General features: G+C 34.6%; 44 protein-coding genes and 1 tRNA gene. 25 read left to right on the forward strand and 20 right to left on the reverse strand.

Annotated features, from left to right (window positions below; genetic code table 11):
- Positions 1-87: 87 nt before the first annotated feature.
- From X926_RS03000 to X926_RS03015, 4 genes are all read right to left on the reverse strand, one after another.
- Positions 88-726 (reverse strand): CpsB/CapC family capsule biosynthesis tyrosine phosphatase, encoded by a 639-nt coding sequence (locus X926_RS03000; protein WP_012208768.1) that lies wholly within the window; start codon positions 724-726, stop codon positions 88-90.
- Between the two features lie 24 nt (positions 727-750).
- Positions 751-2,910 (reverse strand): polysaccharide biosynthesis tyrosine autokinase, encoded by a 2,160-nt coding sequence (locus X926_RS03005; protein ID WP_103064937.1) that lies wholly within the window; start codon positions 2,908-2,910, stop codon positions 751-753.
- A gap of 244 nt (positions 2,911-3,154) precedes the next feature.
- Positions 3,155-6,400, reverse strand: a complete 3,246-nt coding sequence (locus X926_RS03010; RefSeq protein ID WP_103064938.1) for a PD-(D/E)XK nuclease family protein — start codon at positions 6,398-6,400, stop codon at positions 3,155-3,157.
- A 5-nt stretch (positions 6,401-6,405) separates the two neighbouring features.
- Positions 6,406-6,843, reverse strand: coding sequence for a hypothetical protein (locus tag X926_RS03015; RefSeq protein WP_103064939.1), 438 nt, complete (start codon positions 6,841-6,843; stop codon positions 6,406-6,408).
- A 190-nt stretch (positions 6,844-7,033) separates the two neighbouring features.
- Here X926_RS03015 and X926_RS03020 point away from each other — a divergent pair, with 190 nt between their 5' ends.
- Positions 7,034-8,626 (forward strand): DEAD/DEAH box helicase, encoded by a 1,593-nt coding sequence (locus tag X926_RS03020; RefSeq protein WP_103064940.1) that lies wholly within the window; start codon positions 7,034-7,036, stop codon positions 8,624-8,626.
- 32 nt (positions 8,627-8,658) lie between these two features.
- Here the strand turns inward: X926_RS03020 and X926_RS03025 are convergent, their stop codons facing one another.
- From X926_RS03025 to X926_RS03035, 3 genes are read right to left on the reverse strand one after another with little or no spacing between them, the layout of a single operon-like run.
- A complete protein-coding gene (locus tag X926_RS03025; RefSeq protein WP_103064941.1) occupies positions 8,659-9,798 on the reverse strand; it encodes an NADP-dependent malic enzyme in 1,140 nt (379 codons plus the stop codon).
- A 19-nt stretch (positions 9,799-9,817) separates the two neighbouring features.
- Positions 9,818-10,315: a FumA C-terminus/TtdB family hydratase beta subunit gene (locus X926_RS03030; protein ID WP_103064942.1), complete on the reverse strand. Its 498-nt coding sequence runs from the start codon at positions 10,313-10,315 to the stop codon at positions 9,818-9,820.
- Positions 10,302-11,123: a fumarate hydratase gene (locus X926_RS03035; protein WP_103064943.1), complete on the reverse strand. Its 822-nt coding sequence runs from the start codon at positions 11,121-11,123 to the stop codon at positions 10,302-10,304. The genes X926_RS03030 and X926_RS03035 overlap by 14 nt, the downstream gene beginning before the upstream one ends.
- A 309-nt stretch (positions 11,124-11,432) precedes the next feature.
- Here X926_RS03035 and wrbA point away from each other — a divergent pair, with 309 nt between their 5' ends.
- The 5 genes from wrbA (at position 11,433) to X926_RS03060 (ending at position 16,525) form a co-directional block, all read left to right on the forward strand.
- Positions 11,433-12,047 carry an NAD(P)H:quinone oxidoreductase gene (gene wrbA / locus X926_RS03040; RefSeq protein WP_103064944.1) on the forward strand — a complete coding sequence of 205 codons (615 nt, stop codon included), beginning with the start codon at positions 11,433-11,435 and terminating at the stop codon, positions 12,045-12,047.
- 195 nt (positions 12,048-12,242) lie between these two features.
- Entirely contained in the window at positions 12,243-12,896 is a 654-nt protein-coding gene (locus X926_RS03045; protein ID WP_103064945.1) for a winged helix-turn-helix transcriptional regulator, read from the forward strand.
- Positions 12,893-14,059: a DegT/DnrJ/EryC1/StrS aminotransferase family protein gene (locus X926_RS03050; protein ID WP_103064946.1), complete on the forward strand. Its 1,167-nt coding sequence runs from the start codon at positions 12,893-12,895 to the stop codon at positions 14,057-14,059. Before X926_RS03045 ends, X926_RS03050 begins: the two co-directional genes overlap by 4 nt.
- Before the next feature lie 50 nt (positions 14,060-14,109).
- Positions 14,110-15,417 carry a nucleotide sugar dehydrogenase gene (locus X926_RS03055; protein ID WP_103064947.1) on the forward strand — a complete coding sequence of 436 codons (1,308 nt, stop codon included), beginning with the start codon at positions 14,110-14,112 and terminating at the stop codon, positions 15,415-15,417.
- A 25-nt stretch (positions 15,418-15,442) separates the two neighbouring features.
- Positions 15,443-16,525 carry a Gfo/Idh/MocA family protein gene (locus tag X926_RS03060; RefSeq protein WP_103064948.1) on the forward strand — a complete coding sequence of 361 codons (1,083 nt, stop codon included), beginning with the start codon at positions 15,443-15,445 and terminating at the stop codon, positions 16,523-16,525.
- 36 nt (positions 16,526-16,561) lie between these two features.
- Here the strand turns inward: X926_RS03060 and X926_RS03065 are convergent, their stop codons facing one another.
- The 3 genes from X926_RS03065 to X926_RS03075 form a co-directional block, all read right to left on the reverse strand.
- The gene (locus X926_RS03065; RefSeq protein ID WP_103064949.1) at positions 16,562-17,629 is read right to left on the reverse strand and encodes a mandelate racemase/muconate lactonizing enzyme family protein; all 1,068 of its coding nucleotides are present in this window, start codon (positions 17,627-17,629) and stop codon (positions 16,562-16,564) included.
- Between the two features lie 22 nt (positions 17,630-17,651).
- Positions 17,652-18,782 carry a beta-aspartyl-peptidase gene (iadA, locus tag X926_RS03070; RefSeq protein WP_103064950.1) on the reverse strand — a complete coding sequence of 377 codons (1,131 nt, stop codon included), beginning with the start codon at positions 18,780-18,782 and terminating at the stop codon, positions 17,652-17,654.
- A gap of 167 nt (positions 18,783-18,949) precedes the next feature.
- Positions 18,950-19,025 (reverse strand) — tRNA-Pro (locus X926_RS03075).
- A gap of 239 nt (positions 19,026-19,264) precedes the next feature.
- On the opposite strand from X926_RS03075, the gene X926_RS03080 reads away from it, so the two are divergent.
- The 12 genes from X926_RS03080 to rnr all read left to right on the forward strand — a co-directional run bounded on the left by X926_RS03080 (position 19,265) and on the right by rnr (position 30,265).
- Positions 19,265-19,723, forward strand: a complete 459-nt coding sequence (locus X926_RS03080; protein ID WP_103064951.1) for a ferrous iron transport protein A — start codon at positions 19,265-19,267, stop codon at positions 19,721-19,723.
- A 3-nt stretch (positions 19,724-19,726) separates the two neighbouring features.
- Positions 19,727-19,978, forward strand: coding sequence for a hypothetical protein (locus tag X926_RS03085; protein WP_103064952.1), 252 nt, complete (start codon positions 19,727-19,729; stop codon positions 19,976-19,978).
- Positions 19,979-19,995: 17 nt separating this feature from the next.
- The gene (gene feoB / locus X926_RS03090; RefSeq protein WP_103064953.1) at positions 19,996-22,005 is read left to right on the forward strand and encodes a ferrous iron transport protein B; all 2,010 of its coding nucleotides are present in this window, start codon (positions 19,996-19,998) and stop codon (positions 22,003-22,005) included.
- Complete coding sequence (locus X926_RS03095; RefSeq protein ID WP_103064954.1) at positions 22,002-22,379, forward strand: hypothetical protein; 378 nt, start codon at positions 22,002-22,004, stop codon at positions 22,377-22,379. The genes feoB and X926_RS03095 overlap by 4 nt, the downstream gene beginning before the upstream one ends.
- The gene (locus X926_RS03100; RefSeq protein WP_103064955.1) at positions 22,380-22,820 is read left to right on the forward strand and encodes a GatB/YqeY domain-containing protein; all 441 of its coding nucleotides are present in this window, start codon (positions 22,380-22,382) and stop codon (positions 22,818-22,820) included.
- Positions 22,821-22,881: 61 nt separating this feature from the next.
- Entirely contained in the window at positions 22,882-23,238 is a 357-nt protein-coding gene (locus X926_RS03105) for a (Fe-S)-binding protein (protein ID WP_103064956.1), read from the forward strand.
- Between the two features lie 15 nt (positions 23,239-23,253).
- Entirely contained in the window at positions 23,254-23,493 is a 240-nt protein-coding gene (locus X926_RS03110; protein ID WP_103064957.1) for a hypothetical protein, read from the forward strand.
- Between the two features lie 61 nt (positions 23,494-23,554).
- Entirely contained in the window at positions 23,555-24,619 is a 1,065-nt protein-coding gene (locus tag X926_RS03115) for an alanine/ornithine racemase family PLP-dependent enzyme (protein ID WP_103064958.1), read from the forward strand.
- Entirely contained in the window at positions 24,619-24,828 is a 210-nt protein-coding gene (locus X926_RS03120) for a hypothetical protein (protein ID WP_103064959.1), read from the forward strand. The genes X926_RS03115 and X926_RS03120 overlap by 1 nt, the downstream gene beginning before the upstream one ends.
- 241 nt (positions 24,829-25,069) lie before the next feature.
- The gene (gene iscB, locus X926_RS03125) at positions 25,070-26,449 is read left to right on the forward strand and encodes an RNA-guided endonuclease IscB (protein WP_103064960.1); all 1,380 of its coding nucleotides are present in this window, start codon (positions 25,070-25,072) and stop codon (positions 26,447-26,449) included.
- Between the two features lie 15 nt (positions 26,450-26,464).
- A complete protein-coding gene (gene dnaB, locus X926_RS03130; protein WP_103064961.1) occupies positions 26,465-27,835 on the forward strand; it encodes a replicative DNA helicase in 1,371 nt (456 codons plus the stop codon).
- A 216-nt stretch (positions 27,836-28,051) separates the two neighbouring features.
- Positions 28,052-30,265 (forward strand): ribonuclease R, encoded by a 2,214-nt coding sequence (rnr, locus tag X926_RS03135; protein WP_103064962.1) that lies wholly within the window; start codon positions 28,052-28,054, stop codon positions 30,263-30,265.
- A 1-nt stretch (position 30,266) separates the two neighbouring features.
- Here the strand turns inward: rnr and murB are convergent, their stop codons facing one another.
- From murB to X926_RS03155, 4 genes are all read right to left on the reverse strand, one after another.
- Positions 30,267-31,187 (reverse strand): UDP-N-acetylmuramate dehydrogenase, encoded by a 921-nt coding sequence (murB, locus tag X926_RS03140; RefSeq protein WP_103064963.1) that lies wholly within the window; start codon positions 31,185-31,187, stop codon positions 30,267-30,269.
- 14 nt (positions 31,188-31,201) lie between these two features.
- The gene (locus tag X926_RS03145; protein ID WP_158245184.1) at positions 31,202-32,149 is read right to left on the reverse strand and encodes a sulfotransferase; all 948 of its coding nucleotides are present in this window, start codon (positions 32,147-32,149) and stop codon (positions 31,202-31,204) included.
- Between the two features lie 20 nt (positions 32,150-32,169).
- On the reverse strand, positions 32,170-32,766 hold the full coding sequence (locus tag X926_RS03150) for an HAD family phosphatase (protein WP_199171166.1): 597 nt from the start codon (positions 32,764-32,766) through the stop codon (positions 32,170-32,172).
- A 96-nt stretch (positions 32,767-32,862) separates the two neighbouring features.
- Complete coding sequence (locus X926_RS03155) at positions 32,863-34,440, reverse strand: bifunctional aspartate carbamoyltransferase catalytic subunit/aspartate carbamoyltransferase regulatory subunit (protein WP_103064965.1); 1,578 nt, start codon at positions 34,438-34,440, stop codon at positions 32,863-32,865.
- A gap of 254 nt (positions 34,441-34,694) precedes the next feature.
- On the opposite strand from X926_RS03155, the gene X926_RS03160 reads away from it, so the two are divergent.
- The 3 genes from X926_RS03160 to X926_RS03170 all read left to right on the forward strand — a co-directional run bounded on the left by X926_RS03160 (position 34,695) and on the right by X926_RS03170 (position 38,101).
- Entirely contained in the window at positions 34,695-36,587 is a 1,893-nt protein-coding gene (locus tag X926_RS03160) for a ribonucleoside triphosphate reductase (protein ID WP_103064966.1), read from the forward strand.
- Complete coding sequence (locus X926_RS03165) at positions 36,584-37,201, forward strand: anaerobic ribonucleoside-triphosphate reductase activating protein (RefSeq protein ID WP_103064967.1); 618 nt, start codon at positions 36,584-36,586, stop codon at positions 37,199-37,201. Before X926_RS03160 ends, X926_RS03165 begins: the two co-directional genes overlap by 4 nt.
- 144 nt (positions 37,202-37,345) lie before the next feature.
- Positions 37,346-38,101, forward strand: coding sequence for a fumarylacetoacetate hydrolase family protein (locus tag X926_RS03170; protein ID WP_103064980.1), 756 nt, complete (start codon positions 37,346-37,348; stop codon positions 38,099-38,101).
- A 97-nt stretch (positions 38,102-38,198) separates the two neighbouring features.
- On the opposite strand, the gene X926_RS03175 is transcribed toward X926_RS03170, so the two are convergent.
- The gene (locus X926_RS03175; RefSeq protein ID WP_233186668.1) at positions 38,199-38,447 is read right to left on the reverse strand and encodes a CopG family transcriptional regulator; all 249 of its coding nucleotides are present in this window, start codon (positions 38,445-38,447) and stop codon (positions 38,199-38,201) included.
- Positions 38,448-38,576: 129 nt separating this feature from the next.
- Between X926_RS03175 and X926_RS03180 the strand changes: the two genes are divergently transcribed.
- Positions 38,577-39,914: an alkaline phosphatase family protein gene (locus X926_RS03180; RefSeq protein ID WP_103064968.1), complete on the forward strand. Its 1,338-nt coding sequence runs from the start codon at positions 38,577-38,579 to the stop codon at positions 39,912-39,914.
- 2 nt (positions 39,915-39,916) lie between these two features.
- On the opposite strand, the gene X926_RS03185 is transcribed toward X926_RS03180, so the two are convergent.
- Entirely contained in the window at positions 39,917-40,657 is a 741-nt protein-coding gene (locus X926_RS03185; protein WP_103064969.1) for a sulfite exporter TauE/SafE family protein, read from the reverse strand.
- A gap of 304 nt (positions 40,658-40,961) precedes the next feature.
- Between X926_RS03185 and X926_RS03190 the strand changes: the two genes are divergently transcribed.
- The 3 genes from X926_RS03190 to X926_RS03200 are packed head-to-tail and all read left to right on the forward strand — an operon-like array spanning position 40,962 to position 43,901.
- The gene (locus X926_RS03190; protein WP_103064970.1) at positions 40,962-42,047 is read left to right on the forward strand and encodes an NAD/NADP-dependent octopine/nopaline dehydrogenase family protein; all 1,086 of its coding nucleotides are present in this window, start codon (positions 40,962-40,964) and stop codon (positions 42,045-42,047) included.
- Positions 42,044-43,666: a cobalamin-dependent protein gene (locus tag X926_RS03195; protein ID WP_103064971.1), complete on the forward strand. Its 1,623-nt coding sequence runs from the start codon at positions 42,044-42,046 to the stop codon at positions 43,664-43,666. Before X926_RS03190 ends, X926_RS03195 begins: the two co-directional genes overlap by 4 nt.
- A 43-nt stretch (positions 43,667-43,709) precedes the next feature.
- Positions 43,710-43,901, forward strand: a complete 192-nt coding sequence (locus X926_RS03200; protein WP_103064972.1) for a uracil-DNA glycosylase — start codon at positions 43,710-43,712, stop codon at positions 43,899-43,901.
- Between the two features lie 107 nt (positions 43,902-44,008).
- On the opposite strand, the gene X926_RS03205 is transcribed toward X926_RS03200, so the two are convergent.
- From X926_RS03205 to X926_RS03220, 4 genes are read right to left on the reverse strand one after another with little or no spacing between them, the layout of a single operon-like run.
- Positions 44,009-44,827 (reverse strand): metal ABC transporter permease, encoded by an 819-nt coding sequence (locus X926_RS03205; RefSeq protein WP_012208812.1) that lies wholly within the window; start codon positions 44,825-44,827, stop codon positions 44,009-44,011.
- Positions 44,820-45,569 carry a metal ABC transporter ATP-binding protein gene (locus X926_RS03210; protein ID WP_103064973.1) on the reverse strand — a complete coding sequence of 250 codons (750 nt, stop codon included), beginning with the start codon at positions 45,567-45,569 and terminating at the stop codon, positions 44,820-44,822. Before X926_RS03210 ends, X926_RS03205 begins: the two co-directional genes overlap by 8 nt.
- Positions 45,559-46,446, reverse strand: coding sequence for a metal ABC transporter substrate-binding protein (locus tag X926_RS03215; protein ID WP_103064974.1), 888 nt, complete (start codon positions 46,444-46,446; stop codon positions 45,559-45,561). The genes X926_RS03210 and X926_RS03215 overlap by 11 nt, the downstream gene beginning before the upstream one ends.
- 48 nt (positions 46,447-46,494) lie before the next feature.
- Complete coding sequence (locus X926_RS03220) at positions 46,495-46,896, reverse strand: Fur family transcriptional regulator (RefSeq protein ID WP_103064975.1); 402 nt, start codon at positions 46,894-46,896, stop codon at positions 46,495-46,497.
- Positions 46,897-47,233 lie beyond the last annotated feature (337 nt).

Below are 47,233 nucleotides of genomic sequence, written 5' to 3' on the forward strand. Positions count from 1 at the left end.
CCCACCGCCCCATTAGGAATTACTTAAAATTAGCTACTTCAGGAATTATCAAAAAAATTGATTAAGAATCATTCTAGAAGGTTTTAATTAAGAATTTATCCCTAAAATTTCAAAGGCATTTTTGGTTATTTCGGAAAATTTTTTGAATAAACTTAAATCCACTTCTTCTCTATTCGAACTTCCATGATTATCAGTGGCTAAGAAATCCACCAAATAATTATCAAAATAATATTTACCTTCTTGAGTTTTTAATCCTTCAAAATTGACTTGGAAAAGCACACCCATTTCTCTCATTCTTTGAATGATGTCTTTGTTTTCATATAACCATTTGTATCGTTCCACATGTACGAGAATAACTTCATAACCATCCAATTGTAAATTAAATATCGAATCTAGGGCGTAAATAGGCATAGGTTTTGTTGGAAATTCTATCCAGACAAATGAATTAAAAGGAATAAAATCTTTGTGGTCTGGAGTTAGATATAATTCTGAGGCAAGATAAGTCCTTAAACCAATTTCATTTTCTATTTTATCTTTTATCTTTTTATAAACTTCTTTGATGTTGGTTATATCTGTTTTAACCGAGGGATGATTAACGTGAGGTGTAAAAATAACATCGGTAATGTCGTTTTCTCTGTACCTTTTCAGTTCATTTAATGTTTCTTCAATAGTTTTTACCCCGTCATCAACTCCAGGTAATAGATGACAATGAATATCGATATACATTTTATTTTACCCCCTTTATGGCCCCTATGTTCTGGTTTTTCTTCTTCTCCTCTTTGTCTTACTTTTATCCCCATCATCAGAGTAATAATAGTAGTAATAATAATAATTAGAAGATTTTTCGTTCACATCATTTATAACTGTCCCAATGAGTTTTACTCCCGATGTTGTTATGTTTTCAATTGCAGCTTTTAAAGTTGGTTTTAAAGTTTGTCCATAACGAGTAACTAATACCAGTCCATCTGAATATCTGGATGCGATCATAGCATCAGGAGCAACCATTATTGGTGGAAGATCAATAATTACCTTATCGTAATACTCCTTCATTTTATCGAGGAGATCTCTAAATTCATTTGAAGTTAATACTGTTGTGGGATTTGGAGGTAAAGTTCCAACAGGCAAAACAAAAAAGTTATCAAGAGTCTCAAAAGGTTTCTTTACAGATTGTTCTATGGAGGCACCTCTCAACAAATAGTTAACCAGCCCCTCGTTCTTACTTTTTAGATTCAAAATCTTTTCAACCCTTGGTCTTCTCATATCGGCGTCTATCAGCAAAGTTTTGTTACCGCTTTGGGCGTATGAAATAGCGACATTGGCAGCAGTCATTGTTTTACCCTCAGAGGGTCCACCACTTGAAAAGGTAATAACATTAGGTTCTTTGGCGTTAGAAAAGTTAATGTTGGTCGCCAACATCTTGAAAGCTTCGGAGATTGGGGAGACTGGATCCCTTAAAACTATTAATTCATCATTTGTTTCGTTGTCTACATGTAAATGAGGTATTCTACCAAGAACAGGGTAACCTTTAACAATCATCTTCAGCTCATTTTCATCTTTAACCCTTTTATCCAGATACTCGATGAGAAAAACTACAAGTATACCTAAGAAAATTCCTAAAACCCCTCCTATTGCTGCAGTCAGAGTTTTATTTGGTTTAACAGGATTTGGAGAAACAAAGGCAGGGTCTATTATATTTGCTGTACCAATTACACCGGCTTCAGCAATCTTAGCCTCCTCTAATTTTTCTAAAAGAAGAACATAAAGGTTTTCTTTTACTCTTACCTCTCTTTCGTAATTCATAAGTCTTTGCTCCAATGCAGGTAATTGGTTCAATTGGGATTGATATGTGTTTCTTAACGTTGTTAAAGATTGTATTGTGCCTTGAAGAACTTGTTGTCTGGCTTGTTCTTCGATTAATTGTGAATACAAGCTATTATACTGCGGATTAGCAGTTTTTACTTGGGAAGTTACAATCGTACTTATCTCATTTTTTAGCATCTCTTGGGCTTGGCTCAGTTCTTCCCTTAATCTCAGAACTTCAGGATCGCTGGGAGATTTAGTACCTTCCAAGCCTGCTAGCTGGACCTGGATATTAACTATCTGATTTCTTAAATTACTTACGACTGGGTTTATCGATATTGTCTCAGATGAAATGATCTCTTGATCCATACTTTTTAAGGTGTCATTTAACGTTTGCAACCTTATCTTTGTTTCTTCCATTTGGATTTGATAAGTGTTTATCTGTTGATCGTAGGAAACCAGAAATTGTAATATAGATTTTGCCTCTTCATCTAACAAAAAAATATTATTTTCCTCTTTAAAATTTCTTAGATCGTCTTGAGCAGCGTTCAAATCGCTTTCAGCTAATGGAATTTGCTCTTCTATAAACATTCTTCTTGCAGTGTATTCATTTTGAGACAAACTTTTTAACAAGTCGTTGTATACAATCGCTAAATTATCGGCGATGCTTCTTGCTAGCTCCTTGTCTTCACTTTGAACTGATATCCGTACGATATTTGTATCGCTAACAGGTGATACTGTGATCATTTCTTCAAGGGTACGAACAACGCTGTTTCTTGTGACCTCTTCTGGGTTTTCAGATTTTGCTTGAAAATATTCCATTAAGTTTAAATTGTCTATTACTTTTTCAAGGTTTCTTCTACTTTTTATCAATTCAATTTCTGTCGATATCTTAGATGAGGTTGACCCTATCTGCGTACCAAAAATATCTGCAACGGAACTCTGTTGAGAGGGGTCAATTTTCAAGGTTGTATTTGCTTCATAAATTGGAGTAGCATTGAAAAGGTAGATTAAAGTAATTACTACCGTTACAACTACGGTTAAAAAAAACCACCAGAATCTTTTTTTGAATATCTTTAAAATGTCCTCGAATGTCAACTCATTTTCCATCTTCAAACCTCCCTACGAGCCTTTAAATTTCTACAAAATTTATGAATAAATCTCTCTATAAAATCATTATACCAGATTCAATAAATATCTGAAAAAAAGTATTTATCTCCCCCTTTTCTCCCTTCGGAGATAAATCAGCCCTTATAGACAATGAAGTAGCATATTTCATCCCCTAATTGTACGTCTTGCAGCCCACCCCGTATTTTGTTCTATGCAAAATATTCTACCATATGGCTGACTTATTTCAAAGGTATTTTTTTATGTTAATATTAAAATCCTTTTTGTACAGCATCAACTCGCATAAACTTCTGAATTGGCAAGAAGAGCAGTCGTAATATTTTTCCCCTGTTTTTGCGTTGTTGTATTTATCATGCATTTCTTCTAAGAACCTTCGTATTTCTCTTTCTTTTACTGCTATAGGAGTGAAATTAGATCTGTTGATGTTTTGAAAAACTTTTTCTAGCCATGTGTAGAATTCTTTAATATCAAAAGATACGTATTTTGCTTTAGACTTGTGCTCTTTATATATAATCTGGCCTTTCTGTATTTTTATAAAATTATCATTTTTATGATCTTTTTTCTTTGATACTACTTGAAATTTTAGATATACATCAGAATTTGTTAATTTGTTTTTCCATTCTTCGCTATTTAATAAGGTTAGGTAATAAATTAGCAATTGTTCACTTTGGAAATTTTTTGATCTTTTGTAATCCATAATTGAGTACGTTCCTGGCAATAGTTGTTCGTCGAATTCATCAAGAAGGTATGCGTAGTTACCGTTTAAAAGATCTACCCTGTCTATTCTCGATGTTAAGTCTACATCATGAAAATTTCCGATATTTATCTTTGAATTTACCTCCAACTCTGTAGCTATAACTTGAGAATAAGTGAGATCTATACCTTTTTTGAAATGGATATAATTTCGATGTATGTCTTCTATACTATCTAAAATATCTTCTGTTATTATTTCACTTTCCACATCTTTTATAGCTTGATAGGTTTGTAAAAAATCGTCTGTATACTCTTCCCAAATATCTTCAATGATATTTTTTATTTCTTCTTTCAATTCTTCTTTGTTGAGAATTTTTTGGGACATAACTTCATAATTTTTGTATTTGGAAAATATCTCTTTCATCACCCTGTGCTTTATAAGTCCATCGAAAAACTTCCCAAAATCTTTATCTCCATTTAATCGACCTTCTATACCTAGGTAATACTTAAACGGGCAATCCACATAAGTAGTAATTTTTGTATGGCTTAACCGTCCAAGATCGGTATTTTTATACAATTGCCAGCTTGGATTAGTTATCTCTTTTTTTAATCTCTCAATATCAGTGTAGTGTTTACTCTGTAAAAATTCTTTCTTCCCGTTCAATATGTAATAAATAGTAGCTTCTGTATCAGAGAATATATTTTCTGGATCTGTTGGTAGGATCTCTTTTTTAGAGAGAAACTCACTGGAATATTTAACGTTTTTAAAGTTGTTCCTAAACTCTTTTTCGTATGGAGAGGGTAGTATTGGTTCTCCACTTAGTTTAGCGTTTGGATATGTAAATATAATATTATCAGCGAAAATCATGGAGATAAACAAGTTTCTTCTACTGATCTTTTCTGAATGTCTGGCGATTAAGGTCCCTTCGTTACTCATAGATGTGATGAAAGGATTGACCTTTATTGAAGGATAGTTTTCTTCGGTAAAGCCGACAAAATATTTGTATTTTTTCTTTACAAATCTTGAGTCCTCAAGGCTCATTATTTCTACCGTATTATCGTACCTTTCGGATTCTCTATACGTTTCAATTTGAATTAGAGAAGAAAGTATTTTGTAGAACTTTTCAATTCCTAAATTTTTATCTGACTTTAGAATTTTTCCCAAATTTTCTTCAACGTTGAATACTAGTGCTTCGAAGGCTTTTAATGCATTTAATTGACTCTCAATGGGGATTACATCCTCGTATGTTTTCAGTATGTTGAAATGAGATAGGTAAGTATCTATCCATTCTTTCACCAACTCTCTGTAATCAGAAACACTGAAGTACCTTTTTCGATCTTTGCTTTTTTGGATATCTTCTAAAAGAGAAAATATGTTTCCCAGACATTTTTTTAATTCCCTTAAGTCTTTGAGTTCTTCGCTTATCCTTTCTATTTCTTCTGTGCCTTTAAGTTGAGAATTTCTTTTTTCTATTTCTTTCTCAATAGTATTCAGCCATTTTTCTTTTCGGTTTTTGAGTGAGGATTTTTGTATGTCATAGAATAAGTTTAAATGCTTTAGATAATTTTCTATCTGCTCCATTGTCAGCTCAGTTACTCCTCCGTAACCACTTTCAATCATCGCCAAAATATCTTCAACTTCGCAACCTCTGACCAGTGTTTTAATTGGTTGAAGAAGAATCAAAACTATTTGGCTTTCGTTTAGCGGAACATCGTTTTTGAACCTGTAAGGTACCTTGGCATCTTCCAAATAATCCGCCAATAATTTGGCAGTTGAATTATTTGGAACAACGATCCCCAAATCATCAGGCGAAAGATTTTCACTTATCAATCTTCTTTTTATTTCTTTTGTAAGTGTTTCTATTTCAGAAACATCGTTGTTCATGGGAAAGATTTCAATATTAGTATTTTCAAAAATCCGTTTTAAACCTTTCCTTTTCGATTGGAACTCAAACCCTTCATTTTTTAAAAAGTTGTGTATATTAGTTATTGAATCAAAACTTCTGTCTTCTATGTTGACCCAAGTAATAAAATGAACCTCTTCAAATAGATCAAATAAAGCTTTAAGTGTTTTGTTAACGGCTGGAGAAATATCAAAAAAACCCGAAATAACGACCCTTTTTCCTATATATTTTTTCCCCTCTTCTTTCAATCTAGTTGGTAAAATCTCATAAAACCATTTGTACACACTGACGGGATCGTAATTTCTTTGATATTTAATAGACATATCGAACTTCGTTTCTAAAATATCTTCGAGTTTTTTTTCTAATTTTGTGTAAAGCATGTACAAATTAGAATTGTTATCTATAGAATCATCAAGCAACTTGTATTCTTCAGCGGATTCAACGATTTCTTCATCTTCAACCCTTGAAATTTCCCATTTTTTCTCAAAAATATCTAATATGTACTCCACTGATTTTTGAGATTTGGATATAACGTTTAGATATTCAGAAAATTCTTCGTCTTTTTTCTCTTCTTCTATTAGGTCCATTATCTCATTTTCGATGTATACCTTCAAAAACTCTCTATCCAGTATTACAGATTGTGGTTGGTATGTTTTTAGCGTCTCAGTTACATATTGGTTTATAACCCTGAAGGCATCACGATTTATAGTTTTTTTTGTTTGTGATGCAATATATTCTGCCACTTGCTTCACATAAAAACCAGAAGGCCCTAGAAACAAAAAGTTCAGAGGGTCTTCGTTGTAAAAAGGAAGTATAAGATCTCCAACGTTTTTAAAATGTTCAGGATTTAAGTCAAATAAATAGACCTTTTTCATTTTTTCTACCAGCTTTCTATTTCGTTTCTCACTTCATCGAAGTTGTATTCAAATTTGTAAGTCCTATTTTCTCTTTCGTTCCCAAAGAAATCCTTCTCTATATAATCATAGTTGCCAAGGTTATATTTGTATTCTATTTCAGTATTTGGAGGCATTCTTAGAGTCAATTGGTAGGTTCCATCATCCATTTTTTCAAACCTGTAATTTTCATCTCCCACCAACCAATTGTTGAAGTTTCCCATCATATAAATTGAAGCATCTTCTGGAACGGAAGTGATTATAAAAGTGACCTCGAACAAATTTTCATCTTCTTCTGAAAATGAAGGTATTTCTGGGGCTGTTGTAGGAGATGGCTGAGCTGTTGTCGAGGCTTTTTGTGAAGAAAAACCAAAAAGCAAAAGAATTATTGCAAATGGAAGGAGGATTTCTAAAAATCCTTTCAACTCTTTTTCACCTCTTTCATGTTGTAACTCTGTTTTCAGTTAATTATATCATATTTATTATCTTAATTCACATAAAGATTTTTAAGGTAATTGTTATTTAAATTCTTAAACAAATATCATTTGTTCACGAAACTTATGGTATAATCTAAAAGGTTATTTTGGCCCAAAAAAATAAAAAAGGAGTAAAAACATGACAAAATTTCAACAAATGGGCCTTTCTGATAACATACTCAGCGCGATTGATAGAAAAGGGTACGAAGAACCAACTCCTATCCAAGAAAAGGTTATCCCCCTTCTTTTATCTGGTAAGAATAATGTAATCGGTCAGGCTCAAACTGGTACAGGAAAAACTGCAGCATTTGGTATACCTCTAATTGAAAGATTAGACGAAAAAGCAAACGACGTTCAAGCTTTAGTATTAACACCCACGAGAGAGTTAGCTTTGCAGGTTTGTAACGAAATCGACTCATTGAAAGGAAACAAAAGATTGAATCTTCTTCCTGTGTATGGAGGGGTCTCAATTGGAAATCAAATTAGAGCCCTTAAGAGAAGAGTAGATTTAGTAGTAGGTACACCTGGAAGAATAATAGACCATTTGAACAGAGGTACTTTAGATATTACTAAAATCAAGTATTTAGTCATTGATGAAGCCGATGAAATGTTAGATATGGGTTTTATAGAAGATGTGGAGATGATTCTCTCAAAAACTAATAAAGAAAAGCAGATTTTGATGTTTTCAGCCACGATGCCTCAAAGGATTGTTACCCTCGCTAGAAAGCATATGGGGAATTTTGAAACGGTAACAACAGTTCAAGAAAACAAAGAGGACATAACTGTAAAGAAGGCAAAACAAATTTATTACATGATTTCTGAGTCTAATAAAATAGAACTTTTGAGTAGGCTTATAGATATAGACACTAATTTTTACGGTCTTGTATTTACTAAAACAAAAGTCCAATCAGAAGAAATTGCAAATGAATTAATCAAAAAAGGTTACGAAGCAGAAGCTTTAAATGGAGATGTCTCTCAAAATCAAAGAGAAAGAATAATGGATAGATTTAAGAGCAAACGAATAAAAATTTTAATATCCACAGATGTTGCAGCCAGAGGTATAGATATAGACAATCTTAAATACGTGATCAATTATTCTCTTCCACAAAATCCAGAAAATTACATACACCGTATAGGAAGAACTGCGAGGGCTGGAAATGAGGGTACAGCTATTACTTTTGTCACACCGAGCGAGTATAGAAAATTTATGTTCATCAAGCATTCCTCAAAAGCCTTAATAGAAGAAGCTAAAATACCACAAGCCAAAGATATTGTTAACGCAAAAGTTGAAAAAATAAAAGATGAGATCATATCTAATCTTTCCAAAGATATAGATCCTATTTACGAAATCTTGGCAGAAACAATCTTAGAGGAAACTGACCAAGAGCCGAGTCAAATAATTTCTTCTATTTTAAAGTATTTTTACGGTGGAATCTTGAAAGAAGAAAATTATAGCAAAATAAAAGAAGTTAAAAACTCTTCAAAAAGAAAGGACCAAAGGTTATTTGTTGCATTAGGTAGTTTAAGTAAAATGACACCAAGAAAACTTGCTGAATTCATAGAAAAGGAAACTGGTGTAAATAGAAAAAAAATAAAAGATATACAAATAATGGATAAATTTTCTTTTGTGACAGTTCCTTCCGAACAAGCTGAAGCAATAATAGAGATCTTTAAGCAAAAATCAAATAGAAAAAGACCACTAGTAGTACAAGCTAAGTCCAAAAGAAATTAGAAAGTGAAGTCACAAATGGATTATGGGAACAATTAGTTCGAACTAGAAGCATTTTTAACCGCTTCGTATACGTTCAAATGTAATCTTTTATCATAAGCTTCGGGTAAAATCCTATTAGGAGTAGGAATACATGAATTTGAAATTGCGAGTATTGCAGAATGGAGCATTTTTTTAGTTATTTTTGATTTTTCCTCTATCGCTCCTTTCATTATTCCAGGAAAGGCTATGAGATTGTTGATTTGGTTAGGATAATCTGATCTGCCAGTTGCCACTATACTTGCCCCGAAGCTTTTTGCTAATATTGGATCTATTTCCGGTAAAGGGTTGGCAAGTGCAAATATTATAGGATTTTTATTCATTTTTTTTACCATCTCTTCATTCAAAATATTACCCTTGGATACCCCTACAAACACATCCGCACCAAAAAGAGCAACTGAGAGATTCCCGGTTATATTTTCTGGATTCGTTATCTTTGCTAATTCTTCGTGATATTCATGCAAACAACTTTCTGGAACATTTTTATTCAACACCCCATTCTTGTCAACTAAAACAAGATTTATGACCCCAAAATCCATCAAAAACTTGGCTATATTGTATCCCGCTGCCCCTATACCGTTAATAACAACTTTAATATTTTTTGCTTCTTTGCCCGTTAATTTCAATGCATTCAACAATCCTGCCGTGACTACTACAGCAGTTCCCTGCTGGTCATCATGAAAAACTGGAATATTCATTGTTTTATTCAATTCTTCTAATATTCGAAAACATCTAGGAGCAGAGATGTCTTCTAAGTTTATACCTCCAAACGAAGGTTCTAAGTTCTTCACAATAGAAACAATTTCTTCTGGATCTTGTGTATTCAGGCAAATTGGAAAGGCATCAAGCTGGCCAAAAAGATTAAACAACAAGGCTTTACCTTCCATAACGGGAAGCGCACCATATGGACCTATGTTACCGAGACCTAATACGGCACTTCCGTCTGAAATGATACCAACGGTGTTCCAACGTCTTGTGTATAAAAATGTATTTTCTGGATCTTTAGAGCATTCTTTTGCAACATCTGCTACCCCAGGAGTGTATAGTAGGGATAACGATTCTTCGTTCAAATTGTCAACATTTGAAATTGTCCTGATTTTTCCCTTGAGTATTTTGTGTAATTCTTTTGCGTCCAAGATTAACTCTCCTTAAAAGTTAGAATATCTGACTGCCGTTTGTATCTATTGCCACCATTAAAGGAAAATCCTCCACGTTTATGTTGTAAATAGCTTCGGGGCCTAATTCTGGGAAGGCTAGAATCTTTATATCCTTCACACACTTAGAAAGGTACGCAGCTGCACCACTTGGAGTTATAAAATAAACTCGCTTGTATTTTATACATAACTTTACTGCCAAATCACTTCTTTTTCCCTTTCCAACAGTTCCTAGCACACTTAATTTAAAGATCATTTCAAGATATTTATCCATTCTTTCACTCGTTGTCGGACCTATAGCACCTATCTTAGAGTTCTTTGGAGGATTCGCAGGGCCTGCATAAAATACAATTTTTTCGTTTAAATCTACAGGAAGCTGAGAATTTTTTGAAAGTAATTCTAAAAGTTTTTGGTGGGCAGCATCCCTCATAACTATCAATTCGCCTGTGTATTGTAAGAGTTCTCCGATTCTTAATTTTTCAATTTCATCTATCTTCAAATTTTATCACACCTTTTCTACAAAGGTAACAATCTAAAGAAACCCCAACCGGAAGTGTTGCAATATGGGTGGGAGCATATTCTACATGTACAGAAAAAACCGAAACCCCTTCTTTTAGTCCTTGAAATCCTATTTTTAAAGTATTTAAATCTTTCAAAAGCGCTTCCTCAAAATCCGCATATACAGGGTTTTGATTTCTTTCTTTGAAACTCTTGGTCAATGCTAATTTGGATAAAACCATTGCTTTATCAGAAGTTCCACCTATTCCTATTCCAACATGTAAAGGCGGACAACCTTTTGCTCCGTTTTCTTTCACATGCCCAATTATTACATCTTTTAATTCTTGGACCCCGATTGATGGCTTTAACATGAACAAGGCTGAGAGATTTTCACTTCCCCCGCCTTTCACCAAAAATTTGATCTCTAAACTCTTCCCAGAGACTTGGAATATGTGTACCACAGGTGGAGTGTTGTTTTTAGTGTTTTTTCTTTCAAAAAGGGGATCACTCACCAGTGAAAATCGGAAGGGATTTTCCGTATATACCTTTTCAACCACCTCATTTAAAGTGGAAAATATAGGTTCTTCAAGTATAACTTCGTTTCCTAAAAAGACAAAGAATTCAACAATACCTGTATCTTGACAGAGGGGTAATTTTTCAGCTTCTGCAATTTTATAATTTTCTTTTAGCGCTTGAGAAAATGGACCATTGTATCCGTCAAGATAAGTTTTTACTTCTGGATTTATCGTTTCATTTGTCTTTACTATATGGTTCGACAACTTTTCTAATATTTCACGCTTATATATCATCTCAAACTCCTTTTTTATAATCGATTACTCTCTTTAGAAATTCTAATTGTTTAATCTCTAAAGCTTCTATATTATCGTCTATTTTTCCATTTTTTTGAAATTTTAGCAAAAAAATGAAAAATTAAGAATTTTTAAGCTTTTAATTCCTAATCGCCTCTAATCGACTTTAACAATGCGACATCTAATATGATCTAAGGCAATGAAATGCTAACGTGAAATGGCAGATTTATAATATTATTCAAATCTTGTTAATAAATTACTTGTATAATAAAAGGGACTAAATTTATCCTAATTGAAGGAGGACTTTAGATGGCAAAAGTCAACGTTATATTCTACAGTATGTATGGCCATATCTATCAAATGGCTAAAGCCGAAGCGGAAGGCGCAAAAGAAGTAGAAGGAACGAATGTTGAGATCTACCGAGTCCCTGAAACCGTTCCTGAAGATATTCTAATCCAATCTGGAGCTAAAAACGCACAAGAACAATTTTCACATATTCCAATAGCAAATATGGATTCTCTAGTTGAAGCTGATGCGATAATTTTTGGTACTCCCACCAGATTTGGCATGATGGCGGCGCAAATGAGGCAATTCCTTGATACAACAGGTCCACTTTGGGCAAAGGGAAGTTTGGTTGGAAAAATAGGTAGTGTCTTTACTTCTACTAGTACTCAACATGGGGGTCATGAATCTACTATTTTAAATTTTCATACAACGTTATTGCACCATGGAATGATTATTGTTGGAATTCCCTTTACTGAGCCAGATCTGAGCGATGTATCGAATATTCATGGGGGTTCACCGTATGGCGCCTCGGCAATTATCACCCAGAGCGATGAAAATAGACCTAATGAAATAGAACTTAGTATTGCCAAAAGTCAGGGAAGAAGAGTAGCTGAAATAGCAAAAAAGCTTTTTGGTTGATATTTTGGAGAATAAACTCAAGGAGTACAATATCGGCTTTAAGAAACTTTTGAAAATTTTTGAAGGCGCACAAATTGTGCGTCTTTATTTTTTTTGAATTTAAAACTTCAATTGACTTTTAAAAAAATAATTGTTATAATTAATTATGATTATTCACTTGGTGTATGAATGAAATGATTAGAGGTGATCTTCCCAATGCTAAATATTCAAAATTACATTTTTTTCAACCCCTCTCCAAACTTTCGAGAAATGATGATCTTAAAGTTAATTTCTCAAGAAAACGATATTTCTCAAGAAACGATGGCGAAAAAAGTAGGGGTTGTCCCATCGATGATAAACAAGTATTTAAAGGATTTTGAAGAGAATGGAAATATTATAAAAAGCGGTGAAAACAAACGTAATATGAGTTATGAACTTACAGAGGCGGGAAAAAAGAGGTTGCAATTTTTAACCCTTAGTTTCGTTGATGAGGTTTCTGAGCTGTACACAGAAACCAAAGACTCCTTCAAAAAAGTTTTTCAAACTCTTAAAAAAGATAATTTAAAGGATATTCTTTTGTATGGTGCAGGGGTTGTTGGAGGGATTGTACTAAAGGTTTTGAAGGATGAAAATATTAATATAATTGGATTTTTGGATGATTCTCCTTCAAAGCAAGGAGATAAGCTTCAAGGAATAGATATTTACCCGCCGGAAAAAGCCAAAGAGTTAACCTATGATGCCCTCATAATAGCTTCGTTCAGGAAGTCAGAAAAAATATTGGAAAAGGCAACGGAAAGAAATTTGGAAAAATTGTACGTTTTTAAGATAGATGAGGAAGGCAATATTTCTTTGGAGGGGGATATGAAATGAAAGATAAGATGGAGGTTCCTCTTTTTGATTTAACAAGGCAATATGAAAAATTGAGAAAAGATGTTCTGAAGAAGTTGGATGCTGTTTTCACTTCTGGAAACGTGGTTATGGGAAGTAATGTAAAAGCCTTAGAAGAGGAAATTGCGAAGTATATAAACGTAAAGTATGCTATCGGTGTTGCCAATGGTTCTGATGCCCTAAGAATATCGGTTCAAGCTCTGGGTATAAAAGAAGGGGATTATGTCATCACCACACCATATACTTTTTTTGCAACTGCAAGTGCAATTGTACTGAATGGAGCCACTCCTATATTCGTGGATGTAGAAGATAAATACTACAACCTTGATTTGGATAAAGTCGAAGATTTGCTTGAAAATCATCCGGAAAAAGAAAAAATTAAAGCAATTATTCCTGTACACCTTTTTGGAAAAACCGTTGATTTAGAGAGATTGGAAAAAATAAGAGAGAATTACAACGTAAAAATCATAGAAGATGCCGCTCAATCTATTGGGTCTGTATGGCAGTATAAGAATGGCGAAAGAAAATTTAGTGGTAGTATAGGAGATTTGGGTATTTTTTCTTTCTTCCCAACAAAAAATCTGGGTGGTTATGGTGATGGTGGAATGGTTGTTACAAACGACGCGGATTTGGCAGATAGGGTCAGAAAACTAAGAGTCCATGGTGCAGCAAAAAAATATTATCACGATGAAGTTGGTTACAATTCAAGATTAGACGAAGTTCAAGCCTCAATATTGAGAATAAAACTAAACAATTTAGATGAATACATTGATAAAAGAATAAAAAAGGCAAAAAATTATGAAGAATTATTTGAATTACATAACCTCAACGAAGATTTAAGTTATCCTGCTTATTTTAATGATAGAACCCATGTTTATCACCAATACGTTGTTACTTTGAATAACCCCAAAGATAGGGATAAATTGAAGAAATTTTTAGAAAATAAAGGCGTTGGAACATCGATATACTATCCCCTGGGTTTGCACCTTCAAAAGTGTTTTGAGAACTTGGGTTATAAAGAAGGGAACTTCCCTGTAGCTGAAAAGGCATCTAAATCGACGATAGCTTTGCCGATGTTTCCAGAGCTCACCAAAAAAGAGCAGGAATACGTAGTTAAATGTATTAAAGAGTTTTTTTCAAAATAGTTTTAGAATTCATAAAAACAGTGTTATTTTAGAAAGGGGAGGACTGAAAAATGGCATTACTAGACAAAATAAAAGATAAAACGGCAAAGGTAGGGGTAATAGGTTTAGGTTATGTGGGTTTACCTCTTGCGGTAGAAAAGGCAAAGGCAGGGTACCATGTTTTAGGGTTCGATATTCAAAAAGAAAAGGTTGAAAAGGTCAACAAAGGAATAAATTATATTGGAGATATTGTAAATTCAGAGTTAGAAAAGCTAGTTGAAGATGGTTATCTAAGCGCCACAACTGATTATGATAGAATAAGGGAATGCGATTGTGTTATGATATGTGTTCCAACTCCTTTGAATAAATACAAACAACCTGATTTAAGTTTTGTTGTTGATTCAACAAAAGAGGTAGCAAAAAGGCTTCACCCAGAAATGTTGATTGTTTTAGAAAGCACTACATATCCAGGAACCACCGAAGAAGTAATTCTGCCATTATTACAAGAATATGGGTTTAAGGTTGGAAAAGATTTTTATTTAGCTTTTAGCCCAGAGAGGGTAGATCCAGGAAATTTGATTTACAAGACCAAAAATACACCAAAAGTAGTCGGTGGAGTTACCGAAAAATGTACTTTACATGCAAAAACCCTCTATGAAAACGTATTAAACGCTGGTGTTTTCACCGTATCGTCCCCTAAGGAAGCAGAGATGTCAAAAATTCTGGAAAATACCTTTAGAATAGTGAATATTGGTCTCATCAATGAAATGGCTATTTTAGCAAAGAAAATGGGAATAAATATCTGGCAGGTAATAGACGCAGCTGCTACAAAGCCTTTTGGGTTCATGCCTTTTTATCCCGGACCAGGTGTGGGCGGCCATTGTATTCCAATAGATCCTTTTTATTTAACGTATAAAGCTAGAGAGTTTGACTATCACACAAGGATAATAGAATTGGCAGGGGAAATAAACGATTATATGCCCGAGTACGTAATCGAAAGACTAATGGACATTTTAAACGAAAATAAAAAGTGTTTGAATGGTTCCAAAATATTGATGTTAGGGGTGAGTTATAAAAACGATATCGACGATTTAAGAGAGTCTCCTGCGTTGAAAATTCTGGAGCTTTTAGAAAAAAAGGGAGCAGAAGTGAAAATTCATGATCCTTATATAAAAAATTTTTCTCACAAAGGAATAGAGTATAAAACGGTAGATTTAACAAAAGAATTGTTAGAGGAATCAGATGCGGTCTTAATTACTACCGGACATAAAAAGGTGGATTACAATTTTGTTTTGGAAAATGCCGATATAGTTTTTGATACAAAAAATATCACAAAAGGACTTAGAGAGAAGTATCCAGAAAAAGTTTCTCTATTATAAAAAGTTTAAAAGTAGGTGATATTCCGTGCTTAAATTGGCTGTAATAGGTTGTGGAAGAATTGCTCAAAAAAAACACACAGAAGCGATCATAAAAAATTCTGATATTATTGAAAACGTGGCTGTTTGCGATTTAAAAGAAGAAAGAGCAAAACAATTTGCCAGTAAGGTAGAAAATTCTGGATTAAACAAACCAGAAATATACACGGATTACAGTAAATTGTTGAAAAGAACCGATATAGATGCCGTGGCAATAGCCACCGAAAGTGGAAATCACTATGAAATCACCATGGAAGCCCTGCAAAACAACAAACATGTGTTAGTGGAAAAACCAATGGCCCTATCAACAAAACATATGAACGAGATGATAGAGTTTGCAAAAAGGAAAAATTTAAAGTTAGGTGTTTGTTTTCAAAATCGCTTCAACCCACCTATACAAGAATTAAGAAAAAAAATTACAACAAATTCATTTGGAAGGATTCTCCACGGTCAAGCTTCCATTAGGTGGAATAGAAACGAAGAATATTATAAGCAAGCAAAATGGAGGGGAACTTGGGAATACGACGGGGGCACGTTGATGAACCAATGTACGCACAATATAGACTTGTTATTGTGGAATATGGGCTCTGAAATAGATGAAATATACGGTGTTATTAAGAACTTCACGCATCCTTATATAGAAGCCGAGGATTTTGGAGGAGCAATAATAAAATTTAAAAACGGTTCCGTAGGAATTATAGAAGGATCAGCAAATATATATCCAAAAAACTTAGAAGAAACTCTATCGATATTTGGGGAAAAAGGCACAGTGGTTATCGGTGGTTTAGCGGTGAATAAGATAAAATATTGGAGATTTGAAGGAGAAGATGGACATCCATTTCAAAATCTCCCAGATCCTGATACGGTTTATGGAAGTGGGCATATTCCACTGTACCGAGATTTTTATCAATCGATAAAAGAAGATCGAGATCCCTTTATTAACGGTGACGAAGGGAAAAAGGCTGTAGAAGCTGTTTTAGGAATTTACAAGTCTGCCCTTTTGGACAGACCTGTGAAATTTCCAATCGATTTTTCAACGATAGAAATGAAGGGGGATATAAAGTCAATCTAGATCTTGTCACAATCAAGATCTACCCCTTCTTCTTTTTCACATATTGATTTCTATTCCTAAACCAGGTTTGTCCAAAAGAATTATTGTATCTCCTTTTACTTCAAATCCTCCTTTTATTCCTTCGAATTCTTCATAATACATGAAAGAATCTAAATCAGCATCTGTTATATTTCTCTTAGCTGCAACTAAGCTTGCACCCGCAGTAAGGGCCACCTTTGTTTCTACCATACATCCAACCATACAATTAATTCCAGCAGATTCTGCAATTGTGTTAATCTTTTCAACTTCGTAAAGCCCTCCACTTTTCATCAGTTTTATGTTGATCATATCGGCACTATCTTTTTTCATTGCATGCATTGCATCATGAGCGTTATGAACTGATTCATCTAAAATAATCTTTATATCAGCCTTTTTTCGCAAAAGTGCAGACCCATCAAAATCCCAATCGGCTAACGGCTGCTCAACGGCTTCAACGTTGTAATTTTCTATCATTTTGATTGCGGTTAACGTATCGTGTATATTCCATCCTTGGTTGGCATCTATTTTCAATCTTACGTTATCTCCCACGCTATTCCTTATGAGCCTGATAGCTTCAATGTCGTTTTTAAGATCAACGCCAGTTTTGATTTTTAATATATTAAATCCTTTATCTACGCTCTCTTTAGCTTCGTTTGCCATTTCTTGTGGTGCACCAATCCCTATCGTGATATCTGTTTGTACTTTGTTTTCAAATCCACCAAGGAGCTTATAAAGAGGTTCTTGCATCACTTTCCCTTTTATATCGTAGAGAGCGATATCAACCGCTGCTTTTGCTGCTGTATTTCCTGCAATTGCTTTGTTCAATATATAATGTATTCTTTCTATTGCGAGTGGATCCTGCCCTATTAATATTTCTTTGAATGTTTTAAGAACAAATGTTACACTGTCGATGCTTTCCCCCGTTACCGAACGAGAAGGAGTAGCTTCTCCAAAACCGTAGTATCCTTCATCAGTAGTTATTTTTACAAGCACCGATTCACAATACTCCGTTGCTCCTCGCGAAATAACAAAAGGTTTTTTGAGTTTAATTTTGATTTTTTCAAATTTTAAATCTGTTATTCTCATTTCTCTACCTCCCATTGGATTTTTAAATAGTTCGACCCCTTGCCATAACCTTTTTTATTTCCAGATTACTTTTATCTAAGAACACTATATCTGCATCAAAGTTTTCTTTTATTTGGCCTTTGTTTTCTAATTTAAGAAAATTAGCAGGATTGATAGTGATAACCTTCAAAGCTTCTTCTAAAGGGATATCTTGTTGTAATACACAATCCTTAACCTCTTCAAAGAGTGTAGCTACATCCGCAACTGTTAAACCTAAATAATTCCCTTTGTCATCGAACTGTGGTAAACTCCCCTGTCCATCGGATGAGAATGATATATTGTCAATATTTACCCCATCTTCCAACAAAAGTTTCAAGGCTTTAGATGGTTTTGATGGATCCTCTTTGTCTTTCTTTTTTGACGAACTAGTTGTGAAATCTATCCTTCCACCCATTTCTATAAAATTTTTACATGTTTTAAGAGCTTTTTCTCCCTTGTTCATGTGAGTTGGAAGGAACTGTGTAATAGGTAATTCTGAATTTTCAACAACATCTATCAATATTTGAATAAATTTTTCTCCTCTGCCAACGTGAATATTTACAATGCCTGCCTTTTTTGATAAAATTCCGCCCACTCGAGCTTCTGAAGTCAATCTTATCAGTTCTTCTAAGGTTGGTTGGGAACCTCTATGGTCTGAAATAGCGACTTCTCCAACACCTATTATTTCTTCAATGAAAACCAAATCGTCTATAATTCTGCCGGTAAAAGTTTTTATAGGAAAATGATAAGAACCCGTATACGTGTAGCAGCTTATTCCTTCTTGTTTTAATGCTTTTGCTTTTGCGATTAAGTTTTGCATACTTCGAGTTGCGTTGTCGGTCCCCAAAACACCTACTACGGTAGTAATTCCAGAACTTACTATCTTAGAAGCAAATATCTCTGGGGTTCTTGTGCTGTATCCCCCTTCTCCACCTCCTCCTGTTATATGAACGTGAGAGTCTATAAAACCTGGAACTACTATATAATCCTCAGCATCGATAATCTCAACTTTAAGATTAGAATTTAATTCTATCGAATCGACTAGTTCTAAGATTTTTTCTCCACCAATTAATATATCTTTTTTCCCTAAAGCTTTCGGTGAGTAAACCGTTGCATTCTTTATGAGGGTAAGCAAAATTCTTCTTCTCCTTTTTTATGATTACAATTTTTATTTCAATCATGCCATAGAAATATTATAAAGTCAAGTTAACGCATTCTACCAATAATTTTTAAATAAAAAACAAAAAGCTCAAAAATCCGAAAAAAGATTTTTGAGCTTTCAAAGAAAGAAGAGTTTGGTAATGGTCGGGACGACTGGACTTGAACCAGCGACCTTTGGTTCCCGAAACCAACGCGCTACCAACTGCGCTACGCCCCGAATTCTTATTATTCCATAATTGATTTTATCATATTTTTGAATCGAAGTGAAGACTAATAAAAAAATTGAGAAATAATAAATTGTCTAATAATATAAGTGAAGTTGCTACAAACCATATATCCGTATATAATTTAACTCTTGCGTTATAATAATTCATTTTATTGTTAATTTTAGGCACAACTAACTCTTTTAAAAAATGTTATAATTGATATGAAATAATTGAAAGAGGTGATTATAATTTGCTAATTCCTTTACACAACCTGTTTATTGGACAAAAGGGAAAGATAGTGAGTTTAAACATTGAAGGAGAAAGTACTAAAAATCGTCTTATCGCAATGGGAATTACTCCAGGTAAATTTATAGAATTAGCCCATGTTTCTCCTTTTGGGGATCCTTTAGTATTTAAAATTGGAGAAAAAAAAGTAGTTTTAAGAAGGAGCGAAGCTTCTAGGATCATTGTAGATGTTCCTTACAAAGTATTCAACCTTTTGGAAAGTGAAATTGGAAAATATGAAATTATCGATATTAAAGGCGGAAGGAATTTTGTAGAAGAAATGAGAAGTATGGGGTTGTATAAAGGAGTTAATATCAATTTAGTTAATAAGCTTGGAAATAGAATAATTATAGAGGTTGACGGGAAAAAATACGAATTGGGCAGGGGAAGAGCTTCCAAGATATTTTGTAAAAAGGTGGAATAATTAATGAATATATCGCTTATAGAAGAATACGTAAGAAATAATAAAGAAGTAGATATTTTGGAATTAAAAGAGAAATTTCACTTAAATGAAAGTGAATTGAAAATTTTGATCCCTTTCTTAAAGATCATGGATGTTGAAATTGAAAAAATAAATAAAATAGAACCTGTATGTAAAAGTTGTCCGTTGTCAGATAAATGTGGAAAAGGCCTGTTAAATAACTGTTATTATAATAATAACTCTACAAAACAAATTTAATACAGGGAGGAGCTTGAATGAGCAAGGATACCCTCAAAGATAACGTTGAAACCGTTGACAAGGAAGCTGAGATTTCAATAATTGGAAATCCTAACGTTGGAAAGACTTCTCTATTCAACCTTTTAACGGGCACAAAACAATATGTTGCCAATTGGCCAGGGGTTACAGTAGAGAAGAAAATAGGAAGTTTTAAGTATAAAGGTAAAACCTTTAAATTAGTTGATCTTCCAGGTGTTTACACCCTTTCAGCTAAAAGTGAAGATGAAAGAGTTGCTAAAGATTACTTAATAAGTAATACTTCAGAGATAGTAATTGTCGTAGCAGATGCCTTGAACTTGGAAAGTTCTATGTTTTTATTGTTTCAACTTATAGAAATAGGCGTGAAGACTATTTTGGTTATAAACTCCGTAGATGAAGCTCGAGAAAAAGGGAGAATCATCGATCCATCCCCTATTTCCAAAACTTTAAACATCCCTGTCATATTGACTTCCGCCAAGACAGGTGAAGGTAAGGAAGAACTTTTAGAAGAAGCATATAAGCTTTCAAAAGAAAAAAATCTTACAAAAAAGAAAATAATGTATCCAGAAGAAATAGAGAATTTTATCAATTTTTTTCAAGACAAAGTTTCAAAGTATCCTAAAATAAGTTCAAAATATCAAAATTATATAGATAGTAGTTGGTTACCAATATATTTTTTAGAGTTTGGAAGTGAAGATTTAGAACTTCCCCAAGATTTTTTGACTGAGTTAAAAGAAAATTTTGATATAGAAGATCTTAAAAACAAATATTTAAATTGGAAGTTTAATTTCATTTCTTATCTAGTTAGTTCTTCGATAATAAAAGAGGGTATAGACTGGTCTTTGAGAGATATTTTAGACCACGTTTTTACACATAAGATTTTGGGAATATTGATATATGTTTTTGCTTTGTTTGCAGTGTTTTCTCTAACATTCAGCCTCGCTCAACCGTTATCGGATTTGCTGGATTCGGCTTTTACTTTTTTGGGTAATTCTATCAGCGAATTTGTAACTATTCCTTGGTTGGAATCACTACTAGTTGATGGGGTTATAGCTGGCGTTGGTGGTGTTTTAGTTTTTATTCCACAGATTTTTATCTTATTTTTCTTCTTAGGATTCTTGGAAGAATCGGGATATTTACCAAGGGCGGCCTTTTTAGTTGACAGAATTGCCAGGAATTTTGGATTAAGTGGTAGATCTTTTATGTCTATTATTTTAGGTTTTGGTTGTAACGTTCCAGCCATTATCTCTACTAAAACGATTGCCAATAAAAAAGAAAGATTGGCTTTAATTCTTAGCCTTCCCTTTGCATCGTGTAGTGCAAGGTTACCCGTTTACATTCTTTTAATAAGTGCATTCTTTTCAACACATGCAGCCACTATAATGCTGCTAGTCTATTTATCGAGTATAGCGTTAGTCTTAATATCCTCAAAATTTTTACAAAGATTCATTACCCAATCAGAAGATATCCCCTTCATCATAGAACTGCCGAGGTTTAGGATGCCTACTTTAAAAAATTTATCCATTTATACATGGAACAGAGGAAAGCACTTTTTACAAAAAGCTGGAGGCATAATTTTAATAGCCACCGTACTAATTTGGCTTTTATCTTTCTTCCCTAATTTTGGAACAGATATAAACAGTAGTTTTGCCGCTTCTATAGGGAGAGTGTTTGAACCTTTAACCAATCACTTGGGATGGGATTGGAGAATAAACACCGGCTTGATTTTTGGTGTCGCTGCAAAAGAAATAGTTGTGTCTTCCTATGCCACAATTTTTAATGTTGGAGAAGGCTCTTTAACCTATGCCTTACAAAATGCATTAACCCCAGCATCTGCTTTAGCACTCATATTCTTCGTTATGGCTTATATTCCTTGTTTTGCAACGTTAGCCACGATTAAAGCGGAGACAAATGGGTGGAAATGGGCTATTTTTAGTTTTATTTACACCACTGTCGTTGCTTATCTTATAGCTAATTTGGTGTTTTTTGTGGGAGGTATTTTCCTATGAAGCACAAAAACTTGACACTTTCTTTGATAGCAATATTATCGATTATTTTCATGTTGCTAAATATACAGAAAAACTTTTTCTACGTCTTTTCTTTTTTTGTTATATTCTTAATTTCGATCTACGGTTTTTCTAATGATAATAGAATATGGTATCATAAATCTGCTCATATAATAGTTTCTTCTTTTATCGGTCTATTTCTTTTAGCTTATGAAATCTTGGATATTTTGTTCACTATGCTTGCGGGTGAATTTTCTGAAATAAATTTAAATATTTATGTTATAATCTTTGGTATACTAAGCATAATCATATTCTTTTTAGAATTGAGGTATCTAAGAAAAAAAAGAAATGAAGCATTGAATAAGGAGGAACGATAAATGTTAAAAGATATATTAAATAATGATTTAAAAAAATATATGAAAGAAAAAAATACCCTTGCTTTAAATGCGGTTAGATCGATAATATCAGAGATTAAAAATAAAGAGGTTGAAAAAGGTTCTGAATTAACAGAGGAAGAAATAGTCCAGTTGATAAAAAAACAAATAAAAATGAGAGAAGATTCCATTGAACAATTCGAAAAAGCAGATAGGAAAGATCTTGCTGAAAAAGAAAGAAAAGAAGTTGAGATCTTGCAAGAGTACCTTCCTGAGCAGCTTTCTGACGAAGAATTGAGAAAAATAATAGAAGAAACTATAAAGGAAGTTAATGCAACATCAAAAAAAGATTTTGGCAAAGTTATGAAATTAGTAATTCAAAAGGTTCAAGGAAGGGCCGATGGAAAGAAAATAAGTGAAATACTGTCGACACTTTTAAATTAACATATAACTAATATGTGATATAATAATACTAGAAAGAATTTCTTTGGAGGTGTTTTTTGCAGTGCTCACAATAGTTTATTCGGTGTTATTATTAGGGATTTTAGGGTTTGCTTCCGGTACTTTTTTAGCATTTGCTGCAAAAAAATTTGAAGTAAAGGAAGATCCAAGAGAAGCCATTGTTAGAGCGGTATTACCCGGTATAGATTGTGGATCTTGTGGTTATCCTGGATGTTCAGCCTTCGCAAAGGCATTTGTCAAAGGTGAGGTTGGAAAAGACGGTTGTGTTCCTGGCAAATCTCAAGGTGTCCCAGAACTTTTGGAGAAAATATCTAAGATGTCTGTTGACGAATTGAACAAAATATATGAAGAAAGCGGGGAAGACGATTCTAAAATTTTAAAACTACTAAAACAAAATTAAAAAGGGGGGATCAAATTGATCGATCCTATATCCTCTCAACAATACAAGCCCCTTTATCTAAGTAGTTTTGATTATGGAAGTGATCAACTTCCACACACGAGTAGTCAAAACATTAACCAGAGTCCTACAATGTCCAAGGAAGAGATGGAAAAACTTTTATCTTTTGTAATTTACAAACAAACTGGAATTTCGATGAAATTAGTTAGAACCGTTGGTGAATTGTATCAGGGTCAAAATCTAGATGTTTTAACGTAAGTAAAATTTTCATAATTGCGGGCCAAGATTGCCCGCAATTTTAAATAAAGGAGGATTTTCCTTGTATCCAAAGGTTTACGCTTACTTAGAAAGGATTCAAGAAAATGCAAGATTTTTAAAATCATTGTGTACTGATTCGGGTGTAGAAATAATAGCTGTCACTAAAGTAGTTTGTGGTGAACCTACAATAGCTCATGCACTTAAAGAATGTGGAATTGAAATACTGGGTGATTCAAGGATTCAAAACATAAAGAAAATGAGGAATTCTGGTATAAAAGGACCTTTTATGTTACTTCGCATACCCATGATCTCTGAACTTGATGATGTGGCAAATCATGTTGATTATACTTTAATAAGTGACTTAGAGATAAGTAAGAAATTGGGGAGTGTTTCTTCTAAGTTCAATAAGAAATCTAAAGTCATCTATATGGTTGACGTGGGTGATCTGAGAGAAGGAGTTTGGTTTGAAAAAGCTGTTTCTGAGGTTTCAAATGCCATTGATATAGAAGGAATAGAGATTGTTGGAATAGGCACAAACTTAGGATGTTTTGGTGGAGTAATCCCTGATGAAACTAATATGCAAAGGCTCGTAAAAATAAAGGAAGAAATCCAAAGAGAAACTGGAAGAACTCTAGATATAATCTCCGGGGGAAATACCGCTGCCTTACCTTTAATTGAAAAAGGAAGTTTACCAAAGGGTATAAACCAATATAGACTAGGCGAATCGATCATCTGTGGAATGGACGCAACTAACAACCGCAACGTTCCAGGGACAAGGCAGGATACGATAATCTTGGAAGCAGAAATTGTGGAATTAAAAGAAAAACCTTCTGTCCCCTATGGCAACATTGGTTATGATGCATTTGGTCGTAAACCAAAATTTGAAGACAAAGGTAATAGAATAAAAGGAATTTTAGCCGTGGGAGAACAAGATATTAATCCTACAAGTATGTATCCGTTGGATGACGATATTGAAATACTCCATGCAAGTAGTGATCATACGATCGTAGACTTAACTGAATCTAAAGTAAGGTTTAAAGTAGGAGATAAGATAAGATTTAGGCTAGGTTACTCCTCTGTTCTGAGGGCCTTTACAAGTCCTTATGTTGAAAAGGTGATACTTTAATGTTTGCTTTTGTAAACACTCTTTTTGTAATAGCAATGATCCTTTTTATAATTTCAACGGTATTTTTATGGAGATCTGCTAAAATGATAAGAAACGGTAGTAAAAGTTCTGATGAAGACGTAAAAAAAATGGACAAAAAAGGACTGGTAGGCCTTTTAATAAGTGTTGGAATTTTTGTTTTATCTTATTTTTTGAGCTTATTAGTTTGATCGAGGTCATCTACCCCACGGCTAAAGCCGGGGGCTTGCGATGAGTAGCCCGGAGATGACCAGCCTTAGCTCTATCAGGGCTACGTTATTCAGGTCATGACACCTTGGGGTGCGAGGCCAGCTCCAGGCTCTGTCGTCCAACATTAAACAGGCATACGGGGTTGAAGCCAGTGTGCTTGGACGTAAAAAGCCTGAATAACCTTGGCGAGGCAAACATTACCCTGCAAAGGAGGCTCAGTAAATGAGTAAAGTATTCGTGCTTGACACTAAGAAAAGGCCGCTCCTGCCCTGCCACCCTGCTAAGGCCAGGATACTACTGAAGCAGGGGCGTGCGGCGATATATAAACGTTATCCCTTCACGATTATTCTAAAACAGGAAATTGCTAATCCCGAAGTACAGCCACTAAGGCTAAAGATTGACCCGGGGAGTAAAGTAACTGGCCTTGCAGTGGTTAATGATGCTACCGGCGAAGTTATCTTTGCCGGGGAACTTCACCATCGGGGTGAGCAAATTAAAGCGAAGTTAGCTACCCGACGGACCTTGCGGAGAGCGCGGCGTAATCGTAAGAAGCGGCACCGTGCCCCAAGGTTTCTAAATCGCAAGAAGAAAGACGGCTGGCTACCGCCTTCGTTGCAAAGCCGGATAGCGAACGTATTAACCTGGGTTAATCGCATAAGGCGGTATTGCCCCATCCAATCCATTACGGTGGAATTGGTAAAGTTTGATTTGCAAAGGATAGAAAACCCAGGAATACAAGGTATTGAGTACCAGCAGGGAACCCTTTACGGATATAAGATCAGAGAATACCTATTAGAGAAGTACGACCACCAGTGTGCTTACTGCCGGGGTAAAAGTGGCGATAGCGTGCTTGAGGTTGAGCATGTCGTGCCGAAGAAACCCAGGCATGGACCGGCTGGTACAAACCGGGTGAACAACTTGGTCATAGCCTGCGAGACGTGCAACAAAAGCAAGGGTAATTTGCGACCTGAAGAGTGGCTCAACTACTTACAGGCTTCTACTAATTCCCTTGATCAGGAACGAGCCAAGAATCTGCTGCAAGTTTTACAGCAGCTAGAGCAGCCTCTCAAAGACGCAACTGTTGTCAATACCATACGATGGATACTGTTTAAGCGGCTGAAAGAGTTAGAATTGCCGTTAGAAGCCGGTTCTGGAGGGAGGACGAAGTATAATCGAGTGCAGATGGGATTGCCCAAAGCCCACTGGATAGACGCGGCCTGTACAGGCGCCAGCACTCCCGAGCATATTAATATTGATAAAGTTGTTGTTTTGGAGATAAAAGCTACTGGACACGGTAGACGACAGCGGTGCAGAACGGATAAGTACGGGTTTCCTATTCAACATGCACCCAGAGCAAAAACTTACTTGGGGTATCAAACGGGAGATATAGTTAAAGCAATAATCCCCAAGGGAAAATATGCCGGTATCCATATTGGTCGCATAGCTATCAGGCATAAACCCAGTTTTAAGCTGATTAGATTTGATGTGCATCCTAAATATCTACGGTTGTTGCAAAAAGCAGACGGATATGAGTATATGCTGAGAGAAGGAAGCAACGCTTCCTCCCCGGGCGTAAACTCCGGGGCTCCTGGCGTCGCATAAGGATGGTGGATACAAATGGAACTTACTTCTTTTACCCCTCCTAATAGTAAAGAAGCCGAAGAGTCGGTCATAGGTAGCATCTTTTTAGACCCTTCCATACTTCCTGACGTGATTGAAGAGGTAAGATGGGAAGACTTTTACTACGAAAATAATAAAATAATATTTAAAGTTATGGAAGAACTTTTTGACAAAGGGGAACCTGTTGATACCGTATCTGTCATTGAAAAACTAAGAGAATCCAATCTTTTACAGAAAATCGGTGGAGAAGATACAATAATTTATTTAGCTCAGGTTGTCCCAACAACGGCTAATGTGATGTATTACACCCAAATTGTAAAAGAGAAAGCCCTTTTAAGAGCTTTAATAAACGCATCTTCGGAGATAGTTGATGCCGTAAGAAATATTGGAGATGCTCAAGAAGTTTTAGAATATGCAGAAAAGAGAATATTTTCCATAGCCGAAGCCCGTGCAACCAGAACATACGATCTTTTATCCAACGTAATGCATGATGTTTTTGAACAGATAGAAGAATTGAAGAACAGAGCTCAAAAAGGCGAGGGAGATCTCGTTACGGGGGTTTCTACTGGATTCAAAGCTTTAGACAGGATGACTTCAGGATTTCATAGATCTGAGTTAATTATCATCGCCGCTAGACCATCCATGGGTAAAACGTCTTTTGCCGCAAATATTGCAACTAACATGGCTTTACAGGCAAATGTTGCCGTGGCAATCTTTAGTTTGGAAATGTCGAAAGAACAGTTAGCTAACAGAATTTTATGTTCTGAGGCAAAGGTTGATTTACACAAGGTTAGAACTGGACAAATTTCTGATGAAGAGTGGGAAAAATTAGTACAAAAAGCAGGAGAATTATCGAAATCAAGACTTATCTTTGACGACGAACCAGATCTAACTCCCAGAATGCTGAGGGCTAAAGCAAGGAGAATGAAAAGAGAATATGGTATAGAAGTAATTTTTATCGATTACTTACAATTGATGACTTCTAGATCTAAAGGTTATGAGAGCAGACAACAAGAAATAACAGAGATATCAAGATCCTTGAAATTACTCGCTAGAGAGTTAAATATCACCGTCGTTGCTTTGTCTCAACTCTCCCGTGCAGTTGAACAAAGAGAAGATAAAAGGCCTCGTTTAAGTGATCTCAGAGAATCAGGAGCAATTGAGCAGGATGCGGATCTCGTTATGTTTTTGTATAGAGATTCATATTACAAAAGAAAAAAAGATGAGCCTGGTAAAAATACTTTAAATGATGAACATGAAGCAGAGCTGATTGTAGGAAAACAAAGAAATGGGCCGGTTGGAACCATAAAATTAACTTTCAATCCAAAACTTGCAACTTTTTACACCTCTGATAGAGGATATGAGTAACTGTAAAAATAAGATTTTAATTTAAAAGGGTTACAGGGCGGAGCTCAGTTTACGTCAGTGTGCAAACAATGTTTTTAAATGATTTTGACCTTGATTTGGGGTTTTTAAGGGACCGCAGGTCCTTTCCTTAGAAGGGTGGGAAGCGGGGCGAAGGGGCGCTGAAACAAGTTTTAGCTTTTTTAAAAAGTGGAATAATCTATTGAATGGAGGTAAAATATGAATGAAGACAACTTAGAAAATCTAATATTGGAAATAATAGATAAAAAGCCTATGATACAAAAAGAACTCTACGAAAATCTAAATGCATTTCAAAAATCAGAAAAGGCGAACATCAGAAGAATACTAAAAAAACTCCTAAATGAAGGAAAAATAATTAAAGATTCACAAAACAGATACAGAAAATTAGATGAAAGCATGGCTGTTGGAACCATCGAATTCACGAAGAGTGGAAATATGGCTTTTGTACAATGCCCAGATGGAAGCGAAATTGCTGTGAAGGTTGAGAATTCTGGAATCAGTTTGCATAAAGATTTAGTTTTGGTTGAAATAATAGGTAAATGGCGAGATTTAAAAGAAGGTAGGGTAGTTAGAATATTAAAAAGAGGGTTAAAATATGTGGTAGGTGAGTTCGTAAGAAAAGGGATCTTTGGATTCGTTATACCCATTGATGGAAAAATAAATACGGATTTTTACGTAGCTCCGGAAGGTGTAGGAAAAGCTAAAAACGGACAAATAGTGAAGGCAAAAATAACAAAGTACCAATCTCCCACAAAAAATCCAGAGGTCGAGATAGTAGATGTCCTTGGTGACAAAGATGACCCTTCCATAGATTTGCCTATAGTGATCTTCAAGCATGATTTACCTGAGCCAGGTTACTTCCCTCCAAAAGTGGTACAAGAGGCTAAAGAACTTCCAAATAAACTTTCTGAAAATGAAATTAAGGGAAGAAAAGATTTTAGAAAAGAAACTATATTTACTATCGATGGTGATACGGCAAAAGATTTTGATGATGCCGTTGGTATAAAAAAGTTAGATAACGGTAATTATTTACTCGGGGTACATATAGCAGATGTATCTCATTATGTAAAAAATAACAGTGCTCTTGATAGAGAGGCATACAAACGAGGTACAAGCGTTTACTTAATCGACACCGTTATCCCAATGCTTCCCTTTGAGTTATCCAACTGGATATGTTCTTTGGTTGAAGGTGAAGATAGATTGACAATGTCCCTACTAATGGAAATTGACCCTTATGGAAACTTGGTAAACTCAAAAATATATAATGGAGTGATAAGAAGTACCAAAAGATTGACCTATAGAAAAGTTAATGAACTCCTATCTGACAATTGTAGTGAAGAAGTAAAAAAAGAAATAGGCTTTTTAAAGCCAGATCTTGAGATGATGAAAGAACTGATGGAAATACTTGGTGCAAAAAGAAAAGAAAGAGGCTCGATAATTGACATTGAAAGCAACGAAGTATACTTTGAATTCGATGAAAAAGGCTATGTAAAGGATATCATCCCTGTGGAAAGAGGCATATCGGAAGAAATGATCGAAGAGTTCATGGTTTTGGCCAACGAAACAGTTGCTTCATACTTTGATGTTCAAGGCTTACCTTTTATATATAGAATCCACGAAAATCCGGATCCTGATGTATTGCTTCAATTGCGAAATTATCTGGATATGTTGGGAATAAATGTAAAGTTTCCTCAAAATATTCATCCGAAGGTCCTACAGGAAATATTGGAAAAAACAAAGAATCATCCTTTAAGTAAAAATATTCAGATGATGCTTGTTAGGTCTATGAAGAGGGCATTGTACTCTGAAGAAAACGTGGGACATTTTGGTCTTGCTTCATCATCCTATACACATTTCACATCACCAATAAGAAGATACCCTGACTTAGTGGTTCATAGATTGCTGAAAGAGTTCATCAAACATAAAGGAACCCTTTCAAAGAAAGAAATAAAGAAGTATTCTGAAATGCTTCCTGAAATAGCTAAAAATTCTTCTGAAATGGAAAGGGTAGCAGACCAAGCCGAGTGGGATCTAATAGATATGAAAAAAGTTGAATACATTTCAAGACATATAGGAGAAGTCTTTTGGGTGTACATAACAGGTGTAACAAGGTTTGGCTTATTTGTAGAAATCCCCCAAAAGATGATAAATGGATTGATACATATATCAGAGTTGAGCGATGATTATTATATCTACGAAGAACGTGACAATACGTTGAAAGGCGAGAGAACCGGCAAAGTTTATAGGATCGGAGACAAGTTACAAGCCAAAGTGGTAAGAGCGGATAAAATCGGAACTGAAGTAGATTTTATCCCATATACGGAAGATGATTTTGAAAAATTGAAAAAGGATCATCCTCATGCCAAAATAAAAGTTAACAAAAAAAATAAGAAAAAAAAGAAAAAATCATAAGTCATTTCCAAATCTCTGGCTCGACCTGTAGATCAACATTGTATTCGTCTTTTACAATACGTTTTACATATTCAATTAATGAAATTACATCATTGAAAGTGGCATTACCTTTGTTGATTATGAAACCTGCATGTTTTGTTGATATTTGAGCTTCGCCTATGGAAAAGCCTTTCAATCCTAAATTTTCTATCGTAGTACCCACAAAAAAATCTGGCTTCGGCCTTTTGAATATACTTCCCGCAGATGGTAAATCGATTGGTTGTTTCTCCCATCTGCGGGTTGAAAAATCTATCAATTTATTTTTAATTTTTTTAAGGTCATCTTTTTTTAGTAAAAATTTAGTGGATAGAAGAACGAAAGAACCTTTCTGGAGAATACTGGTTCTATAACCAAACTCTAAATCACATTTATTTAAAGTCTTGATTTTTCCATCCTTCAAATCGAATACCGTTGTTTCCAAAACGACATCTTTCATCTCACCGCCGTAGGCTCCTGCGTTCATGAAAACTCCTCCGCCTACACTTCCTGGAATGCCGCACGCAAATTCAAGTCCAGAGTATCCATCTTCTGATAGCAAAAAAGAAAGAGCAGATAAAGACATCCCGCTCTGTGCTTCTACAATCAAATCCATATTATTTTTTTCTTCAAAATTCATTTTATTTAAGTATTTCGTGGAAAGTACCACAAATTTTAAAGGCTCATCACTTACGATGAGGTTGGTTCCTTGACCTATAATTCTGAAAGGAATGTTCCTTTTAACTAATTGCGATAAAGCATTCACAAAAGCATTTAAAGTTTTTGGAAACAAGATATATGGAACAGGTCCACCTATTCTAAAACTCGTATAATATTTGAGAAATTCATTTTGTCTAATATCGCATCCATCTGCGTACAAACTAAGTTTAAGATCTTCTGAAATCATTTAATACTCCTATATTATGCGTACTCTTCTTTATAATCCGAATTCAATTTTTCTAACCACTCAGGTTCCTTCCCATAACCAAACTTATCCATTAACTCCCCACAATGTTTTTGAAGTATCTGCGCTTTCTTTTTATTCCAACTTTTCCAATGTGGTATCTTATACTTGTCCGACGCAGAGTTTATTTTCTTCTTTAGGAAAGAAGGGTCAAAAGTATACTTTCTACTGAATCCATCATCAAACTTCGTGGAAAATTCTAATAGATCTATAAAATTTTCTTCTTTTTTCTCACCGATGAACAAATCTTCGTAGCGATATAATTTGAAATTATTTTTATTTTTCATAGATTCCAATACCAAGGTATTCAGTTTATTATAATACCAAGCAAATTTTTCAAATTTGCTCATACTTTTCCACTTCAGCGAGTATGGATCGTCTTTGAAATGGGAAGCCCTCATACTCATTCCCAAAAAAGAAAAATCGACTTTACTATATAGCAAATAAACAGGGGAACTTATGGCTGAACGGATCCATGTTCTTGGATCCCTTATAATAAACACGACTTTACTATTAGGAAAGACCTCTCCCAACAGATCAATAACTCCGTGAAGATGGTTACTTGATTCGACGTACAAGCTTTCTTTTGTTTCCTCCAAAATCTGTTTTCTCAAACCTTTTATATACTCTTTAGCCTTTTCATCGGTTATTTTTCTTCTTCTCCTATAAGTGCTCAACTTGCACATAGATTTAGAAGGCAAAAACTGCCCTACGGTCATTTGATAAAAGCCGAACCTTTTTATATCATCTCTCCATTTTTTTAGATCTTTAATAAACACATTCGCAGGTTCATGGACCGCATAACAATCTTCAACCATTTTTGATAAACTTTTTGCAAGGAATCTCGTACCTGTTCTTCCGGTTGAAGTGATAAATACACAATGTTTATCAAAAACATTATCCACTTCATTGCCTCCTTTCACAATTATAGGGCATCTATTCTTTTTAACATTTCTCTCAAGGATTCAGGATCCGTATATAATATACCTTTAATTCCTAATTCTTCGGCAGCCATTATATTCTCAACAATATCGTCCACAAAAAAGGTATCTTCTGGGTTCAAATTATACCTATTAAGCAAAAGTTGATAAATTTCCTTTTCGGGTTTCAATAGTTTCTCCTTGTACGAAATAATCATTCCATCAAAGATATCGAAAAACGAGTATTTTCTTCTTATATAATTGAAGGCTTCTTCATGAAAATTAGACAATATGAAAAGTTTGTTGTTTTCTTTCAATTCAGGCAGAATTTCTATGTTTTCGGTTATTGGATGAAGATAATTCTTCCATTCTTGAAGCAATATATCTATTTCTTCTTTTAAATCAGGATTTTTCTCGATGAAAATCTTTTTGGCTTCCTCAAAAGACAAGGTCCCCCTATCCAATTCTTTCCATATACTTGTTTTAAAAACAGCCTCTTTTAACTTCCTTTTTATAAGCGGATCTTTGAATAGACCATCTAAAATCTCATCCGGACCGAATTTAAAAAGGACATTTCCCAAATCAAAAACGAGATTTCTCAAAAAAATTCCTCCCACTTTACTTTTTACCCTATCATTGAATTTTATCACAAAAATATTAAAAGAGTAAAAACAAAGATAAAGTAAGATTTTTTACTGTTAAAGACCCCATATTTCTTCAAAGGTATGAGGGGTTTCACAATATTCACATATTAACTGATTCTCTTCGTTTCTAATGAAAGAAACCTGTACGTTTTCGTTGTTTTGAGGGTTGGTTATACAGTTTTCGTTTTTACACCTTAACTCTTCGAAACCGTATATAATAGGCGGTAAAGAAATTCTGTATTTTTCTTTGACTCTTCCACCTTCAATAATATTTACAGTTGTATTTGGAGATATAGCTGAAAGCTTTTTTATATCTTTCTTTGATAGATGAACGTCAGGCAAACTAATGTAGCCCTTTAATCTACCGTCTGCTGATCTAAATATTCCGTCTGCACTATCAATATTATAAAACTTTAAAATCTTCCTTATTTTCATGATCGTCTCGTATATCTTTTCTGGGTTTTGTCCTTTGGCTATGTGATCAATTACCGTTCCATTTTCAATCGGCTTGATCCCTCTTTTTCCTTCACTTAACAACCCTTTTTTACCATCTTTTATCGGTGCGGGGATAATGAAATCCTCTTCATTAATTTCAACACCTTTAATTGAGGTATCAAAGGGGGCGGTTAGAGCTCCACCAAACATAGAAAGTAAGATTATCCTTGTCCAATATCCGTTTATTGCCTGTTTTTCCCAGCCGTTAAGCGGTAAGGGGTCCAAGAAGGTTGGAATAGTGGGGTAAGTTTTGTGACGAGGGAGAGGGTGATAAAATTTTACGTTTTCGGAAATAAGGGGGAGAAATTCTTTTGTAAAAGTCACACTTTTTCTCAAAATATGTTCTTTTTCCAGAATATCTTCCCCCATTCGTTCTAATTGAAGCCTGGTGAAATACCAAATATTGGCTTTTTTACCCTGTTTTAGGTACTCTTCTATGGAACAGAAGATTCTAACATTGTACCCTTTTTGCCTCATTTTGCTAATATAGTGTTTTGGCATCTGTAATTCTTCCGGCGCTATCAAATCAACCTCAACATTTTTAAATATTTTTAAACCTTCCACTTTTGAATGGACCGTTCTTCCATGAAGAAGATCACCAATAAGAGCTATATGAATATACTCGTTGCTGAAATCCATTTGTTCTAAAAATGTGAATTCATCTAAAATCTCTTGAGTAGGATGCTCGTGTTTACCATCTCCCGCGTTTATAAAGGAAGGATGTGGTAGGTTATGCCTTGAAGCAAATTCTGATACCTTTTCGTCTAGTAACTTACAAGTACCTTCCAATTTTGATCTGATAATGAATATAGAATAATCTGAATAGCCAGTTAACATGTTGAAGGTATCTATATAACTTTCTTTCTTATTAAATGAGGAGTGTTCGGATTCGAAGATGTTGATTTTAGCGTTTTTGTGGAATTTAGAAGCATTAACGAAGGATTCTTTGGTTCTGGTACTTGGTTCGAGGAATACTATGTAAATGCCTGTTTGGTTTTTTATTTGAAACTCAGTAAGATCTTCTTTATTTGCCCATTTTGCTTTTAGCCTTTTTGTTTGGTTGTAAAGAAATAACTGCTCTTCAACCGTTAAATCATTCATAACCGTTAAACTTCTCCCTAAAAAATCATTTTTCATATGAATCCCTCCCAAGTAATTTCTCTTCTACTCTCTCTAAAATTCTAAAACCTCTTTTAGTACCCCTTCGCCTCGCTGCCCACCCAAACTTCTTATGAGTTTAAGCAAAATTACTTTTTGTATTATACCATTTTTTTGTAATATAAACAATATTGACAAATACAATATACAGTGGTATGATATAAAATATGGCACAATAAATTGAGTCTTTTGTAAATTAACTTGATACATAAATATAAGGGGGTTGAAAAAATATGGATTTAGATTCTATCAAAGACAGTTTGTTGTTGAAACCCGTAACTATAAAGAAACGTCCTGAAGGGGATTCAAGAAAAGAATATTTAATTAAAGAACAGAAAAAACGCAGCTTAGAGAATTATTCAAATGCAGAAAAAATGAGTTTTGACGTAGAGAAAACGATAAATGAATACATTAAAAAGGAAGATTGGAGAACCAACGAAAATTCAAACACTACTTATTCCTATCCGGGTTTGTACTTACACTTAGCAGGGAGTGCTTTGGCAAATTATGTGTTAAATGAAATATACCCTTCAGAAATATCACAGGCTCATTCATCCGGTGCTTTACATATTCATGACTTATCCCATGGTATAGTCGCTTACTGTGCAGGATGGTCACTCATGGATCTAATAAAGAAAGGTTTTGGGGGTGTGGAAGGGAAAATTAATGCCAAACCTGCCAAACATCTATCTGCCTTGACTGGACAAATGGTGAATTTTTTGGGTGTTATGCAAATGGAATTTGCAGGCGCTCAGGCTTTTAACTCCGTAGACACTTTACTTGCACCCTTTGTGAGGGCAGATAAATTAAGTTATGACGAGGTGAAGCAGTTCATTCAACAAATGGTCTTCGCAATGAACGTACCTTCTAGATGGGGATCACAACCACCTTTTATAAATTTCACGCTTGATTGGACAGTTCCTGATGATCTAAAAAATGAACCTGCAATTGTTGGCGGAAAGGAAATTGGAGTATATGGAGATTATCAAAAAGAGATGAATATGGTGAACAAAGCCTTCTTGGAAACTATGCTTGAAGGAGATGCAAATGGCAGAATTTTTTCTTTCCCCATCCCAACTTACAATATTACCAAAGAGTTCGATTGGGAAGGTGAAAATGTTGATTTATTGATGGAAGCTACAGCCAAATATGGGTTACCCTACTTCCAAAACTTCATCTCAAGTTCATTAAATCCGGGCGATGTAAGAAGTATGTGCTGCAGGTTACAACTCGATCTAAGGGAATTAAAAAATAGAGGTGGAGGACTTTTCGGCTCAGCAGATAAAACAGGTTCCATAGGTGTAGTAACAATCAATCTTCCTCGAATAGGGTATATTTCTAAAACCAAAGAAGAATATTTTGAAAACTTAAAATCGATGATGGATTTAGCGAAAACTTCTTTAGAAATAAAAAGATACGTGGTAGAAGAAAATCTTTCCAAAAATCTTATGCATTATACAAAAGTTTATTTGGGACATTTCAACAACCATTTTTCAACCATAGGAATAATAGGAATGCATGAATCACTTTTAAATTTCATGGGAAGAGGTATTGAAACCACTGAAGGAAAAGAATTTGCAATAGAAGTTTTGAATTATATGAGATCGGTTTTGAAAGATTATCAAGAAGAAACTGGAAACCTATACAATCTAGAGGCGACACCTGCAGAGGGAGCATCTTATCGGTTAGCGAAAAAAGACAAGCAACTTTATCCTGACATAATAACTTCAGGTGATAATGAACCGTACTACACAAACTCGACATTTTTACCAGTCGGAATCACCGAAGACCCATTTGAAGTACTTGAACATCAAGCACCTTTGCAAACTTTATACACATCCGGTACAGTATTACATATCTTTTTGCAGGAAAAACCCCAAGCAAGTACTTTAAAAACTTTTATTAAAAAAGCTTTTAGTCAATATCCTGTTCCATATATGACCATAACGCCAACTTTTTCCATTTGCGAAACCCATGGTTACATTGCAGGAGAACATTTTGAATGTCCCATTTGTGGCAAACCTACCGAAGTTTATTCAAGGGTTGTTGGATATTACAGGCCTGTGAAAAGTTGGAATAAAGGAAAACAGCAAGAATTCAAAGAAAGATTGGAGTATAACGTATGAAAATCGCATCTATGCAAAAAGTAAGCTTTATTGATTACCCGGACAAAATAGCTGCCGTGCTATTTTGTCCCTATTGTAACCTAAGATGCCCCTATTGTCATAATCCTGAATTAGTTTTTTTCGCAGGCCAATTGGTTGACGAAGAAAGTATATTTTCTTATTTGAAATCAAGAGTCGGGATTTTAGAAGGGGTTGTCATCACCGGAGGAGAACCAACTCTACAAAAAGATATAAGAGATTTTATCATTAAAATAAAAGATATGGGATTTTCGGTAAAGCTTGATACCAACGGACACAATCCAAAAGTTTTAATTACGGTTATAGATATTGTAGATATGATAGCGTTAGACATGAAAACCAGCTGTCAAAAGTATAAAACTATCGGTGGAAATTGTGTTATACTAAAAGAAAGTTTGAATCTACTAAAAGATTTCAAAGGTGATCTAATCTTAAGAACCACACTATACCCACCCATGACAACAAAAGACGATTTAGAAGAAATGAAATCAATTATACCAGATGATTTAAAATACTCAAACTGGATGTATAATGAATACAGAGATATTAAAACCCTTGAAAAATATATAAAAGAACACAACGAAGTAACAAGGTAACCCGCGATCAAAAGCTATTCCCCTGCTGGGTTAGGGACCGCAGGCTCTTCCTTAGAAGGGTGGGGAGTGGGGCGAAGGGGCGCTATATACAAAGTTTTAGAATTTCTAAAGGCGGTTATCAAAAACAAAAACGGAGGTAAAATTATGAAACTCGTCAGATTTCAAAAAGATGGAAAAATAAGTTACGGCGTGTTGGAAGAAAACATTATAAAAGTTATTAACGGCGATATCTTTGACAAATTCACAGTTACCGATAATGTCTACACCCTCAATGAGGTTACGTTAAAGGCTCCTTGTACTCCTAGCAAGATCGTTTGTGTTGGCTTAAACTATCGAGATCATGCGGAAGAAATGAAGGACAGAATCCCAGAAGAACCGGTTCTCTTCATAAAACCGTCAACTGCTGTGATTGGACCAAAAGAGAGTATTATATACCCAAAAATGAGCAATCAAGTAGATTATGAGGCAGAACTTGCGGTTGTAATTAAAGACAAAATCAAAGACATAGAAGAAGACCACGTAAAAGAACATATCCTAGGGTATACTTGCTTTAACGATGTTACCGCTAGGGATTTGCAGAAGAAAGATGGACAGTGGACACGAGCAAAATCCTTTGATACTTTTGCGCCTTTTGGTCCCACAATTGTAACGGATATTGATCCAAGTAACCTATATATTCAACTTTTACTCAACGATCAAATCAAGCAAAACTCAAATACTAATCAATTGATCTTTTCTGTGGAAAAACTCGTAAGTTTCATATCAAAAATAATGACCCTAAATCCCGGAGATGTAATTGCCACAGGCACACCCTCAGGTGTGGGACCGATGAATATTGGAGATAAAGTGGCAGTTAAAATAGAGAAAATAGGGATACTAGAAAATAATGTTATAAACTAATTTTAAATATTCTATTGAAAAAATCCTCTCAATCTACGATGAGAAACATAAAATTCTACATCTACCCGCTGCTTATAGATGCAGTGAGTAGTTGATATCATTCATCTATATAACCCAAATTCTTCAATCTTTTTTTGATCGCCTTTATTTCCTCTTCAGTCAATGTTTCAATTTGGTTAGTGGATTTGTTATTCTTTTTGGTTTGCTGGATTTCTTCAGAGGATACCAAATCTCTAAGCACAAACACAACAAACTCTGTAACACTGGAATAACCAGTATTTTCTATTATGGATTTAAGTTTATCATACAACGGTTTTGGTATTTTTAAGGTCACCTTATCAGACATGAAAGTCACTCTCCAAATGTTTCTTTTAACTGTATTATATCACGTCGTTTTTGATTAATCAAAGGTTTTTCTTTTTGAAAGATCTTTGTGTTATTATTTGTCTATAGCTTCTTTAAAAGGAGTGGCTTAATGAACAAAAAAATCGTAATCATCGGATTAGATTGTGCTTCACCAAATTTAATCTTTGATGAGTTTTTCGATGATTTACCCAATTTAAGAAAAATTATGAAAAATGGAGTGTACAATGAATTAGAGTCAACTATCCCTCCAATAACCGTTCCAGCCTGGATGAGCATGTTTACAGGTAAAGATCCTGGTGAGCTTGGAATATATGGTTTTACAAATAGGCAAAATTATGATTATCACTCTTTCTCATTGGTTTCTTCCAAAAGCGTGAAATATAAAAAATTGTGGGATATTTTTACACAAAAAGGCAAACAAAACATCGTGATAGGCGTACCGTTAACTTACCCTCCTTCTGCCTTGAAAGGAAACATGATTACTGGATTTTTAACGCCTTCTTTTGAATCCAATTATACTTATCCAAAATATTTAAAAAATGAATTACTAGCCAATACAGGAAATTTCATTTTTGATGTATATGATTTTAGAACCGAAGATAAAGAAAGACTATTAAAAGATATCTACGAAATGACAAATAATCATTTTAAAATTGCGAATTATTTAGCAAAAAACAAACCCTGGGATTTATTTGTAATGGTTGAAATGGGGACAGACAGAATTCACCACGGGTTCTGGGCTTTGCACGATAAAAAGCATCCCAAGCATATAAAAAGCCAATTTAATTCAGCTATTAGAGATTATTATATTCATTTAGACAACAAGATAGGAGAGTTTTTGAATGGTATTCAAGGCGATTATGACGTTATAATAGTATCAGATCACGGTATAAAACCTATGTACGGTGGCATAGCCATTAACGATTGGCTCATTAAGAAAGGATATTTGGTTTTAAAGGAGTATCCAAAAAAGCCCGTTTCTATAAATAAATTGATAAGAGAAAAAAAGATAGATTGGAATAAAACCAAGGTGTGGGGAAATGGTGGCTACCATGGCAAGCTATTTTTCAACATAAAAGGCAGGGAACCTTTGGGAGTAATTGAAAAAAATGAATTAGATAATTTCAAAACTAAGCTTATACAAGAGCTGAAAGACATTAAGAATGAAGATGGAAATGAGATGAATACAAACGTGTATGAACCCCAAAAAATTTATAATAAGCTAAATAATATTCCTCCCGATTTGATTGTTTACTTTGATGATCTATCTTGGAGATGTCAAGGTAGCATAGGTAATGAAAGCATTTACACATACGACAATGACATTGGTCCTGATGATGCCAATCACGCTAGCTACGGGATTTTTATAAGCAACAACAAAATTCTAAAAATCAACAAAATTACCGATTTTTTTAATTCGATAGTTTATAATTATTTGTCTGATTGAAATTAAAATACGATCATTCTAATGCTTAGAAAAGTAATAATACAACCAAGAGAAATCATCAACACTTTAGCAGGAATTTTCTTGGTTATCAAAGCGGCGATTGGAGCTGCCAAACTTCCCCCAATAATTAATCCAATAATAACGCTCCAATTGAATTGTGATAGCAAGGCAAAGAATGCCACAACTTCAGAAATAGTAACAAAAAACTCAGCAGCATTCACTGAACCTATAGTCTTTCTCGGATTCTTTCCATCAGAAACTAACGTTGATGTAACGATAGGCCCCCATCCTCCACCTCCAATGGCATCGAAAAAGCCTCCTAAAAGACCTAAGATAGAGTAATGCCTCCTTCTTGTAATCTTCTCTTCTGAATGTTTATGCATGGTGGTAACTTTGTACAATATTCTTATCCCCATAATCAATAAATAGATGCCAATGAACGGTTTGATTTTGTCTCCGTCTATATTTGTCAAAATATAAGCTCCCAAAACTCCCCCTATTACACCAGGTATCAAAAGTTTTTTGAAAAGGCTTTTATCAACGTTACCAAGTTTTAGATGAGAAAATCCTGATATAGATGTTGTGAAAATCTCAGCAAAATGAACTGAGGCACTTGAGATAGCAGGAGGTACGCCAACAGATAACAATAAAGCATTTGAAATAGTACCATAAGCCATTCCCAAAGCTCCATCTACGACTTGGGCAAGGAATCCAACTATTATAAAAAACCATAAAGTTTCCACTCTCTATCCCTCCATCCCTTTATTAATACTCCTTATTGAGTATTATACTCCAATTAGAGTGTAACGTCAAGTAAACTTTTAATTTTCAATTAAGCCCTTAAAATTCATGCCAAGCTCTTATAATTCCTCATGGGTGGGTACTGGGAGGAAGGGCGCAAAAAAAGTTTTAGAGTTTTTAAAAACGATATAAATAATTTTCTAAAAATGATGTAAAATATATAATAAAAAGGTAATATTTGCAACAATCAATTTATCTTGATATAATACATATCCGCCCAGTGAAATATAATATGGAGGTGGTTATATGGTTAAGATAGCGGTGGTTGGAGCGGGTAATGGAGGCCAGGCATTAGCTGGATATTTAGCCATGAAAGGGTTCGATGTATCTCTCTTTAATAGGTCAAAAAGGAGAATATCTCCCATCATAGACTCACATTCAATAAGAATAGAAGGTCAAGTAGTAGGTGAATATCATATATCTTTTGCCACAACAAATATGGAAGAAGCAATAAAGGGAAGAAAGTTAATTATGGTAGTTGTTCCTGCCTTCGCACATAAAGAGATAGCAAAGAGGATGGCCCCTTATTTAGAAGATGGCCAAATAATAGTGTTAAATCCCGGTAGAACAGGTGGTGCCTTAGAATTCAACAATGTATTGAAAGAAGAAAACGTAAAAAAAGACGTCATACTTGCCGAAGCTCAAACTTTCATTTTTGCCTCAAGAATGTCCAATCCTGGAGTAGCTAAAGTGTTTAGGATAAAAAACGCCGTTCCTGTTTCTGCACTACCCGCTACCAGAAATGCTGAATTAGAAGAAGTATTGTGTACTGCCATACCTGAGTTTGAAATAGTTAAGAATGTAATTTACACCAGTTTTAACAATATTGGAGTTGTTTTTCACCCTGCTACATTAATATTGAATGCAGCAAGGGTTGAAACAACAGCAGGAAAGTTTGAATTCTACTTCGAAGGGATCTCCCCATCCGTAGCAAAGATTTTGGAAAAAATAGATGAGGAAAGATGTAAGGTTATGAAGCTTTTCAACGCCGATCCCATGACCGCGAAGGATTGGCTAAACTATGCATACGATGTAAGAGGTAACTCTTTATACGAAGCTATTAGAAACAATGTTGGTTATAGAGGCATATATGCACCGCCAACGTTGGATAACCGGTATATTCTTGAAGATCTTCCAATGAGTCTTGTACCTATCTCATCTTTTGGAGAAGAATATGGTGTGAAGACCCCTGTAATTGATTCTATCATAAATCTTGCCAATATAATGATGGGAAAAAATTTTTGGAAAGAGGGTAGAACCGTAAAAGATTTGGGTTTAGAAGGAATGAGCATAGAAGACATAATAAGACTTGTTGAGGAGGGAGAATCATGAAAAAAATTCTTGGAGCTTCTATGGGAAGTGACGTACATACAGCAGGTCTTTTAAACTTTTTGGAATTAGCTCGAAATGAAGGGTATGAGGTTATTTACTTAGGTGGAGCGGTTCCAATCGAGAAAATTATTAAAAAGATAGACGAAGAAACCCCAGATGTTGTTTCAATAAGTTACCGTTTGGGAACTGATGCCTTCGAAAATCTTATAAAAGAATTTATAGAAAAGACAAAAAAATTAAAAAATTATGAAAAGATTGATTTTATCTTCGGAGGAACTGTTGAAACCTCACAGGTTGCAAGAAAATATGATTTCTTTAAAAAGATCTTTGACGGTTCAGAGGAAGAAGAAGATGTGGTTTTATTTTTAAGAGGTCAAATTAAATATAAAGAAGAGAGAAATTTTCCCTCAACCTTAGATGAAAGGATCGCCTTTAAATCCCCATATCCGTTAATTAGGCACCATATTGGGCTTCAAACAATGGAGGAAACCATCGAGGAGATCAAAAAACTCGCAGAATCTGAACTCTTGGATATCATCTCTTTGGCACCTGATCAAAACTGTCAGCAATACTTTTTTGATCAAGAAAAGATGGACCCCAACCAAGATGGGGCAGGAGGAGCTCCCATTAGAAATGAAAAAGACTTTGTTGCCATGTATGAAGCCAGTAGAAGAGGCAATTATCCTTTAGTAAGATGTTACTCAGGAACCAACCACATGGTCGAATTTTCCCAAGTTTTAAAAAGAACTATCAACAACGCATGGGCAGCGATACCCATATTTTGGTATTCTGAACTTGATAGAAGGTCTGAAAGGAACTTATTAGATGCGATAAAAGAAAATATGGAAGGAATAAAGTGGAATGCCATGAACAACATCCCTGTAGAAATTAACGACGCCCACCAATGGGAACTAAGGTATGCACACGACAGTTTGGCTGTTGCAACTACTTATTTAGCTGCTTATGTAGCGAAAAAACTTGGTGTAAGATGGTATGTTCAACAATATATGATGAACACTCCTCCAAAGTTATCTCCAAAGATGGATATAGCTAAGTCTTTAGCTAAATTAGAATTGGTGGAAACACTAAAGGATGAAACCTTTACACCTTACAGGATGATAAGAACTGGACTTCTTTCTTTTCCAGCCGATCCCAACAGCGCAATGGGTCAACTTGTTTCTTCCATGTTTTATTCAACTTACTTACAACCACATATAATCCACGTGGTGGCGTACTGTGAAGCAATGAAAAGGGCAACTTCAAAAGAAATAATAGAAAGTGTGAAGATGGTAAAAAGGGCAAACTCTTTGGCATCTCGTGGTTTACCTGATTTTGCCAGCGATCCTGAGATCAAAAAAAGGGTAAATTTATTGAAAGAAGAAGCCATGGTCATAATAGAAAAAATTAAAAGTCTCTCCCCTCAAAAAGAGGATCCTTTAACTGATCCTGAAACTCTTTATTTAGCGGTAAAAGAAGGAATTTTAGATGCAGTTGGATTACAAGGCAACTCTGTTGCCAAAGGGCAAATAAAAGCCGCTGTAATTAATGGAGCTTACGAGGCTGTGAATGAAAACGGTGAAGTGTTGAGAGAAGCTGAAAGAAACCTTGGAATACAATAAGAAGGGATAAAAAAGAACGTCAAAAAACAAGGAGAATATTATTATGACTTGCAAATGGTATATAGTTTGTCCAATGAAGAGATATTATGATGAGGGTAAATTAGATAAAAAGTGGATAGAAAATTATTGTCATGGTGACTACAAAAGTTGCGTACGCTACCAAATGGAAGAAACGGGGAGGTACCATCCGGACAATATGCTACCTGATGGAACAATTGATAAGCGTTTAAAATAAGATATTAACTAGTTGAAAGAAAAAAATATTCTGCTCTCTCAATAATTTTTTAAAAAGAGCAGAATATTTTCTTTATAGTGCAAGTTGTGACTTAAAGCAAAAAGTATCTATTGAGCAAAAGACTTTAGAACAGTTTTTCTTAAAAGATATGCAATTAGAAATATTAGAAACATTGTCAGGACTATCATTGGGCCTGATGGAACGTTTAAGTAATAAGATAAAAAAATACCCAGAACAGATGAGAAAACACCGACTATTACGGATATTATCAACATTTGGTTTATACTTTTTGCATAAAGTTTCGCTATAACACCAGGGGTTATAAGTAGAGCCGTTATTAGTATGATACCTATTATTTTAACGGAAACAACTATTGTAACAGATGTGATCGTTAAAAACACTAAGTTTATTATGTTTGCGGGTACCCCAAATATTTTACTTAATCTTTGATTGAACGAGTAATATTTAAGCTCCTTGTTTAAAAAAATAACCATAAAAAGAATAAGTAAGTCAAAAATTCCCAATAAAATCAAATCTTCTTGAGTTATCATTAATACGTCGCCAAATAAGAAACTATCGATTTCGGGAACGTATCCTTTTTTGAATGAAAGTAAAATTATACCTATAGCCATAGAAAGCGATAAGAGCATACCTATCACGCTATTTTCTTGCACTCTTTCTTTCTTCCCCAGTTGATGTATAGTTATTGCAAATATAATGGCAACTATTATAGACAAAAGATTCATATTTAATCCAAAGAAAAGAGCAAAGGCGATAGCACCAAACGCCACATGGGCCGCTCCGTTTCCAATAAACTCCATCTTTTTTAGGACTATGAAATTTGATAACAACGCGCTGCCAAAACCTGAAAGAATGGCACCAATTAAGGCGTATCTCATAAAAGGGTAACTTAGAATATCAATCATCTTTATTGCTAACCACCTTCATCTTTTCGTTGATGTGAATAAATAGTTCAAAATCTTTAGAGTACAAAGATCGCAAATCATTGATATCAAGATCAGCGGTACTTTTATGGCAGTGCAGGGTTTTGTTCATGCACATAATTTTGTTTGTTTCTTTGAAAATCATGTTCAAATCGTGACTTATTATAATTATACTCATATCACTATTTTCTTTGAGATCTCTAAGAGTTCCATACAGTATATTTTGCCCTTCTTTATCGATATTGGCTTCAGGTTCGTCCAGTATTAATATATCAGGATCGGAAACCAAAGCCCTAGCGACCATCAACCTTCTGTACTCTCCTCCAGATAGTTTCCCCACCAGCCTGTCGTATAGATGCTCAATTTGTAAAAGTCTGAGGGTTTGTCTTACTTTTTCATAATGTTCTTCTTTAAACCTTTTAAATGGTCCAACTTCATTGTACAAACCCATTAAGGCGACTTCATATACCTTGATGGGAAAATCCCTTTCCTTCTCTTCCGATTGTGGAACGTACCCTATTTTCCCATTTATCTTTATTTCTCCTGTATAATCTTCGATTTCTCCAATTAGAGTTTTTATTAAGGTTGATTTTCCAGCTCCATTAGGCCCAATTATCCCTACAAAGTCTCCTCTATAAATATCAAAAGATATATTGATCAGTATATTGTTGTTTTCAGCTGAATAATTCAAATCTCTAACGGATATTAAAGGATCAGTAGCCATAATTCACCACCCGTATGATTTCAAACAAATTGTATACGTACAGAGATTCTAAATCGAATACTCTTTCCACACTCCCTAAAGGATCCAAAACCCCTATACTTAAATCCAAGTTTTCAGCTACAGCACTCACAGCCTTATCGCTAAGTTGAGGTTCATTGAAAATAGCCTTAACATTTTTCTCTTTAGCAACGTTCGTTAATTCAACTAACTGCTTTGGAGTAGGCTCGACCCCAGGAGAGAGTTGAATCACACCAGCAATTTTTATATTGTATCTTCTTGCAAAATAATCGTAGGAGTTATGAAGCGTGAATATTGAACCATCGATGACCTTCGCTTTTTCAGCAAGGTATTTATCAAGCAAAATCAATCTGTTTATATATCTTTCAGCGTTTTTGTCGTAGTAATCTTTATTTACAGGATCTAATTCTCCAAAAACCTCTGCCAAACCTGGAACGATGTAGGTATACATAATATATGGATCTAACCAAATGTGCGGGTTGTATGCAAACTCTTCATGGTCATGATCTTCGTCAATTCCGCTCATACTTATGAGTTCTTCACGTGGAATGAAATCGGAAACTTGAGTTATTTTCACACCCTGCTTTTCCAGATTCTTGGTTAGATTAGAGATAAAAATTTCTAAAGCTAAACCGTTTGTAATTAAAATATCAGATTCGTACAAGGGCACTAATTCCTTTGGTGTTGGCGAGTATGTGTGTGGACTCTTACCTGGAGGAACAACAAGGTTCACTTGACCTTTTTCTTGTATTATTTCTTTACTTACATAGTAATAGGGTAATATCGACGTTGAAACGTTTAAAGCGAATACTAGGAACGAAGTTAATAAAACAACGGTTGTTAAAATCGTTTTTTTCATACCTTCTCTCACCTACTTTTTATATTTTTGGTTACTTTAAAAATATTTCTACTCATCGAGATTATCATACTGGTCGTCTGTGGTAATCTTCTGACATTTTTTACATATTCCTTCAAAATAAAGGGTATGAGTCAAAACTTTGAAACCCAATCTTTCTTTTATATATTTACTCATCTGTTCGGAGTAGCATAGATCGAACCTTTCAAATTTTTTGCATTTTATACAGTATATGAAATGGAAATGCCCTTCTCCCTTAAAAAAATATTTGATTTTGTCGGAAAAAACAATGGATTTAATCTCTCCATTTTTTTCGTAATTTTTCAGATTTCTGTAAATTGTAGATTTATCATAATCTTCGTTGAGTTTTTCATAAATTTGTTCGGCGTTGAGTGGATAATCATACTCATCTAACACCCCTAAAATTTCTCTACGAGCTTTTGTATTTCTCATGTAAATTTCACCTCTTCGGGATAAACATGAATAACGTTAAACTGTTAATACCACAAATGCAAATGATTTGTTTTTGCAACTAATTTGCATAAGCATTATACAACAAAAATTTTAAAATGTCAAGTTTTCGCATTAGATAATATTACATGTCCGTGAAAAAGATTGGTTAGATCATAATTCGATGTCTTTGAAATGATATCATATCCTTGACTCTTTTGGAAGGAGGCAAGGAAAAAATGGAGGCATTCGATATGGAACTAACCAAAAGGTTGATAGAAAAATATTTGAAATCAAGTAAAAAAGAGAAGTCAGAGATTATTTCAAAGTATTGTGAGTT

The organism is Petrotoga sp. HWHPT.55.6.3, assembly GCF_002895495.1.
GTDB classification, from domain to species: domain Bacteria; phylum Thermotogota; class Thermotogae; order Petrotogales; family Petrotogaceae; genus Petrotoga; species Petrotoga mobilis.

Bases quoted from the DNA above. Each gene is read 5' to 3' on its own strand.
- X926_RS03000 (WP_012208768.1), bottom strand. From the start codon at position 726: ATGTATATCGATATTCATTGTCATCTATTACCTGGAGTTGATGACGGG.
- X926_RS03005 (WP_103064937.1), bottom strand. From the start codon at position 2,910: ATGGAAAATGAGTTGACATTCGAGGACATTTTAAAGATATTCAAAAAA.
- X926_RS03010 (WP_103064938.1), bottom strand. From the start codon at position 6,400: ATGAAAAAGGTCTATTTATTTGACTTAAATCCTGAACATTTTAAAAAC.
- X926_RS03020 (WP_103064940.1), top strand. From the start codon at position 7,034: ATGACAAAATTTCAACAAATGGGCCTTTCTGATAACATACTCAGCGCG.
- X926_RS03035 (WP_103064943.1), bottom strand. From the start codon at position 11,123: ATGATATATAAGCGTGAAATATTAGAAAAGTTGTCGAACCATATAGTA.
- wrbA (WP_103064944.1), top strand. From the start codon at position 11,433: ATGGCAAAAGTCAACGTTATATTCTACAGTATGTATGGCCATATCTAT.
- X926_RS03045 (WP_103064945.1), top strand. From the start codon at position 12,243: ATGCTAAATATTCAAAATTACATTTTTTTCAACCCCTCTCCAAACTTT.
- X926_RS03050 (WP_103064946.1), top strand. From the start codon at position 12,893: ATGAAAGATAAGATGGAGGTTCCTCTTTTTGATTTAACAAGGCAATAT.
- X926_RS03055 (WP_103064947.1), top strand. From the start codon at position 14,110: ATGGCATTACTAGACAAAATAAAAGATAAAACGGCAAAGGTAGGGGTA.
- X926_RS03065 (WP_103064949.1), bottom strand. From the start codon at position 17,629: ATGAGAATAACAGATTTAAAATTTGAAAAAATCAAAATTAAACTCAAA.
- X926_RS03085 (WP_103064952.1), top strand. From the start codon at position 19,727: ATGAATATATCGCTTATAGAAGAATACGTAAGAAATAATAAAGAAGTA.
- feoB (WP_103064953.1), top strand. From the start codon at position 19,996: ATGAGCAAGGATACCCTCAAAGATAACGTTGAAACCGTTGACAAGGAA.
- X926_RS03095 (WP_103064954.1), top strand. From the start codon at position 22,002: ATGAAGCACAAAAACTTGACACTTTCTTTGATAGCAATATTATCGATT.
- X926_RS03100 (WP_103064955.1), top strand. From the start codon at position 22,380: ATGTTAAAAGATATATTAAATAATGATTTAAAAAAATATATGAAAGAA.
- X926_RS03120 (WP_103064959.1), top strand. From the start codon at position 24,619: ATGTTTGCTTTTGTAAACACTCTTTTTGTAATAGCAATGATCCTTTTT.
- iscB (WP_103064960.1), top strand. From the start codon at position 25,070: ATGAGTAAAGTATTCGTGCTTGACACTAAGAAAAGGCCGCTCCTGCCC.
- dnaB (WP_103064961.1), top strand. From the start codon at position 26,465: ATGGAACTTACTTCTTTTACCCCTCCTAATAGTAAAGAAGCCGAAGAG.
- rnr (WP_103064962.1), top strand. From the start codon at position 28,052: ATGAATGAAGACAACTTAGAAAATCTAATATTGGAAATAATAGATAAA.
- murB (WP_103064963.1), bottom strand. From the start codon at position 31,187: ATGATTTCAGAAGATCTTAAACTTAGTTTGTACGCAGATGGATGCGAT.
- X926_RS03155 (WP_103064965.1), bottom strand. From the start codon at position 34,440: ATGAAAAATGATTTTTTAGGGAGAAGTTTAACGGTTATGAATGATTTA.
- X926_RS03160 (WP_103064966.1), top strand. From the start codon at position 34,695: ATGGATTTAGATTCTATCAAAGACAGTTTGTTGTTGAAACCCGTAACT.
- X926_RS03165 (WP_103064967.1), top strand. From the start codon at position 36,584: ATGAAAATCGCATCTATGCAAAAAGTAAGCTTTATTGATTACCCGGAC.
- X926_RS03170 (WP_103064980.1), top strand. From the start codon at position 37,346: ATGAAACTCGTCAGATTTCAAAAAGATGGAAAAATAAGTTACGGCGTG.
- X926_RS03175 (WP_233186668.1), bottom strand. From the start codon at position 38,447: ATGTCTGATAAGGTGACCTTAAAAATACCAAAACCGTTGTATGATAAA.
- X926_RS03180 (WP_103064968.1), top strand. From the start codon at position 38,577: ATGAACAAAAAAATCGTAATCATCGGATTAGATTGTGCTTCACCAAAT.
- X926_RS03190 (WP_103064970.1), top strand. From the start codon at position 40,962: ATGGTTAAGATAGCGGTGGTTGGAGCGGGTAATGGAGGCCAGGCATTA.
- X926_RS03195 (WP_103064971.1), top strand. From the start codon at position 42,044: ATGAAAAAAATTCTTGGAGCTTCTATGGGAAGTGACGTACATACAGCA.
- X926_RS03200 (WP_103064972.1), top strand. From the start codon at position 43,710: ATGACTTGCAAATGGTATATAGTTTGTCCAATGAAGAGATATTATGAT.
- X926_RS03205 (WP_012208812.1), bottom strand. From the start codon at position 44,827: ATGATTGATATTCTAAGTTACCCTTTTATGAGATACGCCTTAATTGGT.
- X926_RS03210 (WP_103064973.1), bottom strand. From the start codon at position 45,569: ATGGCTACTGATCCTTTAATATCCGTTAGAGATTTGAATTATTCAGCT.
- X926_RS03215 (WP_103064974.1), bottom strand. From the start codon at position 46,446: ATGAAAAAAACGATTTTAACAACCGTTGTTTTATTAACTTCGTTCCTA.
- X926_RS03220 (WP_103064975.1), bottom strand. From the start codon at position 46,896: ATGAGAAATACAAAAGCTCGTAGAGAAATTTTAGGGGTGTTAGATGAG.